The 55412-nt window shown below is 72.7% G+C and carries 56 protein-coding genes (2 of these 56 cut by a window edge); 17 read left to right on the forward strand and 39 right to left on the reverse strand.

The window, feature by feature from the left end; all coding sequences use genetic code 11:
* The 7 genes in view from SHK17_RS12310 to SHK17_RS12340 are tightly spaced (at most 6 nt apart) and all read left to right on the forward strand, a layout consistent with a single transcriptional unit that may run on beyond the window.
* On the forward strand, nucleotides 1-1112 hold the 3' portion of the coding sequence (locus tag SHK17_RS12310) for an ABC transporter substrate-binding protein (protein WP_322919377.1). 256 nt of this gene lie to the left of the window's left edge; 1112 of the gene's 1368 nt are visible here — the last part of the coding sequence; its start codon lies beyond the left edge, outside the window; it ends in the stop codon at nucleotides 1110-1112.
* Nucleotides 1109-2122, forward strand: a complete 1014-nt coding sequence (locus tag SHK17_RS12315) for a carbohydrate ABC transporter permease (protein WP_322919378.1) — start codon at nucleotides 1109-1111, stop codon at nucleotides 2120-2122. The genes SHK17_RS12310 and SHK17_RS12315 overlap by 4 nt, the downstream gene beginning before the upstream one ends.
* A complete protein-coding gene (locus SHK17_RS12320) occupies nucleotides 2119-3048 on the forward strand; it encodes a carbohydrate ABC transporter permease (protein WP_172274594.1) in 930 nt (309 codons plus the stop codon). Before SHK17_RS12315 ends, SHK17_RS12320 begins: the two co-directional genes overlap by 4 nt.
* 6 nt (nucleotides 3049-3054) lie before the next feature.
* A complete protein-coding gene (locus tag SHK17_RS12325) occupies nucleotides 3055-4110 on the forward strand; it encodes a zinc-binding dehydrogenase (RefSeq protein ID WP_172274591.1) in 1056 nt (351 codons plus the stop codon).
* Complete coding sequence (locus SHK17_RS12330) at nucleotides 4107-5192, forward strand: Gfo/Idh/MocA family protein (protein ID WP_322919379.1); 1086 nt, start codon at nucleotides 4107-4109, stop codon at nucleotides 5190-5192. The genes SHK17_RS12325 and SHK17_RS12330 overlap by 4 nt, the downstream gene beginning before the upstream one ends.
* A complete protein-coding gene (locus SHK17_RS12335; RefSeq protein ID WP_322919380.1) occupies nucleotides 5189-6550 on the forward strand; it encodes a glycoside hydrolase family 36 protein in 1362 nt (453 codons plus the stop codon). The genes SHK17_RS12330 and SHK17_RS12335 overlap by 4 nt, the downstream gene beginning before the upstream one ends.
* Nucleotides 6547-8265: a sugar phosphorylase gene (locus SHK17_RS12340; protein ID WP_322919381.1), complete on the forward strand. Its 1719-nt coding sequence runs from the start codon at nucleotides 6547-6549 to the stop codon at nucleotides 8263-8265. The genes SHK17_RS12335 and SHK17_RS12340 overlap by 4 nt, the downstream gene beginning before the upstream one ends.
* A gap of 21 nt (nucleotides 8266-8286) precedes the next feature.
* On the opposite strand, the gene SHK17_RS12345 is transcribed toward SHK17_RS12340, so the two are convergent.
* The 4 genes from SHK17_RS12345 to SHK17_RS12360 form a co-directional block, all read right to left on the reverse strand.
* Nucleotides 8287-8892: a DUF6518 family protein gene (locus SHK17_RS12345; protein WP_322919382.1), complete on the reverse strand. Its 606-nt coding sequence runs from the start codon at nucleotides 8890-8892 to the stop codon at nucleotides 8287-8289.
* Between the two features lie 99 nt (nucleotides 8893-8991).
* A complete protein-coding gene (locus SHK17_RS12350) occupies nucleotides 8992-9627 on the reverse strand; it encodes a hypothetical protein (RefSeq protein WP_322919383.1) in 636 nt (211 codons plus the stop codon).
* A gap of 56 nt (nucleotides 9628-9683) precedes the next feature.
* Nucleotides 9684-10295, reverse strand: a complete 612-nt coding sequence (locus tag SHK17_RS12355; protein WP_322919385.1) for a hypothetical protein — start codon at nucleotides 10293-10295, stop codon at nucleotides 9684-9686.
* Between the two features lie 11 nt (nucleotides 10296-10306).
* Nucleotides 10307-10921: an FMN-binding negative transcriptional regulator gene (locus tag SHK17_RS12360; protein ID WP_322919386.1), complete on the reverse strand. Its 615-nt coding sequence runs from the start codon at nucleotides 10919-10921 to the stop codon at nucleotides 10307-10309.
* Nucleotides 10922-10980: 59 nt separating this feature from the next.
* Here SHK17_RS12360 and SHK17_RS12365 point away from each other — a divergent pair, with 59 nt between their 5' ends.
* A complete protein-coding gene (locus SHK17_RS12365) occupies nucleotides 10981-12510 on the forward strand; it encodes an ATP-dependent DNA ligase (RefSeq protein ID WP_322919387.1) in 1530 nt (509 codons plus the stop codon).
* A 12-nt stretch (nucleotides 12511-12522) separates the two neighbouring features.
* Here SHK17_RS12365 and SHK17_RS12370 read toward each other — a convergent pair whose 3' ends face one another.
* On the reverse strand, nucleotides 12523-13356 hold the full coding sequence (locus SHK17_RS12370; RefSeq protein ID WP_322919389.1) for a S1 family peptidase: 834 nt from the start codon (nucleotides 13354-13356) through the stop codon (nucleotides 12523-12525).
* A gap of 53 nt (nucleotides 13357-13409) precedes the next feature.
* Here SHK17_RS12370 and SHK17_RS12375 point away from each other — a divergent pair, with 53 nt between their 5' ends.
* Nucleotides 13410-14108 (forward strand): TetR/AcrR family transcriptional regulator, encoded by a 699-nt coding sequence (locus tag SHK17_RS12375; protein WP_172274565.1) that lies wholly within the window; start codon nucleotides 13410-13412, stop codon nucleotides 14106-14108.
* A 4-nt stretch (nucleotides 14109-14112) separates the two neighbouring features.
* Here the strand turns inward: SHK17_RS12375 and SHK17_RS12380 are convergent, their stop codons facing one another.
* The 4 genes from SHK17_RS12380 to SHK17_RS12395 form a co-directional block, all read right to left on the reverse strand.
* Nucleotides 14113-14919 (reverse strand): DUF1206 domain-containing protein, encoded by an 807-nt coding sequence (locus tag SHK17_RS12380; protein WP_322919390.1) that lies wholly within the window; start codon nucleotides 14917-14919, stop codon nucleotides 14113-14115.
* A 77-nt stretch (nucleotides 14920-14996) separates the two neighbouring features.
* Nucleotides 14997-15407, reverse strand: a complete 411-nt coding sequence (nusB, locus tag SHK17_RS12385) for a transcription antitermination factor NusB (protein WP_322919391.1) — start codon at nucleotides 15405-15407, stop codon at nucleotides 14997-14999.
* 4 nt (nucleotides 15408-15411) lie between these two features.
* The gene (efp, locus tag SHK17_RS12390) at nucleotides 15412-15975 is read right to left on the reverse strand and encodes an elongation factor P (RefSeq protein ID WP_172274558.1); all 564 of its coding nucleotides are present in this window, start codon (nucleotides 15973-15975) and stop codon (nucleotides 15412-15414) included.
* Between the two features lie 75 nt (nucleotides 15976-16050).
* Nucleotides 16051-16866 (reverse strand): aminoglycoside phosphotransferase family protein, encoded by an 816-nt coding sequence (locus tag SHK17_RS12395; RefSeq protein WP_322919392.1) that lies wholly within the window; start codon nucleotides 16864-16866, stop codon nucleotides 16051-16053.
* Between the two features lie 33 nt (nucleotides 16867-16899).
* Between SHK17_RS12395 and SHK17_RS12400 the strand changes: the two genes are divergently transcribed.
* Complete coding sequence (locus SHK17_RS12400; protein WP_322919393.1) at nucleotides 16900-17550, forward strand: SDR family oxidoreductase; 651 nt, start codon at nucleotides 16900-16902, stop codon at nucleotides 17548-17550.
* Between the two features lie 11 nt (nucleotides 17551-17561).
* Here SHK17_RS12400 and SHK17_RS12405 read toward each other — a convergent pair whose 3' ends face one another.
* From SHK17_RS12405 to SHK17_RS12415, 3 genes are all read right to left on the reverse strand, one after another.
* Nucleotides 17562-18269 carry a hypothetical protein gene (locus SHK17_RS12405; RefSeq protein ID WP_322919395.1) on the reverse strand — a complete coding sequence of 236 codons (708 nt, stop codon included), beginning with the start codon at nucleotides 18267-18269 and terminating at the stop codon, nucleotides 17562-17564.
* Between the two features lie 4 nt (nucleotides 18270-18273).
* The gene (locus SHK17_RS12410; protein ID WP_322919396.1) at nucleotides 18274-18780 is read right to left on the reverse strand and encodes a SigE family RNA polymerase sigma factor; all 507 of its coding nucleotides are present in this window, start codon (nucleotides 18778-18780) and stop codon (nucleotides 18274-18276) included.
* Nucleotides 18781-18881: 101 nt separating this feature from the next.
* Nucleotides 18882-19142 carry a DUF4287 domain-containing protein gene (locus tag SHK17_RS12415; protein ID WP_322919397.1) on the reverse strand — a complete coding sequence of 87 codons (261 nt, stop codon included), beginning with the start codon at nucleotides 19140-19142 and terminating at the stop codon, nucleotides 18882-18884.
* A gap of 149 nt (nucleotides 19143-19291) precedes the next feature.
* On the opposite strand from SHK17_RS12415, the gene SHK17_RS12420 reads away from it, so the two are divergent.
* Nucleotides 19292-19891: a DUF6461 domain-containing protein gene (locus tag SHK17_RS12420; protein ID WP_322919398.1), complete on the forward strand. Its 600-nt coding sequence runs from the start codon at nucleotides 19292-19294 to the stop codon at nucleotides 19889-19891.
* A gap of 10 nt (nucleotides 19892-19901) precedes the next feature.
* On the opposite strand, the gene SHK17_RS12425 is transcribed toward SHK17_RS12420, so the two are convergent.
* Nucleotides 19902-20867, reverse strand: coding sequence for a hypothetical protein (locus SHK17_RS12425; RefSeq protein ID WP_322919399.1), 966 nt, complete (start codon nucleotides 20865-20867; stop codon nucleotides 19902-19904).
* 115 nt (nucleotides 20868-20982) lie between these two features.
* Here SHK17_RS12425 and SHK17_RS12430 point away from each other — a divergent pair, with 115 nt between their 5' ends.
* The gene (locus SHK17_RS12430) at nucleotides 20983-22344 is read left to right on the forward strand and encodes an HNH endonuclease signature motif containing protein (RefSeq protein WP_322919400.1); all 1362 of its coding nucleotides are present in this window, start codon (nucleotides 20983-20985) and stop codon (nucleotides 22342-22344) included.
* A 388-nt stretch (nucleotides 22345-22732) separates the two neighbouring features.
* On the opposite strand, the gene SHK17_RS12435 is transcribed toward SHK17_RS12430, so the two are convergent.
* Both SHK17_RS12435 and SHK17_RS12440 read right to left on the reverse strand, forming a co-directional pair.
* Nucleotides 22733-23626 carry an NAD(P)H-hydrate dehydratase gene (locus tag SHK17_RS12435; RefSeq protein ID WP_322919402.1) on the reverse strand — a complete coding sequence of 298 codons (894 nt, stop codon included), beginning with the start codon at nucleotides 23624-23626 and terminating at the stop codon, nucleotides 22733-22735.
* Complete coding sequence (locus SHK17_RS12440; protein WP_322919404.1) at nucleotides 23619-24380, reverse strand: histidine phosphatase family protein; 762 nt, start codon at nucleotides 24378-24380, stop codon at nucleotides 23619-23621. Before SHK17_RS12440 ends, SHK17_RS12435 begins: the two co-directional genes overlap by 8 nt.
* Before the next feature lie 115 nt (nucleotides 24381-24495).
* Here SHK17_RS12440 and ligD point away from each other — a divergent pair, with 115 nt between their 5' ends.
* Both ligD and SHK17_RS12450 read left to right on the forward strand, forming a co-directional pair.
* Nucleotides 24496-26064: a non-homologous end-joining DNA ligase LigD gene (gene ligD / locus SHK17_RS12445; RefSeq protein WP_322919405.1), complete on the forward strand. Its 1569-nt coding sequence runs from the start codon at nucleotides 24496-24498 to the stop codon at nucleotides 26062-26064.
* A 21-nt stretch (nucleotides 26065-26085) separates the two neighbouring features.
* Nucleotides 26086-26628 (forward strand): GNAT family N-acetyltransferase, encoded by a 543-nt coding sequence (locus SHK17_RS12450; protein ID WP_322919406.1) that lies wholly within the window; start codon nucleotides 26086-26088, stop codon nucleotides 26626-26628.
* Here the strand turns inward: SHK17_RS12450 and SHK17_RS12455 are convergent.
* The gene (locus SHK17_RS12455; RefSeq protein ID WP_322919407.1) at nucleotides 26625-27464 is read right to left on the reverse strand and encodes a PhzF family phenazine biosynthesis protein; all 840 of its coding nucleotides are present in this window, start codon (nucleotides 27462-27464) and stop codon (nucleotides 26625-26627) included. The two genes, SHK17_RS12450 and SHK17_RS12455, sit on opposite strands and share 4 nt — an antisense overlap.
* Nucleotides 27465-27562: 98 nt before the next feature.
* Between SHK17_RS12455 and SHK17_RS12460 the strand changes: the two genes are divergently transcribed.
* Together SHK17_RS12460 and SHK17_RS12465 are read left to right on the forward strand one after the other, a co-directional pair.
* Complete coding sequence (locus SHK17_RS12460; protein ID WP_322919408.1) at nucleotides 27563-27988, forward strand: hypothetical protein; 426 nt, start codon at nucleotides 27563-27565, stop codon at nucleotides 27986-27988.
* Nucleotides 27989-28012: 24 nt separating this feature from the next.
* The gene (locus SHK17_RS12465) at nucleotides 28013-28849 is read left to right on the forward strand and encodes a helix-turn-helix domain-containing protein (protein ID WP_322919409.1); all 837 of its coding nucleotides are present in this window, start codon (nucleotides 28013-28015) and stop codon (nucleotides 28847-28849) included.
* Here the strand turns inward: SHK17_RS12465 and SHK17_RS12470 are convergent.
* The 20 genes from SHK17_RS12470 to SHK17_RS12565 form a co-directional block, all read right to left on the reverse strand.
* Entirely contained in the window at nucleotides 28813-29247 is a 435-nt protein-coding gene (locus SHK17_RS12470; RefSeq protein WP_172274519.1) for a type II 3-dehydroquinate dehydratase, read from the reverse strand. The genes SHK17_RS12465 and SHK17_RS12470 overlap by 37 nt on opposite strands.
* Nucleotides 29244-30353, reverse strand: coding sequence for a 3-dehydroquinate synthase (gene aroB / locus SHK17_RS12475; protein WP_322919410.1), 1110 nt, complete (start codon nucleotides 30351-30353; stop codon nucleotides 29244-29246). Before aroB ends, SHK17_RS12470 begins: the two co-directional genes overlap by 4 nt.
* Nucleotides 30350-30850 (reverse strand): shikimate kinase, encoded by a 501-nt coding sequence (locus tag SHK17_RS12480; protein ID WP_172274512.1) that lies wholly within the window; start codon nucleotides 30848-30850, stop codon nucleotides 30350-30352. Before SHK17_RS12480 ends, aroB begins: the two co-directional genes overlap by 4 nt.
* Nucleotides 30850-32028 carry a chorismate synthase gene (aroC, locus tag SHK17_RS12485; protein ID WP_172274509.1) on the reverse strand — a complete coding sequence of 393 codons (1179 nt, stop codon included), beginning with the start codon at nucleotides 32026-32028 and terminating at the stop codon, nucleotides 30850-30852. The genes SHK17_RS12480 and aroC overlap by 1 nt, the downstream gene beginning before the upstream one ends.
* A 12-nt stretch (nucleotides 32029-32040) precedes the next feature.
* Complete coding sequence (locus SHK17_RS12490; protein ID WP_322919411.1) at nucleotides 32041-32766, reverse strand: A24 family peptidase; 726 nt, start codon at nucleotides 32764-32766, stop codon at nucleotides 32041-32043.
* Nucleotides 32767-32774: 8 nt separating this feature from the next.
* On the reverse strand, nucleotides 32775-33617 hold the full coding sequence (locus SHK17_RS12495; protein ID WP_322919412.1) for a shikimate dehydrogenase: 843 nt from the start codon (nucleotides 33615-33617) through the stop codon (nucleotides 32775-32777).
* A gap of 40 nt (nucleotides 33618-33657) precedes the next feature.
* The gene (mltG, locus tag SHK17_RS12500) at nucleotides 33658-34845 is read right to left on the reverse strand and encodes an endolytic transglycosylase MltG (protein ID WP_322919413.1); all 1188 of its coding nucleotides are present in this window, start codon (nucleotides 34843-34845) and stop codon (nucleotides 33658-33660) included.
* Nucleotides 34838-35299, reverse strand: a complete 462-nt coding sequence (gene ruvX / locus SHK17_RS12505) for a Holliday junction resolvase RuvX (protein WP_172274497.1) — start codon at nucleotides 35297-35299, stop codon at nucleotides 34838-34840. Before ruvX ends, mltG begins: the two co-directional genes overlap by 8 nt.
* A 2-nt stretch (nucleotides 35300-35301) precedes the next feature.
* Nucleotides 35302-38025 carry an alanine--tRNA ligase gene (alaS, locus tag SHK17_RS12510; protein ID WP_322919414.1) on the reverse strand — a complete coding sequence of 908 codons (2724 nt, stop codon included), beginning with the start codon at nucleotides 38023-38025 and terminating at the stop codon, nucleotides 35302-35304.
* Complete coding sequence (locus tag SHK17_RS12515; protein WP_322919415.1) at nucleotides 38025-38315, reverse strand: DUF6167 family protein; 291 nt, start codon at nucleotides 38313-38315, stop codon at nucleotides 38025-38027. Before SHK17_RS12515 ends, alaS begins: the two co-directional genes overlap by 1 nt.
* On the reverse strand, nucleotides 38315-38803 hold the full coding sequence (locus tag SHK17_RS12520; RefSeq protein WP_322919416.1) for a hypothetical protein: 489 nt from the start codon (nucleotides 38801-38803) through the stop codon (nucleotides 38315-38317). Before SHK17_RS12520 ends, SHK17_RS12515 begins: the two co-directional genes overlap by 1 nt.
* Nucleotides 38804-38821: 18 nt before the next feature.
* Nucleotides 38822-40225: a replication-associated recombination protein A gene (locus SHK17_RS12525; RefSeq protein ID WP_322919417.1), complete on the reverse strand. Its 1404-nt coding sequence runs from the start codon at nucleotides 40223-40225 to the stop codon at nucleotides 38822-38824.
* A 52-nt stretch (nucleotides 40226-40277) separates the two neighbouring features.
* On the reverse strand, nucleotides 40278-41609 hold the full coding sequence (locus SHK17_RS12530) for an ABC transporter ATP-binding protein (RefSeq protein ID WP_322919419.1): 1332 nt from the start codon (nucleotides 41607-41609) through the stop codon (nucleotides 40278-40280).
* A complete protein-coding gene (locus tag SHK17_RS12535; protein WP_322919421.1) occupies nucleotides 41606-42694 on the reverse strand; it encodes an ABC transporter ATP-binding protein in 1089 nt (362 codons plus the stop codon). The genes SHK17_RS12530 and SHK17_RS12535 overlap by 4 nt, the downstream gene beginning before the upstream one ends.
* A gap of 11 nt (nucleotides 42695-42705) precedes the next feature.
* Complete coding sequence (locus SHK17_RS12540) at nucleotides 42706-43716, reverse strand: ABC transporter permease (protein ID WP_172274487.1); 1011 nt, start codon at nucleotides 43714-43716, stop codon at nucleotides 42706-42708.
* 181 nt (nucleotides 43717-43897) lie between these two features.
* Nucleotides 43898-45673, reverse strand: a complete 1776-nt coding sequence (locus tag SHK17_RS12545; protein ID WP_172274485.1) for an ABC transporter substrate-binding protein — start codon at nucleotides 45671-45673, stop codon at nucleotides 43898-43900.
* Between the two features lie 77 nt (nucleotides 45674-45750).
* On the reverse strand, nucleotides 45751-46785 hold the full coding sequence (locus tag SHK17_RS12550; protein ID WP_172274483.1) for an ABC transporter permease: 1035 nt from the start codon (nucleotides 46783-46785) through the stop codon (nucleotides 45751-45753).
* A 175-nt stretch (nucleotides 46786-46960) separates the two neighbouring features.
* On the reverse strand, nucleotides 46961-48766 hold the full coding sequence (gene aspS, locus SHK17_RS12555; protein WP_322919423.1) for an aspartate--tRNA ligase: 1806 nt from the start codon (nucleotides 48764-48766) through the stop codon (nucleotides 46961-46963).
* Nucleotides 48763-50154 (reverse strand): histidine--tRNA ligase, encoded by a 1392-nt coding sequence (gene hisS, locus SHK17_RS12560; RefSeq protein ID WP_172274478.1) that lies wholly within the window; start codon nucleotides 50152-50154, stop codon nucleotides 48763-48765. The genes aspS and hisS overlap by 4 nt, the downstream gene beginning before the upstream one ends.
* A complete protein-coding gene (locus SHK17_RS12565; protein ID WP_172274475.1) occupies nucleotides 50151-50837 on the reverse strand; it encodes an MBL fold metallo-hydrolase in 687 nt (228 codons plus the stop codon). The genes hisS and SHK17_RS12565 overlap by 4 nt, the downstream gene beginning before the upstream one ends.
* A gap of 107 nt (nucleotides 50838-50944) precedes the next feature.
* On the opposite strand from SHK17_RS12565, the gene SHK17_RS12570 reads away from it, so the two are divergent.
* Nucleotides 50945-52222 (forward strand): DUF349 domain-containing protein, encoded by a 1278-nt coding sequence (locus tag SHK17_RS12570; protein ID WP_322425381.1) that lies wholly within the window; start codon nucleotides 50945-50947, stop codon nucleotides 52220-52222.
* Between the two features lie 290 nt (nucleotides 52223-52512).
* Here the strand turns inward: SHK17_RS12570 and SHK17_RS12575 are convergent, their stop codons facing one another.
* The 3 genes in view from SHK17_RS12575 to yajC are tightly spaced (at most 46 nt apart) and all read right to left on the reverse strand, a layout consistent with a single transcriptional unit that may run on beyond the window.
* Nucleotides 52513-54795 (reverse strand): RelA/SpoT family protein, encoded by a 2283-nt coding sequence (locus tag SHK17_RS12575; protein ID WP_253943611.1) that lies wholly within the window; start codon nucleotides 54793-54795, stop codon nucleotides 52513-52515.
* Nucleotides 54796-54841: 46 nt separating this feature from the next.
* Nucleotides 54842-55390, reverse strand: a complete 549-nt coding sequence (locus SHK17_RS12580) for an adenine phosphoribosyltransferase (protein WP_322425382.1) — start codon at nucleotides 55388-55390, stop codon at nucleotides 54842-54844.
* Nucleotides 55383-55412: the end of a preprotein translocase subunit YajC gene (yajC, locus tag SHK17_RS12585; RefSeq protein WP_172274466.1), read on the reverse strand. 270 nt of this gene lie beyond the right edge of the window; 30 of the gene's 300 nt are visible here — the last part of the coding sequence; the start codon falls outside the window, past its right edge; its stop codon occupies nucleotides 55383-55385. The genes SHK17_RS12580 and yajC overlap by 8 nt, the downstream gene beginning before the upstream one ends.

A 55412-nucleotide genomic window follows, 5' to 3' on the forward strand; every position in this document is an offset into this window, starting at 1 on the left:
TCGGCGCCCTGCCGCTGAGCCAGGTCCGCACCCTGTCGGCCAACGAGCTCGTCGACACCGAGGCCGTCGCGGCGGTCATGGAGTCCCTCGACCCCGCGACCTTCAACGAGAGCGCCGTCGAGCTGACCGCCGACGGCGACGAGCAGCTCGCTGTGCCGAGCGAGTCCTGGGTGCAGCTGCTCGTCTACCGCAAGGACCTCTTCGAGGAGGCCGGGCTGGCCGAGCCGACGACGTACGACGACGTGCTGGCCGCCGCGGAGGAGCTCGACTCCCCCGAGGTGGCGGGCTTCCTCGGCGCCAACGTGGCGGGCGACGCCTTCACCGCGCAGACCTTCGAGGAGATCGGGCTCGGCAACAACTGCCAGATGGTCGACGACGCCGGCGAGGTCACCCTCGACAGCGACGAGTGCGTCGAGGCGCTCGACTTCTACGGCCAGCTCCAGCAGGACTACTCCGTGACCGGCGCGCAGGACGTGGACACCACGCGCGCCGCCTACTTCGCCGGCCAGGGCGCCATGCTCATCTGGTCGAGCTTCGTCCTGGACGAGCTCGCCGGCCTGCGCAACGACGCGCTGCCCAGCTGCCCCGAGTGCAAGGACGACCCGAAGTTCCTGGCCGAGAACAGCGGCGTCGTCACCTCCATCCAGGGACCGTCGGGCTCCGAGCCGGCGACCTACGGCGAGGTGACCTCGTGGACGATCCCGGCCGAGGCGGCGACGGCGCCCGCCCAGGAGTTCGTCGAGTACATGATGAACGACGGCTACGAGCCGTGGATCGAGATCGCCCCCGAGGGCAAGATCCCGGTCCGGCCCGGCGACAGCCCCGGCGCCACCAACTTCTCCGACGCGTGGTCGTCGATGGAGGTCGGCGTCGACACCAAGGCCCCGCTCTCCGACTTCTACGGCCCCGACGTGATCGACCAGCTCACCGGCGGCGTCGAGACCCTGCAGCGCTGGGCCATCCCGCAGGGGCAGGGCGACCTGCTGGGTGCGATCCAGGGCGAGCAGCCCGTGGCCAACGCCGTCAACCAGGTGGCCGGGGGCACCGACGCCGCCGACGCGATGCAGGAGGCGGCTGACGCGGTCCGGACGGTGCAGGACTCGCTCCCGTGACGACCGGGGGCCCGACCGGGCAGGCGGCGACCCTGGAGGCGCCCGAGCGCGTGCCTCCGGGGCGACGCCCCCGCCGAGCCGCCTCGACCCGGGTGAAGCAGGACCGGAGGACGGGCTACCTGCTGATCACGCCCACCTTCGTCATCGTGTTCGCGATGGTGGTGCTGCCGATCCTCTGGACCATCTCGCTCGCCTTCCAGCAGGTGCGGCTGCTCAACCTCCGCACCACCGGGGTGATCGGCGACTACAGCCTCGACAACTTCACCAACGTGCTGACCTCGCCCGGCTTCGTCGACGCGCTGGTCACCACGCTCATCTACTCGGTCGGCGGCACCGCCTGCGCCATCGGCCTGGGCCTGGCGGCGGCGCTCGCGCTGCGCCGGCCGTTCCGCGGTCGCGGGCTCGTACGCGCCTGCATGCTGGTGCCCTACGTCGCGCCGGTCGTGGCCGCCACGTTCGTGTGGACCACGATGCTCAACCCGCAGTTCGGGATCGTGAACCACTACGGCACCACGCTGCTGGGCTGGGACGACCCGATCGCCTTCCTCAGCTCGTCGAAGTCGATCGCGCCGTTCGGCGTCGACCTGCACATCAGCCAGTCGCTGGTGACCGTGGTGCTGTTCGAGGCCTGGCGGTCCTTCCCGTTCGCCTTCCTCTTCATCACCGCCCGCATGCAGGCCATCCCCGACTCTCTCGAGGAGGCCGCGACGGTCGACGGCGCGACACCCACGCAGCGGTTCCGGCACATCATCCTGCCGCAGCTGCTCCCCACGATCGCCGTGCTGACCGTGCTGCGCTTCATCTGGACCTTCAACAACTTCGACGACATCTACCTCCTCACCGGGGGTGGCGCCGGGACGCAGGTCGTCGCGGTGCGCGTCTTCGACTACCTGATCAACCGCGGCGACATCGGTGCCGCCGCGGCCCAGGCGCTCGTGCTCGCCGCCATCCTCGGCGTGCTAGTCACCATCTACCTCAGGCTCTTCGGCCGGCGGGAGGACGTCGCATGAGCACCGCCACCAGCACGACCCGCCCCGAGCGGCCGGTCGCCGAGGCCGGGCCCAGCGGCTGGCACCGTGACCGGGTCGAGCGACGGCTCTTCTCCGTGGTGCGGCCGCTCACGATCGCGTTCCTGCTCCTCATCTGCCTGTTCCCCTTCTACTACATGCTGCTGCTGTCCTTCCGTCCGCTCGACGCGGTGCTGCAGGACCCCGGCGCGCTGTGGCCGTCCGGCGGCGAGGTCGACCCGGGCACCTACGGCGACGTGCTCCGGTCCACCGACGACGGCGGCCAGGGCTTCCTGACCTTCCTGCGCAACAGCTTCGTCGTCGCCATCGGCACGGTCGTGCTGACGCTGCTGGTCTCGGTGCCCGGTGCGTACGCGGTGAGCCGGCTCGACTTCTTCGGGCGTCGCCAGATCGGCGCGCTGTTCCTCGGGGTCTACTTCTTCCCCGCGATCCTGCTCGCCATCCCGCTGTTCGTCTTCTTCACCCGCATCGAGCAGCGCGGGACGCTCACCGGCCTGCTCGTGGTCTACGTCGCCCAGGTGGCGGCGGTGTCGATCTACATGCTGCGTAACTACTTCGACACCATCCCGGCCAGCATCGAGGAGGCGGCCGAGATCGACGGCTGCACGCGCCTGCAGACCATGTGGCACGTCAGCCTCCCGCTGGCCATGCCGGCGATCGCCTCCAACGCCCTGTTCATCTTCATGATCGCGTGGAACGAGTTCCTGTTCGCGCTGCTCTTCCTCGTCGAGAAGCGGGACAACTGGACGGTCTCGCTGGGCCTGTCGCAGCTCGCCGGCAGCATCGAGGTCCCCACCACGGTCCTGATGGCCGGCTCGGTCATCCTCACCGTGCCGATCATCGTGCTGTTCTTCCTCAGCGAGCGGTGGCTGGCCGGTGGCCTGACCGCCGGGGCCGAGAAGGGCTGAGACCCGGTGCCCGACGTCGTCTCGTTCACCGCGCCCTTCGAGGTGTCGCTCGTCCCGGTGGACGAGCAGCCCCTGGTGCCGGGCTCGGTGCGCATCCGCACGTGGTACTCCGGCATCTCCGCCGGCACCGAGCTGACCGCCTACCGCGGCTCCAACCCCTACCTCACCCGCACCTGGGACCCGGAGCGCCGGTTGTTCGTCGACGGCGAGCCGTCCTTCGCCTACCCCGTCCAGGGGTGGGGCTACTCCGAGGTGGGCGAGGTGGTCGAGGTCGCCGACGACGTGGACGCACCGGTGGTGGGCGACGTCGTGCACGGGATCTGGGGGCACCGCAGCGAGGCCGTCGTGCCGGCCGCCGCCCTCCGCGACCGCACCTGGACCGGGGAGGACCCGCTCGGCGGCACCTTCGCGCGGGTCGGGGCGATCGCCCTCAACGCCGTGCTCGCCGCGGAGGCACGCCTCGGCGACCGCGTCGCGGTCTACGGGCAGGGCGTGATCGGCCTGCTCGCCACCCGCCTCGCGGTGCTGGGCGGTGCCGACGTGGTCGCCGTCGACGGCGTGGCGCAGCGGCGCGACGCCGCCAGCGCCATGGGCGCGGTCGAGGTGCTGGCGCCCGACGTCCCGGGCGGGGCCGGCGCCCACGTGCGCGCGTGGTCCGGCGGCGGCGGCGTCGACTCGGCGATCGAGCTGAGCGGCACCACCCGGGCCCTGCAGGAGGCGGTGCGCTCGGTGGTGCTCGACGGGACGGTGGTCGCGTCCGGGTTCTACCAGGGCGGGGCGGAGCACCTCCGCCTCGGCGAGGAGTTCCACCACAACCGCGTCCGCATCGTCGCCAGCCAGATCAGCGGCACGCCGCTGGCGCTCGGTCCCCGCTGGGACCAGGCCCGGCTCGTCCGCACGTTCATGGACCAGGTGCGACGGGGTCGCGTCGACGTACGGTCGCTGGTGACCGACGTCGTCGACGCGACGGACGTGGCCGCGATCTTCGAGCGGCTCGACCGGGGTGACGACGACGTCCTCCAGGCGGTGCTCCGGTTCCCGGCCGCCCCGGAGGACCGGTGAGTCCCGGCGGAGACGGCGTCGGGGTGCCGGACACCCGGCCCCGCTTCCCGGCTGACCGCGGCGGGGTGGCCGTCCTCGGCGCCGGAACCATCGCGCAGTCCGCGCACCTGCCCGCCTACGAGCAGCACGGCGTCGGCGTGACCGGCGTCTGGAGCCGCAGCTCGCGCACGACCGACGGGCTGCTCGAGCGCTTCCCCCGCGTGCGGCGGGTCTACGGCTCCGCCGAGGAGCTGCTGGCCGACCCGGCGGTGCGCTTCGTCGACCTCGCCACCGGACCGGAGGACCGGCTGGCGTGGATCTCCGCGGCCGTCGACGCCGGCAAGCACGTGCTGGCGCAGAAGCCCCTGACGCTCTCGGCCGACGACCTCGACCGGCTGCCCGAGGTGCTCGCGGCCGCCGACCGCGCCGGGGTGCGGGTGGCGGTCAACCACAACGGTCGCTGGGCGCCGCCGTGGCGGGCCGCGACGCTGCTCGTGCGCGACGGGGCGGTGGGCAACGTGGTGGGGGTGACGCACGTCCACGACAAGCCGCTGCCACCGCTGGCCGGCACGCCGTTCGACGACGTCCCGCACATGCTGCTCACCGACTACCTCCTGCACTGGGTCGACATCACCCGGTCGTGGCTCCTCGACGGCGGGGCCGGACCCGTGGTGTCGGTGCAGGCCTCGGACTCGCGCGTCCCCGGCCAGCCGGCGCAGGCCCGCAACCCGTGGTCGGCCACGCTGTCCATGACCGCCGAGTCGGGCGCGACGGCGACGCTGCGCATCCCCGGCAGCGCCGTGTCGTCCCGCTCCGGCTGTCCGTTCTGGGTGCACGGCACCACCGGCACGCTGCGCGGCAGCGTGCTGCTCGACTCCGACCGGCTCGACCTCGACGACGGCACGTCGTCGACGAGCATCCCCCTGCAGGGGGCGTGGTTCGTCGACGGCTTCGCCGCCGCGATGGGCGAGCTGATGTGTGCGGTCGAGGAGGACCGGTCACCGGAGAACTCGGCGGCCGACGCCGCCCTCTCCGTGCGGCTCGTGCTCGCCGCCCGCGACTCCGCCGACCGCGGCGGCGTGCCGGTGGAGGTGGCGGCGTGAGCCAGGGAGCGGTCCGCACGGACGTGGTCGACGAGGTGCCGGTCGACCCCCGCGGCGGCCGGGTGTACGCCGAGGGCTGGCAGAGCTGGAGCCCCGCCACGTGGTACCCCGTGACCGCCACCGGGCGGGCACCCGCGGAGGGATGGCAGCACCTCATGCGGTTCCGCCCGGGCACGCCCGTGCCGGCGAGCGGCGTGCAGGGTGAGGGCCTGCTGGTGGTCGACCCCGGCACCGGCGCCCCCGCACGGTGCTACGCCACCGACGACCTGCTGGTCGTCCCGTCGATCCACGCGACGCTCGAGGGCGACCGCGTCGTCGTACGCTCCAGCGGTCCGGTCACGGCCAGCGAGCACCCGGCGGGTGGCGAGGCCGCGCTGGTGGCCTACGGCGACGCGCTGGCCGCCACGAGTCCACCGCTGTCCGACCCACCGACCGTGTGGTGCTCCTGGTACCGCTTCTTCGAGGCCGTCACCGCGGCGGACGTCGCGGAGGCGGTGCGCGACCTCGACCGGCACGAGCTGGGCGTCGACGTCGTGCTCGTGGACGACGGGTGGAGTGCCGGGTTCGGCGAGCTGCTGCGACCGTCCGACCGCTTCGGCTCGCTGCCCGGTGTCGTGGAGGACGTGCGCGCGAGCGGCCGGCGCGCGGGGGCCTGGCTGGCCCCGTTCCTCGTGGGCGCCGACACGACCATGGCCCGCGAGCACCCCGACTGGCTGGTGGGGCCGGCGGGCTACAACTGGGGCCAGGACCTGGTGGGGCTCGACCTGACGCACCCGGGCGTGCGCGAGGTGCTCGCCGACTCGCTGCGCGCGCTCCTCGACGCGGGGGTCGACTACCTCAAGCTCGACTTCCTCTACGGCGGCGCCGTGCCCGGTCGCCGCCACGAGGACGTCGACGAGGTCGCGGCCTACCGCAGCGGGCTCCAGCTGGTGCGCGACGTCGTCGGTCCCGACGTGCTCCTCGTCGGGTGCGGAGCGCCGCTGCTGCCCAGCGTCGGACTGGTCGACGCCATGCGGGTCTCCCCCGACACCTTCCACGAGGGCGGCGAGGACGGCTCGGGCGGTCTGCGCGGCCTCATGCCGATCGCCGCGCGGGCCTGGCAGCAGGGCCGGCTGTGGGTCAACGACCCCGACTGCGTCGTCGTACGCCCTTCCTACGGCTCGCGGGAGCGCTGGGCCGAGGCCGCGCAGGCGTTCGGCGGCCTGCGCTCCTTCTCCGACCGGATCAGCGAGCTCGACGCGTGGGGGCTCGACACGGTGCGCGGGCTGCTGGCCGACGGCGGGACCGCGGCGCCGCTGGCCACCGAGGTGCTGCGGCGCGGGGCGCGGGTCGCCCAGGACGAGGGAGCGGCGTCGTGACCGGGACGGCAGACGACCCGGGGGACGACCTGGTGGACGACCTGGCCGCTCGCATCGCGCCGCACGTCGGGCTGCTGTACCCCGGCGGGCACGCCGAGGTCACGCGTCGGCTCGTGCGGCTCGCCGACGCGCACGCCGCCGCACTGCGGGGCCGGACGGTGCCGTCCCCCACGCACCGCACCTCGTGCCTGATCACCTACGCCGACGGCATCCGGCGCCGCGACGAGGCCCCCCTGCACACCCTGGCCGCCTTCCTGCGCGAGCAGGTCGGCGAGGTCCTCAGCGACGTCCACCTGCTCCCCATGTTCCCGTGGACCTCCGACGACGGGTTCGCGGTCGTCGACCACCGGGTGGTCAACCCGTCGCTGGGCAGCTGGGACGACGTCGCCGAGCTCGCGGCGGACCGCACCGTGATGTTCGACTTCGTCGCCAACCACACCTCGAGCCACAGCCCGTGGTTCCTCGGCTGGCTGGCCGGCGACCCCGCCTACGACGGCTTCTACCTCGAGGAGGAGCCCGGCTTCGACGTCTCGCGCGTGGTGCGGCCGCGCACCAGCCCCCTGTTCCATCCCTTCGAGCGCCCCGACGGCAGCACGGTGCGCGCGTGGACCACGTTCGGCGCCGACCAGGTCGACGTCGACGTCCGCCACCCCGGCACGCTGGTCGAGCTCACCGACGTGCTCCTGGGCTACCTCGGGCGCGGCGCCTCCGCCGTTCGCCTCGACGCCATCGGCTTCCTGTGGAAGGAGTCCGGCACCACCTGCCTGCACCTGCCGCAGACGCACGCCGTCATCAAGGTCTGGCGGGCCCTCGTCGAGCACGTCGCGCCCGGTGCCCGGCTGCTCACCGAGACCAACGTCCCGCACGCGGAGAACATCTCCTACTTCGGCGACGGCCACGACGAGGCGCACCTCGTCTACCAGTTCGCGCTGCCGCCGCTCGTGCTGCACTCGTTCGTGGCGCAGTCGACGGCGCGGCTCAGCGAGTGGGCCGGTGGCGTCGGGCCCGTGAGCGACACGGCGACGTGGTTCAACTTCCTGGCCAGCCACGACGGCATCGGGATGCGGGCGACCGAGGGGATCCTCGACGACGCCGAGCGCGACGCCCTGGTGCAGCGCACGCACTCGCACGGCGGGCGGGTGTCGTGGGCCGGGCGGCCCGACGGCTCCCGGGCGGTCTACGAGCTCAACCTCAGCTACCTCGACGCCCTCTGCACGGTCGACGAGGCGGGCGACCCCGCGGTGCTGGCGGCGAAGGCCCTGGCCGCGCACAGCATCCTGTTCGCGTTCCTCGGGGTGCCGGCGATCTACTACCACTCGCTGGTCGGCTCCCCGCCCGACCTCGAGGGCATGGTGACCAGTCGCATCAACCGGCGCATCAACCGCGCCGTCCTCGACGCCGACCGGCTGGCGGAGGAGCTGCGCGACGACCCGCGCCGACGCGCGGTCTTCGACGGCATGCGGCACCTGATGGACGTGCGACGCCGGCACGAGGCCTTCTCGCCCTTCGGCACCCAGCGCGTGCTGCGCCTCGACGACCGGGTCTTCGTCCTCGTGCGCGGTGAGGGGACGGCCGACGAGCTGGTCTGCGTCACCAACGTCACCGGCGAGGAGATCACCCTGCCGCTCAGCGGCACCGACGTGGTCACCGGCGAGCACGCCGATCCGCTGGTGGTCGGGGCGTGGGGCTACGCCTGGCTCCGTCCGGACTCCTGACCCATCAGTCGGGGCACGGCCTCAGGACACCTGGTTGAGCACGCCGTAGCCGACGGTGAGCACGCCGGTCGCCGCCGCAGCACTGGCCACCACGCCGGCAGCGGCGGCAGGACTGCGCAACCGCACCGCGGTGGTCCCGACGAGCGCGCAGCCGGCCACCAGGCACAGGGTCCAGTAGACCGGGCTGGTGGAGCCGCCGACGACGGTCAGGCCGTAGATCCCATCCGCCACGAGCACGCCGGCGAGGACGCCCGCGCCCACCGCTGCGACGACGGGGCGGCGGTCCACGACGGCTGCGGCCGCGGCACCGACGACGGGCCCGGCGACCACGCCGACGACACCCCAGAACACCGGGTCGTAGCTCAGCCCCCGCAGCTCGGAGGCCGCGGTGTAGCCCAGCACGAGGCTCACGAAAGAGGCCACGCCCAGCGCCGCACCCGCTCCGAGCGAGGGCCGGGCGGTGGCCACGACCAGGACGGTCAACAGCGTCCAGCCCGACGGCGAGTTGGCGAACGGTGCCAGCGCGTCCGGCAGCACGCCCTGGGCCCAGGAGGTCAGCCCGCCCAGGAGCAGGCTCGTGCCGACGACGGCGGCTGTGATCACGGACGTGCGGCAGAGGTCGACCATGGCTCCATCGTGGGCGCACCGGACGGGGCCGTCACCCGGTTCGGCCGCGGGCGGTACCTGGGTGCCGGAGATCGGCACCAGCGGAGGAGGGACGCCCGCTCAGTCCTGCGGGGACTCCTCGAGCCGACGGAGCGCCCGGTCGGTCCGACGCGCCAGGGCCTGGTCCACCGCCACGGCCGGCTTGGCCACCATGACCGCGGCGTAGCGACCGTCGACACAGCTCTGCGCCATCATCATCGGCTCGCCCGTCGTGGAGAGCGACTCCGCCACCAGCCGCGGTGCGCCGTCCGGTGCGCCGCCGAGCCGGAACAGCCTCCGCGCGAAGCGGCACCCGTCGGCGCCGGTCGCGATCGGCTGCGCCGCCGCCCGGCGCAGCTGCCGCACGCGTCGCGGGTCACCCGCCGGTGGCTGCGACGCCAGGGCGGTCGCGACGCTCGCCGCCCACTGCTCCGCCGGGGCCGAGACCACCTGGACGAACGACCCCTGGCTCGGGTCCGACGTCGACCACCGGCACGTGTAGGGGTCGAGCGAGCCCTCCACGTCCAGCATCCGTGTCGGCGTCTCGACGCCCATCAGGTCGAGCCGCTCGTCCTCGTCGAAGGTGGAGCACAGCTCGGAGCTCGCGCGGACGCCGGAGACGAGTGCGGAGATGTCCGTCCACGAGCTCGCCACCATGCCGCCGACCGCCACCGCGATGACGACGAGGGCGCCCACCAGCACCGTCCTGAACCTCACCCCAGGACGCTACCCACGCCCGGGGGCGGGCGTCCCCGGAACGGCCGAATCCGTGCCTAGCGGTCCTGGGCGGGCCGCTCAATCGTCGTGACCACGTCGGTCACCGACGGCCGCCTCGGCGTGGAGGAGAAGCCGAACCTGCAGGGCGGGTCGACGGGGGCCAGGTGTCCGAGGTCGGCTCCGCGCCAGGACCCGTCGATGGCGACGACGGCGTGCACCGAGGTCGCGCCGTACCACTCGCGCCGGTCGTTGCCGGCGGTCCCCCGGGTCCGGACGCCGCTCAGCACCACGCGGGCCACGGGGTCGGCCACCGCGCACCAGGCGGGCGCGGTCGCCACCCGCGCCGGGACCAGTCCGAGGGCCGCGCCCAGCGGCGTACGACGCCCGGTGACGAGGTGGAGGCGCAGCGACGGCGTCTCGACCAGCCAGCCGCCGGCGGTGTCCCGCACCTCGACCGGCTCGATGACGTGTTCGTCGAAGGTGTAGGTCGCCGCGACGAACTCGCGCACCCGCGCGTCGGGCGCGAGCAGCACGCGGTGCCCGGAGGCCTCCTCGACCATCACGTCGGCGAAGGAGCCCCACGGCGAGGCGTCCCACCGTCCGACGACCACCCGGACGCCGCTGGTGCTGCCGACGCCGGCGATCCGCCCGTGGAAGCGCTCACGCACCCGGCCGGCCCTCACGGGGCCACCAGGCCGGCGGGGTCGGCGCCGTCCGCCGCGAGCCCGGCGGCGACGCCGGCGCGGTCGGCGTCCGAGCGGTTCTGGCTGAGCTTGGCCTTCGCCTCGACGGACTCCACCACGAGCTCGACGCCCACGATCGGGCGGAGGTTCTTGGTGACGTAGTCCTCGGGCGCGTCGGTGACCCGCCACCGGTCCGCACGGCGCTCCTCGTGGCGGTCGGTCAGGCGGGTGACGAGGGCGCGCACCCAGTCCGGGTCGTCGTGCACGGTGACCCGGCCACGGAGGTGGACCACCGAGTAGTTCCACGTCGGCACGACCTTGCCGTGCTCGGCCTTGGCGGCGTACCACGACGGCGACACGTAGGTGTCCGGCCCCGTGACGACCGCGAGGGCCGGCGACCCCGTGACGATCCGGCGCCAGTGCGGGTTGGCCCGGGCTTGGTGGCCCACGAGCCGGTCGCCCTCCCACAGGACCGGGAAGAAGGTCGCGTCGGGCTGCCCGTCCTCCCCCACCGTGACCAGCTGGGCGGCCGCGACGACGTGGACGAACCCGCGCACGTCGTCGGGGTCCATCACGTTGAAGCGCGGGACGTAGAGCTGGGGGTCGGTCACTCCCCCATCCTGCCCCCACGGAGGGAGCGCCTGTCGGTGGGTGGCGGCAGGATGGGCGCATGCTGCTCGCCGAGCTCGTCGCGACCTCCGCCGCCGTCGCCGCCACCCGCTCCCGCAAGGCCAAGGTGGTCGCGCTCGCCGAGCTGCTCGGCCGGGTCGGTCCCCACGAGCTCGAGGTCGTCGTGTCCTACCTCGGCGGCGCCCTCCGTCAGCGGCGCACGGGACTGGGCTGGCGGGGCGTCAGCGACCTGCCACCGCCCGCCGACGAGCCGTCGCTGTCCGTGCTCGACGTGCACGAGGCGTTCGAGGCCATGTCGCGGATCTCGGGCACCGGCTCCCAGCAGGCCCGCCGATCAGCGGTGGAGGACCTCTTCGGCCGGGCCACCGCTGCGGAGCAGGCGTGGCTGCGCGCGGTGGTGACGGGCAACATCCGCCAGGGAGCCCTCGACGCCGTCACGCAGGAGGCGGTCGCGCAGGTGGCCGGCGTGCCGCTCGCCGCCGTGCGCCGTGCCGCCATGCTCGCCGGGAGCACCGTCGCTGCGGCCGGGGCGGCGTTCGCCGGCGAGGAGGCGCTCGCCGGCATCGGGCTCGAGGTGGGTCGCCCCGTCATGCCGATGCTCGCCTCGAGCGCTCCCGACGTGGCCACCGCGATGGCCGGGCTCTCCCCCGACGGCGCCACCGAGGTCGCGATCGACGCCAAGCTCGACGGCATCCGCATCCAGGTCCACCGCGACGGCGACGACGTGCTCGTGGTCACCCGCAGCCTCGACGACATCACCACGCGGCTGCCCGAGGTGGTGGAGGTGGCGCGCTCGCTGCCCGCCGAGCGCTTCGTCCTCGACGGCGAGGCCCTCGCGCTGTCCGACGACGGCCGCCCGCTCGCCTTCCAGGACACCGCCAGCCGCACCGCGCAGGACACCGGCGTCGCGGTCACCCCCCACTTCTTCGACCTGCTGCACGTCGACGGCCAGGACCTGCTCGACTCCCCCGGACACGAGCGGCTCGCCGCCCTCGACGCGCTGGTGCCCGAGCGGCACCGCGTCCGCCGGCTCGTGACGGCCGACGCCGCGGCCGCCGACTCCTTCGCCGCCGAGACGGTCGCCGCCGGCCACGAGGGAGTCGTGCTCAAGGACCTCTCCGCGCCCTACGCCGCCGGACGGCGCGGGTCGGCGTGGGTCAAGGTCAAGCCCGTCCACACGCTCGACCTGGTCGTGCTGGCGGTCGAGTGGGGCTCCGGCCGCCGCGAGGGATGGCTCTCCAACATCCACCTCGGCGCGCGCGACGACGCGTCGCCGACCGGGTTCGTGATGCTCGGCAAGACGTTCAAGGGCATGACCGACGAGACGCTCGCGTGGCAGACCGAGCGCTTCACCGAGCTGGCCGTCTCCCCCACCACGATCCGGGACAGCTACGTCGTCGAGGTGCGCCCCGAGCAGGTCGTCGAGATCGCCTTCGACGGTCTCCAGCGCTCCACCCGCTACCCCGGCGGCGTGGCCCTCCGCTTCGCGCGGGTGGTCCGCTACCGCGACGACAAGGGCCCCGCCGAGGCCGACACGATCGAGACGGTGCGCGGCCACGTGGCGGGGTGAGGCGGCCCAGCCTCAGCGGGGCTGCGGCAGCCGGCACCCCGCGACCGAGAGGTCGAACGTCCGGTCCGAGCCGATGCAGGTGAGCAGCCACGCGGTCTGCTGGCCGTAGTTCATCTGCCTGCGCAGGCGTACGACGCCGCGCCGGTCCTCCTCGCAGGCCGAGTCGACGCAGGGGCGGCCACCGACGTAGCCGGTGTTGGCGATGCCGACGACCAGGCCGGTGGCCCGGTCCACGACCGGCGAGCCGGAGTAGCCCCCGCGGATCGCGCAGCCGCCGCGGGCGGGCAGCCGGATGGAGCGCCACCAGTCCCACGAGCGCTCGTGCACGCGGTGGGCGGACCCGCGGGTGGTGCAGGCCCGCTGCTCGCCCCAGTAGCCGGACGGGATCCGGACCTCCATGCCCCGTGACGGCCCGCGCGGGGCCAGCGCCATCGGGGTCACCCCGCCGGCGGCGAGGTCGGCGTACGTCTCGCGCAGCTCCAGCAGCGCCACGTCGGTGCGGAACATCGTCGCGTACTGCAGGCGGACGCCCCGCACCTCCATGGCCACCTCGCCGCGGCCGTCGAGCAGCCCGATCCTCGTCCACCGCTCCTGGTCCACCAGCACCTCGCGGGCGCCGAGGAAGGGCAGGCGCACGCAGTGGCCGTTGGTCAGGACGACCGCGCGGTCGCTGTCGAGCGCGGCCGGCCAGCGGACCACGGCGCCGGAGCAGCCGGGGAGCCGCGCCGTCCCGGCGAACCTCTCCGACGGAGCCGCTGCGGCACCGGCCGACGGCTGGACGAGGAGGCCGCCCAGCGCGGCGAGGACGAGCGCGGCGACGAGGCGGCGGGATCCGTGGCGGGCCATGCCGGCATCGAACCACAGGCGGTGCCGGGCCTCGCGCTCCCTAGACTGGGCCCATGAGCAGCGAGTCGGCGCCAGCCGCGGTCCCCGCACGCACGGGCACCGCCGCCGCACGCCGGCGCCGCCGCGAGACCGAGATCATCTCCGCGACCCGCCGCCTCTTCGACGAGCGCGGCGTCCGGGACGCCCAAATCGAGGACATCGCCCGGTCCGTCGGCATCAACCGCGCGATCATCTACCGCCACTTCACCGGCAAGGAGGAGCTGTTCAGCCTCACGCTGGTGCAGTACCTCGACGAGCTCCGGGTGGCGCTCGAGCAGGCCGCCTCGACCACCGACGAGCCCCGCGCCCAGCTCGAGCGGCTGGTGGGGGCCTTCGTCGACTACGGGCTGGCGCACCCGGCCTTCGTCGACTGCGCCCAGGCCATCATGCGACGACCCGGCGGCGACCTCCTCGAGGAGGTCAGCGAGAGCGCGATGTACCGCCTCGGGCAGGCGATCACCGGGTGCCTGTCGGTGCTGACCCGCACCATCGAGGCCGGAGCGGCCACGGGCGACTTCCACGTCGAGGACCCGGGCCTCCTCGCCAACATGCTCTACGCCAGCGGCCTCGGCACGCTGCAGCTCGGCCGGGTGGCGCTCCTCGTCTCGGAGGAGGCGCCCGGCGTGCCGCGGATCAGCCGTGTCACCGGCGAGCAGGTGCGCGACCACATGGTCGCCTCGGCCCTCGCCGTGGCCGCAGGAGCGCCCCGCTAGCCGGTCAGCGGGACAGGTGCTTGGCGCGGGCGAAGCAGAAGACGCCGTAGGCGCCGATGCCCAGGCCGATCGCGATGAGCAGCACCTGGCCGAACGGCTGCTCCAGCACGGTCTGCAGGGCCTGGTCGAGGCCGCCGGACTTCTTGGGGTCGTGGGTGATCGCGGCGTAGGCGAAGAGCCCGCCGACGATGCCGATGGCGATGCCCTTGGCGATGTAGCCGATCTTGCCGAGCAGGACGTAGGCCGACCCGTCCTTGCCCGACTGGCCCTGCGCGTCGAGGTGCTCGGTGAACTTCTCGGTCCAGCCGCGCCACACCAGCGAGCCGCCGTACGCGATGACGGCGAGGCCGACCGCGCCGACGATGAACTGCCCACCGGGCAGGTCCATCAGCTTGGCGGTGGTCGAGTCGGTCCCGCCGCTGGAGCCGTCGCCGAGCGCGGTCCTGACCGCGCTCCAGCCGAGCGCCCCGTAGATGACCGCCTTGCCGAGCGAGGTCGCCCGCTTGCGCCAGCGCTTGGTGTCGTCGGACTCCTCGCGGTAGCCGAAGGCGAACTCCAGCAGCCGCCACACGACGAGCAGGAGCATGCCCACCGCGACGCCCCAGACCATCGCCGCCCCGAGGGGCTGCTCGGCGAGGTAGTGCAGGGCGCCGGTGTTGGAGGCGCTGTCCTCCTTCTCGCCGAGGGCCAGCTGGACGGCGAGGAAGGCGATCAGGAGGTGCACCACGCCGTAGGCCACCAGCCCCACCCGGATCGCGTGGTCGAGCCAGTCGCTCTGCTGGACCTGCTCGGCGGTGTCGGAGGCGTTCATGTCGTCAACCTAGGGCCTGCGACGGCACCCCGACGAGCCCGCGGACCCCTGGGGGTGAGGCCGCGGCGGACGGACCCTCAGACGAGGCTGGCGCGGTCGCGCATGATCGAGCCGAGGAGACCGTTGACGAAGGCCGGGGAGTCGTCGGTGGAGAGGTCCTGCACGAGGTGCAGCGCCTCGCTCACGGCGACGCTCTCCGGGACGTCCTCGTCGCCCCACAGCAGCTCGTAGACACCGATGCGGAGCACGTTGCGGTCGACCGCCGGCATCCGGCCGAGCGTCCAGCCCTTGCTGTAGGTGGTGAGCACCTCGTCGATGCGGGCGAGGTGGTCGACCACGCCCCGCACCAGGGTGCTGGTGTAGTCGTTGGTCGGGCCCTCGCCCGCCTCGATGGCGCGGTCGAGCGCCATCACGGGGTCCTCGGAGCGGAGCTCGGAGGCGAAGAGGATGTCCAGCGCGCGCTTGCGGGCCTTGGAGCGGGCAGCCACCTGGTCAGGCCTTGACGCGGCCGAGGTAGGACGAGTCGCGGGTGTCGACCTTGACCTTCTCGCCGGTGGTGATGAAGAGGGGCACCGCGATGGTGTGGCCGGTCTCGAGCGTGGCGGGCTTGGTGCCGCCGGTGGAGCGGTCGCCCTGCAGGCCCGGCTCGGTCTCGGCGATGAGGAGCTCGACCGACGCGGGGAGCTCGATGAACAGGACCCGGCCCTCGTTGGTGGCGACGATGGCCTCCTGGTTCTCCAGCATGAAGTTCTTGGCGTCGCCGACCACCTCGGGGGTGACCTCGATCTGCTCGTAGGTGCTGGTGTCCATGAAGACGTAGGACGATCCGTCGTTGTAGAGGTACTGCATGGTCCGCTTGTCGACGTTGGCCGTCTCGACCTTGGTGCCGGCGTTGAACGTCTTGTCGACGTTCTTGCCCGACTCGACGTTGCGCAGCTTGGTGCGGACGAACGCGGGGCCCTTGCCCGGCTTGACGTGCTGGAACTCGACGACGGCCCAGAGCTGACCCTCGATCTTGAGGACCATGCCGTTCTTGAGGTCGTTGGTGCTTGCCATGTGGTCTTCGTCCGCCTTCGTCGAGTTGTCGATGGGCCGGCCGCGCGGGTGGGGGCTGCGCGCCGACGCGCAAGTCTAGTGCTGGCCCACGAGCGCCATGAAATGCGCGGCCTGCGCCTCGGTGGTCCCCCGTGGGTTGCGCCGCCACCCGCCGTTGCCGGGGAGCAGCATGGCCAGCCAGAACGCGGCCCACAGCGGCCGGTAGGCCGCCATCCGCTGCCGGTCCTCCGCGCCGAGCCCCACCGCCGCGACCAGTGCACCGGGGTCGTAGACGCCGGGCAGCCGGCTGCCGAGGTGCTCGACGTGGTCGGCCAGCTCGTACGCCGGGTCGCTGAGCCCGCCGTCCTCGAAGTCGACCAGCCGCACCACCCGCCCGTCCCACAGCACGTTGGGCGGGTTGAGGTCGGCGATCCCGAGCGCCGTGTCGCGCGGGTCCGGCAGCGGCGGGTCGGCGACGTACGCACGCGCCAGCTGGAGCGCCTCGGACACCAGCGGCGGGTCGAGGCACTCCCCCAGGTCGACGTCGTCCGTGAGCCACTCGACCAGCAGCTGCGCGTGCTGGCGGGCGCCGTACCTCCGCTCGCCGATCCCCGCGGCTCGCACCGCCTCGATGGGTACGTCGTAGAGCCGGCGAAGCGTGGCGCCGAGGGCGGCGGTCTGCGCGTGGTCCAGCGGCCGGGCTGCCAGCGGGCTCCCGGGGACCCGCTCCATGACGATGACCGGCGTCTCGCCGTCCTCGCGGCGCAGGGGGCGGGGGGCCAGGCCGGGTGCGTGCTCGGCGAGGAGGGTCAGGCACGCCCACTCGCGCTCGGCCTGCGCCTCGTGGTCGGCGACGAACTCCTTGCGGACCTCGGAGGCACCGATCGTCACGCCGTGGGTGGACGTCTGCACCGCGACACCGTAGCCGTGTGTACCGTCGCCACCATGCGAGTCACCATCTTCGGCGGACACGGCAAGATCGCGCTCCTCCTCGCTCCGATGCTGGTCGAGGCAGGGCACGAGGTCACCTCCGTCATCCGCAACCCCGACCACGTGGGTGACGTCGAGGCGACCGGCGCGACCGCGCGCGTGACCTCGGTGGAGGACGCCGACGAGCACGCCCTCGCCGACCTCCTCGCCGGCCAGGACGCCGTGGTGTGGTCCGCGGGAGCCGGCGGCGGCAGCCCGGAGCGGACCTACGCCGTCGACCGCGACGCCGCGATCCGGTCGATGGACGCCGCGGCCAGGGCGGGCGTCGGCCGCTACGTCATGGTGTCCTTCTCCGGGTCCTCCCCCGACGTGCTGGTGCCGGAGGACAACCCGTTCCGCCACTACCAGGACGCCAAGATCGCAGCCGACGAGCACCTCCGCAGCACCGGCCTGGACTGGACGGTCCTCGGCCCCGGCACGCTGACCCTCGAGCCGGGATCCGGCTCGGTCAACCCCGGTGCGGGATTCAACGACGGCGACGTCACCTCGCGCGAGCTCGTCGCGCAGGTCGCCGTCGCGGTGCTCGACGACCGGCGTGCCTCCCGCCGGACGCTGGTCTTCGGGGACGGCGACGTCCCGGTCGACGACTGGCTCGCCTCGCTCTGACGCGACAGCGGTCAGCGCACGACGCCCTCGAGCCGCAACGACTGCTTGGGCTGCCCGTCGGCGGTCTGCTCCTCGCTCGCGAGGGTGACGTCGACCTCGATCTCCAGGACCGGGGTCGGCTCGCACGAGGCCCGCACGACCCGCACCGTGCCGGTGCTCGGCGCCGAGCTGACGACCTCGTTGCCGTCGGGGCCACCCTCCGTGTCGGCGACGAACAGGGTGAGCGGCAGCGACTCCGAGGAGCCGTCGGCGCTCTCGATCGGCAGCGAGAGCGTGCTCGGTTGCTGCAGCCGGTCGGCGTACGCGTCGACGATGATGAACGGCTGCGTCACCCGCTCGCCCTCGACGAGGACCGGGCTCGTGAGGCTGACCAGGTCGCGGTCACGGCCGGCGGACCCGCCTCCCAGGCCCCGCGGGGCGCAGCTGACCGTCAGGTCGTCGAACACGAACGTGGACCCGTCGGGGCGCGTCATCACCAGGCCGGACGGCGGCGGGTCGACGGCCACGAGCCCGTCGCGACCGTCGTCGGACCCGCCCGTCGACGCCACGGCGTAGCCCCCGACCGCGGCCAGGACGACCGCGGTGCCGGCGGCGGCGCCGATGCGGCGGTGCCGTCGACGCGCCCCCATCCGCTTCTCGACCCGGTCGACCGCGTCCTGGGGCGCGTGCAGGGCGGAGTCGAGCCGCTCGTAGCCGTCCTTGATCTGTTGCTCGGTCATCGCGTCATCCCTCTCGTGTGGTGAGCAGCCCGCGGTGGCGGGCGTGCTCGCGCAGGCGCTCGGTGCCGCGGGACAGCTGGCTCTTGACGGTGCCCTCCGAGCAGCCCATCCGCTCGGCGATCCCCCGGACGTCGAGGTCCTCGACGTAGCGCAGGGCCAGCGCCGTGCGCTGGCGGGGTGAGAGCGTGGCCAGGGCGTCCACGAGCCACGGGTCCATGCCGTCGAGGTGCTCGACGGGCACGGCGACGTCCGGTCCGGCGGTGGAACGGGGCAGCTCACGGCGCAGCCGCCGGATGCGGTCGATGTTGAGCCGGACCATCACCGTGCGGGCATAGGCCCCCGGGGCGTCGTACGTCGTGCGTCCCCACCGCTCCCCCATCCGCGCCAACGTCTCCTGGGTGAGGTCCCAGGCATCGTGCGGGTCGGCCGTGAGGGCGTGCGCGAACCCCAGCAGCGGTCGTGCCTGCACCGTCACGAAGTCCGCGAACTCGGCTCTCGTGGCGTCGTCCATCCCGTTCCCTCTCGTCCCTGGGGTGCCAACCTCCCACCCTCGCCCTCTTGACGGCGGGCGAGGCGGAAAGGTTGAGGGCGGACTCGGGTGGTGCCGCCCCGTCAGCGGGCCGCGAGCCCGTCGAGGTGCAGGACCCCGTCGTCGCCGTACTTGGTGGCGGTGGCCTCGGGCCCCTTGGTGATGAGCTGGGCGAGGTTGGCGGCGTGGCCGTGGCCGAGGGAGAAGTCGTTCTTGAGCCAGGCGATGACCTCCCCCGCCTTGGCCTGGTGCAGACCGCGCTCGGTCGCCATGTCGAGGAACTGCTGCGGGGTCACGCCGGTCTGGCGCTCGGCGTTGTCGAGGTAGGTCTGGAAGCCGCTCATCGGCTCTGCTCCTGTCGTGGGAGTGCGGGGTGCGGTGTCGTCGGCGAGCCTCCGGGGCTGCACGTACGACGACCCTAGGCATCCGCGGGCCTGCCCGCTTCTCCGGAACCGCTGTCTGCGCCTCGGTCCGACTCTCTAGGCTGCGGCCCATGGGGGACACAGCAGAGCTGGTGGAGCACTACAGGAGCCTGGTCATCGGGGACGAGACCACGCTCGTCGTTCGCGGCGCTTCGGTCAGCGACGTGGTCGACGCGCTGGGTGGGGTGCCCCTCGCCGACGTGCCCGAGGACGAGCTCTACGGCGAGGAGCCGGTCTGGGCGGCCTACAGGCTCACCGCGATCGAGGGCGGGGTGCTCGCCTGCGAGGACACGGGCTACGCGGATCCGCCCAGCTCCGTCCTCGTGGCGTTGTCCGAGGGCGGGCGGGCGGCCGCGGTGGTGCGGGACAACATCCAGGCACACGGCCGGTTCGGGTGCGCCCGCGACGGTGAGCTGCTCTTCGACGACGACGAGTACAGGTTCGTGGAGGACCGCTCGTCGGTGCCCGAGGAGATCCGCGCGCTGTTCGACCTGGCGTGGGTCGACCTCAGCCGTGACGAGCTCGAGGCACGGGAGGACGACACGCGTGCCGTCGGCCTCGCGATGGCCGAGGTGGTGACCGGCATCCGCCTCACGCCTGCCGACGCCGCGAGGCTGGAGGGCGACGACGCGACGGTGGTCGCGGTGCGCCAGCTGCAGTACGAGGGGTGACGCCTCGGATTCACTCGCGCTTCCACCGCAGGACCGCGGTCGGCGGCAGCGCCCTCAGGGCCCGGACGAGCTCCGGTGCGGCAGCGAACGTCGCCGTCGCGGTGTCGCGGCCGTAGCCGACGCGGGCGTGGATGCGACAGTCCGAGACCACCCAGTAGGAGACCCGGTCACCCCACTCGTTGACGCCCTCGATCGACTCGCCGTAGGTGACCGGCTTGCACGGGTCCCGGCCCTCGACAGGCTCCCCCACCAGCCCTTCGTTGAGGCGGCGTACGAGTGACGCCGGCACGGACGCCGTCCGCATGCGGTAGGGGGCCACGCCCTGGCACCAGGTGGCGTCGGTCATCGTCGGAGGCAGCTGCGGCAGCATGCTGACGGGGGTCTCGGTGTTCGGCAGCCCGCACTTCGGCGTCTTCCGACGTTCCTGCGTCATGACCGGAGGTGCGGAGGCGGCGCGCTGTGAGCGGAGTGCGTCCGCGAACGCGTGGGCGAGCTTCTCGCCGTCCTCGCGCACGAGGCCTTCGCCCGCGGTGAGGGTGTGGCATCCGCGTTCTCCGTACGCGACCGCTCGAGCGTCGCCGTCCGGGTATCGGAACCAGTAGACGAGGAGCGGGCCCCCGTCCAGCTGACAGGCCCCGGGCTCGTGCTCCGGCAGTCCGTTGACCAGGTCGACGAGCGACTCGACGCCCGTGGTGAGCTCGTCACTAACCGGTTGGACGAACGGCCCATGACGGGTGCCGTCGCGCCCGACGACGGGCGCGCCCGGACACAGGCGCACGCCTGCCGCACCAGGTGGGAGGTCGCTGATCGGGAGCCGCAGGGCAGTGTCGTCCGGTGGGCACCCGACCTCCAGTCCGGGCGGGACCTGTGCCGTGGAGTCACCGAGCGGGAGGGTGTCGGGCGCGGTGCTGCCGCTGCAGCCAGCAAGCACCGCGGCCGCCAGCGCCGCGGCGGCCGATGCCCTCACCGATCTCATCGCACGAGGGTCGCGAGGGACCAGGAAGAACGCAACGGACGTCACCGAATCGTTGCTCCACAGGCTCGTTCCGCGGACACATCCGACTGTCGGTGGGCTCTGGTTGAGTAGGTCCATGAAGGGCACCGCCACCTCCGTCGAGGCGCAGGCCACCGACCTGACGGACCTGACCGAGCGTGCGTTGCTGTCCGAGGCCGCCGAGATCGAGGCGGTGCTCCGCGAGGGCGAGGTCCACAAGCTCCGCATCGCCTACCAGTGGGCCGTCGCGCACCCCGCTCTCGACTCCTGCGAGACGCCCGAGGGCCCGGTGCTTCCGTCCGTCCTCAGCGAGCCCGAGACGCTCGGTGGTGCCGGCACGCCGGCAGTCGCGGCCTTCACCTCCGAGCCCCTGGCCGTGGCCCTCGGCTGCTCGCCGACCTCGGCGTCCAGCGTCCTGGCCGACGCCCTCGACCTGCACCACCGCCTTCCCCTGCTCTGGGACCAGGCCCGCGCGCTGCTCGTCCCGGTCTGGAAGGCGCGTCGGGTGGCGAGCCGCACCCGGCACCTGTCGGTCGACGCCGCACGCTGGGTCGACCGGCAGGTCGCCGGCCGGTCCTCCTCACTGGGCGCCGCCGCCCTCGACCGCCTCGTCGCCGAGGCGGCCGCCCGCTGCGACGGGGAGGCGCAGCTCGACCGTGAGGCAGCTGCGCGCGCGACGTGGGACGTGGTCCTGGTGCACCCCGACCCCCATCGCTGCTCCGGCACCTCCGAGCTCCGCGCCATCGGAGACACCCTCGACCTGACCCGGTTCAACGACGTCGTCTGTGCCGAGGCCGAGGCGCTGGGCGCCCTCGGCGACACCGACGAGCTCGGCGTCCGGAAGGCCAAGGCGCTGGGCGTGATCGCCGACGCGCAGGCCCGGCTCGACCTCACGAGCCTGGTCGACCGGGGAGACCTCGGAGCACGCGATCAGGCACGACGCGAGGCGCTGGCCCGGCGCGGCGCCACGGTCCGGCTCTACCTGCACGCCTCCCTCAGCGACGTCGTGACCGACGAGCCGACCGCCACCGGCTCCGGCGAGTCGCTCGGCCCCGTGACCCTCGACAAGATCCGCGAGTGGGTCGGTCGGTCCCGCGTGACCGTGCAACCGGTCCTGCACGTCGCCGCGGACGACCGCTGGTCCGTCGACCGCCACGACCCGCCGCCCCGCATGGCCGAGCAGGTCCGGCTTCGCGACGAGACCTGCGTGTTCCCCTGGTGCGGTCGGTCCGCCCGGCAGTGCGACCTCGATCATCGCGAACCCTTCGAGGACCCGGGTGACGGCGGACCGCCGGGCCAGACCTCCCCGGCGTCTCTCGCACCCCTGTGCCGGCGACACCACCGTGCGAAGACCGCCGGTCGTTGGAGCTACGAACGCACCGGACCGGGCTCCTACCTGTGGACGGGCCCCGCGGGACTCACCGTGCTCGTCACTCCCCGCGGCACCGTCCGGGCCTGAGCTCGCGACTTCGACCTCGCTGTCACCAACACCGGCAACACCTCGGCGGTGGCTCGCGCCTCGGGTCGAGTCAGGCTGCGCTTGTACGACCGCTCACAGCATCGGTGCGAGAGAACCGCCGCCAAGCCGAGGCGCCACGGCGACCCGATGTGCTTCGCCGAGCACCTCGGCTCCACGGCTGCGTCCTTGCAGGGAAACATCGACCGGCGGGGCGTCGACTGCGATGCTCCGCGCGTGGCGGGCCCGGCGGGTACAGCGGCGGCAGCGTGCTCAGTCATCACCCGCTTCCGAGGGCAGCCAGCAGCGGCTGAACACTGCGACGTTCTGAGAGGTCCGAGCAGGGCCAGCACGACTGTTCCACCACCGTGCTTGTCACTCCCCGCGGCACTCAGTCGTGCCGCTCGGACCTCTGCGCCAGCTCCGCCAGCAGCGGAGGCACCTCGCCGGCCAGCTCGCGGGCCAGGTAGCCGACCGGGCCGATGCGCGCGGCGAGCCGGTCGCCGACGGTCGCGTGCAGGAAGGCTCCCCACACCGCCGCCTGCGCGGGGTCGGCGCCGCGGCCGACCAGACCGGTGACCAGGCCCGCCTGCACGTCTCCGGATCCGGCCGTGCCGAGGCCCACGTTGCCCGCCTCGACCCGCCAGAGGTCGTCGCCGTGCGCCACGACCTTGGTCGGGCCACCGCAGAGGACGACGGCCGAGGTCCGCCGGGCCAGCTCGACCGTGTGCGTGACGAGGTCCGCCTGCACGTCGTCCTCGTCCGCCCCGAGGCAGCGGGCGAGCTCGCCGGGGTTGACGGTCAGCACCACCGTGGCGGCGAGGTCGGCGACGCGCTCGGGGTCCTGGGTGACGTACGCCGAGGCGAGGGCGTCGATCACGACGGTGCCCTCGAGCCGCGGGGCGATCCGCTCCACCAGGTCAGCGGCGCCGTCGGGGTCGCTGAAGCCTGGCCCGAGGAGGATCGCGTGACTGTCGCCCGCGCAGTCGACGACCTGATCGGCCTCGCCCGCGTCGATGTTGCCGTCCGCGTCCTCGGCCAGTCCCGTCACCATGAGCTCGGGCACGGCGACCGCGATCGTCGGCGCGCAGGCGGCAGCGGTCAGCAGCCGCACCTTGCCCGCCCCGACGCGCAGCGCGGCCTCAGCGGAGAGCATGCCGGCACCGGGGGTGGTCCGGCTGCCCGCGACGACGAGGAGCCGCCCGCGCTCCTCCTTGTCCGACCCCGGCTCGGGCAGGCGCCACTCGCGCAGCAGGTGGGCGTCGACGAGGACGCCCTCAGGCATCGCGCGCCTCGCCGCCGTGGTCGGGCTCCTCGGTCTTCTCCGCCGGCGACGTCGAGAGGTGGCTGTCGTCGGCGAAGTCCACGAGGTCCAGCCGGTCGTCCCGGCGGCGGTAGCGGGTCACCGACGTATTGGGGATGCGCATCGTGCGGTCGATGTCGAGCAGCTCCGCCTCGTCGAGGCCCTCGAGCGCGTAGCGGAACGACATGATCACCGCCTGGTGGGTGAACAACCACACCCGTGCGCCGTCGTACCCCTCGCGGAGGTCGGCGAGCAGGCTCCGCACGCGCAGCACCACGTCGGCCCAGCTCTCGCCGGACGGTGGCTGGTAGTAGAACTTGCCCACGTGGGAGCGGCGCTCGGCCTCCTCGGGGTAGCTCGCCCGGATGCCCTTGCCGGTGAGCCCGTCGAAGACCCCCAGGTCGCGCTCACGCAGCCGCTCGTCCAGCAGCATCTCCGCGTCGAGGTCGCCGAGGGCGGTCCGCGCCGTGTCTGCCGCACGCCGGTAGGGCGAGCTGACGACGAGGTCGGGACGCCCGTCCTCAGGCAGCCCCGCGACCCATCGTCCGAGGGTGCGCGCCTGCTCCTCGCCGTTGGGCGAGAGCTCGACGTCGGCGTCGCGGGCGGAGAGGTCCAGGCGCTCGGCCTCGGCGTCCCGCGCCTCGGTGTCGGCGAGGTTGCCGACGCTCTCGCCGTGGCGCACCAGCACCAGCTCGACCGGTCCGTGCCGCCCCTGCAGCACCCTCGTCAGGCCCACAGGTCCTCCACGTCGCTCGTCCGGATCGTCCACTCGTGCCACCCCTTACCCCGCAGCAGCCCTCCCGATGCGCACGCCGCCCGCATGCGGCCCCGGCCCGGGGGAACATGGGCGCATGGGCGACCCGCTGGAGACCTACCGCCGCAAGCGGGACTTCGGTCGTACGCCGGAGCCCGCCGGCGAGCTCGCGGCCGCCGACGGCGCTCCCCGGTTCGTCGTCCAACGGCACCGCGCGAGCCGGCTCCACTACGACCTCCGGTTCGAGATCGACGGCGTCCTGGTCAGCTGGGCCGTGCCGAAGGGGCCGACGCTCGACCCGTCGGCCCGGCGGCTGGCCATGCACGTCGAGGACCACCCGATCGACTACCTCGACTTCGAGGGCGTGATCCCGGCCGGCGAGTACGGCGGCGGCGACGTCGTCGTGTGGGACATCGGCACGTGGGAGCCGGTGAAGACCGACGACCCCCGCGCGTCCGTCGAGGGCGGCGAGCTGCACGCGGAGGTGCACGGCCAGAAGCTCCGCGGCCGGCTCGTGCTGGTCCGGCGCGACGGCGACGGCGAGAGCGGCGAGCCCTGGATGCTGCTGCACAAGCGCGACAAGCACGCCGTCGAGGGCTGGGACCCGGAGGACCACCCGCGCTCCGTGCTGAGCGGGCGCACGAACGACGAGGTGCTCGCCGACCCCCACCGCCTGTGGCGCGCCGGGGTCCCCGCCGCGGAGGCGGCCGTCTCCCTCCTCCATGACCCGCTGCCCGACAGCGCCATCGCCGAGCTCGAGTCCCTCGGCAAGCAGGGCACGTGGGACGTGTTCGACCGCCGGCTCAAGGTCACCAACCTTGACAAGGTGCTCTTCCCGGGCGACCCGCCCGTCACCAAGCGGGAGCTGCTCGCCTACACGGCGCGCATCGCGCCCGTCGCGCTGCCCTACGTCGAGGGCCGCGCCCTCAACATGCACCGCTACCCCGACGGCGTCGAGGCCAAGGGCTTCTGGCACAAGGAGCGCCCCGCGCACGCCCCCGACTGGCTCGGCGCCTGGGACAACGCCGCGGCCGACGAGGGCGAGACCGAGACGTACGTCGTCGCCGACGAGCCCGCCGCGCTCGTGTGGGCGGCGAACTTCGGCGCGCTCGAGTGGCACCCGTGGACCTCGCGGACCGACGCGCCGCACGAGCCGACGTACGCGCTGGTCGACCTCGACCCCGGCTCGTCGACGAGCTGGGAGGACCTGCTGGTCCTGGCCCGCCTGCACCGCACGGCGCTGGACCACCTCGGCGTCACCGCCCGCGCGAAGGTGACCGGCAGGCGTGGCATCCAGATCTGGGTGCCGGTCGTGGCGGGCTACTCGTTCGAGGACACCCGGGCGTGGGTCGAGAAGCTGTCGCGGACGGTCGGCACGGTGGTCCCCGAGCTGGTGAGCTGGAAGTGGGAGGTCAAGGCTCGCAAGGGGCTCGCCCGGCTCGACTACACCCAGAACGCGATCAACAAGACACTCGTCGCGCCCTGGTCGCCGCGACCCGGACCCGGCGCGCCGGTGTCGGTGCCGATCACCTGGGACGAGCTCGACGACCCCGACCTGCGTCCGGACCGGTGGACGGTGCGCTCGGTGCTCGACCGGCTCGACGAGAAGGGCGACCCGTTCCGGATGCTCCTCGGCGCGGCCCAGGAGCTGCCGGAGATCACCTGAGGCGGGCAGTACGCTCCCACCGTGCCCGTGACCGTCCGTCGAGCCGACGCCGCCGACGCCGAGGGCCTCAGCCGGCTGGCCGCCCTCACGTTCCCGCTGGCGTGCACGCCGCAGACGTCCGCGGAGTTCCTCGCCCACCACATCGCGACGCGGCTCGACCCGGCCAGCTTCCGGCGCCACCTCGCCGACCCGGCGTGTGTGGTCCTCGTCGCGGTGGACGGGGTGGACGGGGCGGACCCCGTCGGCTACACCATGCTCCTCGGCGGCGAGCCGTCCGACCCGGACGTGACGGCCTCGCTGCACCACCGCCCGACCGTCGCGCTCGAGCGCTTCTACGTCCACCCCGACCACCACGGCTCGGGGGTGGCGCGCCGGCTGATGGAGGAGACGATCGCCGCTGCGACGGCGACCGGCGCACGCGGCGTGTGGCTGGGGGTCAGCGAGGAGAACGCGCGGGCCAACGCGTTCTACGCGCGGCACGGCTTCGACCAGGTCGGCACCAAGCGGTTCCACATCGGCGACGCCTGGGAGGACGACCTCGTGCGGGAGCGTCCCCTCCCCTAGAGGTCGACCTCGCCGACGACCCGGGTGACCGCGTCGCCGGAGACCCACACGCGGTCACCGTCCGCCTCGAGCCGGACACGACCTTCGCGCCCGATCACGCTGCCCTGGCGGGAGGTGTAGGCCGTCGGCAGCGCGCCGCCGCCGATCAGCCACTGCGCCAGGCCGGCGTTCGCGCTGCCGGTCACGGGGTCCTCGGTGAGGTCGCGACCGTCCGCGAAGAAGGCGCGCACCTCCACGTCTGCGCCGTGCTGTGCGGCCGCCGCCGCGTCCCAGCGCCCGAGCACCGTGACCTTGAGGTCGGTGAACGTCGCGACGTCCGGCACGACGTCGAGCACCGCCTGCGCCGTCCCGAGGTCCACCCCGACCCAGCCGGGGCCGTTGTCGATCCAGGCGATGTCGCGGACGTCCGCCTCGCGCACCCCGAGCGCGGTGACCACCCGCGCGCGGAGGTCGGCCTCGACCGGGCCTGACCGTCGCAGCGGCGGCGCCGCGAACCCGAGCCGCGGCGAGCGGCGTACGTCGACCAGTCCGGCGGCGCACTCCTGCACGACCACGTCGCCGCGCGGGACCCCGCCCGCCTGCAGCCAGGCGTGGGCGCTGCCGATCGTCGGGTGGCCGGCGAAGGGCAGCTCGCCCGCGGGCGTCCAGATGCGCACGCGGTAGTCGGCCGCCGGGTCCGTGGGCGCGCACAGGAAGGTGGTCTCCGACAGGTTGGTCCACCGCGCGAAGCGGGCCATCTGCGCGTCCGTGACGCCGTCGGCGTCGTGGACCACCGCGAGCGGGTTGCCGAGCCACGGCTCGGCGCTGAAGACATCGACCTGGCGGAAGGGCAGCACCCGGCGATCCAAGCACAGGCCAGCACAGCCCGCCCGCGCGCGGGCCCATGACCTCCGAGGTCATGGATCCACCGCGCCGTCGCGCCCACGCTGGACGCATGACCACCACACACAGCACCACCACCGCCACCCGCCCCGCCGAGCGCGCTCCCTGGGTCGTGCACCCGCTGGCCGCCACCGTCCTGCTCGTCGACGCCGCCGTCACCGGCGTCAACGGCCTCGCCTACGTCGCCGCCGGCGGCTGGCTCGCCGACTGGTTCGGCATGCCCGTCGACCTCGTGCGCGTGCTGGGCGTCGTCCTGCTCGCCGTCTCCGCCGGGGTCGCCCTGCTCGCCACCCGCAGCCGCATCCCCCGACGCGGCGTGTGGGCGCTCGTGGCGGTGAACACCGCCTGGGTCGTGGCCAGCGTCGACCACGCCGTGCTCGCCGACCTCACCGGCCTCGGCACCGCCTGGGTGCTGCTGCAGGCCGGCGTGGTCGCGGTCTTCGCCGCCGTCCAGGCGTGGCTCGCCCGCCGCGGCTGAGGCCGACCTGCCATCGTGTCGACCATGTCCGTCACCACCGGCTCTGTCACCTCCGGGTCCGTCACCTCCGGGTCCGTCACCGACGAGGCCCCCACCCGCGACGACGTCGGCGCCCTCGTCCGCCACTGGCGCGAGCGCCGGCGCCTGTCGCAGCAGGCGCTGTCGGACCGGTGCGGGGTCTCCACCCGCCACCTGTCGTGCATCGAGACCGGCAAGGCGCAGCCGAGCCCGGCGATGATCGGCCAGCTGAGCGAGGCGCTCGACGTCCCGCTGCGGGTCCAGCGGCGGCTCTACACCGCGGCGGGCTTCGTGCCCGACGCCTCCGAGCTCCCGCTGGGCTCGCCGGGCCTCGCACAGGTCAACGCCGCGATCGAGCTGATCCTCGCGGGGCACGAGCCCTACCCCGCCCTCGTCATCGACGGGGGCTGGGACCTCGTGGCGGCCAACGACGCGGCCTACCGCCTCCTCGCCGACCTGCCCGGCGAGCTGCTCGAGCCACCCGTCAACGTCGTCCGCCTCTCCCTGGACCCCCGCGGCCTGGCTCCCCGCATCGTCAACCTCGCGGAGTGGCAGGCGGGGATCATGGGCCGGATCCGGCACGAGCACGAGATCTCCGGCGACGCCCGGCTGGCGGCGCTGCTGACCGAGTTCCCCGTCCCGGCCACCGCGGCCGCGCCCGACATCGTGCTGACCGTCCGGCTGCGCGCGGGCGACGACGTGCTGTCGTTCCTCACCACCACGACGGTGTTCGGCACGACCCGCGACGTGACGGTGGCCGAGCTGGCGATCGAAGCGCTCTACCCCGCCGACCCCGCCACCCGCGATCAGCTGGTGGCGCTGGCCAGCAGCTCGAGCGCCTGACGGTAGCCGTCGACGCCCTGCCCCGCGATCGTCGCCACCGCGTGGGGCTCGACGACGGACGTGTGCCGGAACTCCTCCGGCCGCTGCCGGGGGTCGCTGATGTGCACCTCGACGAGGGGCGCGGCCAGCTGGGCGCACGCGTCCCAGAGCGCGAGGGAGTAGTGGGTCCACGCGCCGGCGTTGAGCACCACGGGGACCGCGTCGTCGGCGGCCGCGTTGAGCCAGTCGAGCAGGTCGCCCTCGTGGTTGGTCTGGCGCACCTCGACGTCGAGCCCGAGCCCGCGCCCCCACTCGACGCACCGGTGCGCGAGCTCGGCGTGGGTGGTGGAGCCGTAGATCTCCGGCTGCCGGCGCCCGAGCCGGCCGAGGTTGGGTCCGTTGAGCACCAGCACCCTCACGGCGCTCCCCCGATCGCGGCGTAGGCCGCCCGCAGGTCGTCCTCGGCCGGGCCGGCGAGGATCCGCGGCGAGGCGAGGTCGTCGAGCACGACGAACCGGAGCTGCGAGCCCCGGGCCTTCTTGTCGACCTTCATCGCGGCGTGGAGGTCGTCGAAGGAGTCGCCGTCGTACGTCGTGGGCAGGCCGACGCGCGACAGCGCCGAGCGGTGCCGCTCGACCACCGCGGCGTCGAGCGACCCGGCACGGGCCGCCAGCTCGGCGACGTAGACGCAGCCGATGGCGACGGCCTCGCCGTGACGGACGGCGTAGTCACTGGTGCGCTCGATGGCGTGGGCGAGGGTGTGGCCGTAGTTGAGGACCTCGCGGCCCGGGTGGCCGTCGCCCCCGCCGCGCTCACGGAGGTCGCCCACCACGACGTCGATCTTGACCCGGATGGCCCGTTCGACCAGCTCGCGCAGCTCCGCCGAGTCGGCGGTCAGCGCCGCCGGGTCCGTGCGCTCGACCAGGTCGAGGATCGCGGGGTCGGCGACGAACCCGCACTTGACCACCTCGCCGAGGCCGGCGACGAGCTCCGCGCGCGGCAGCGAGGCGAGCAGCGACAGGTCGCACAGCACGCCGGCCGGCTCGTGGAAGGAGCCGACGAGGTTCTTGCCGGCGCCGGTGTTGATGCCGGTCTTGCCGCCGACGGCGGCGTCCACCATGCCCAGCAGCGTGGTGGGCACGTGCACGACGCGTACGCCGCGCAGCCAGGTCGCGGCGACGAAGCCGCCGAGGTCGGTGGTCGCTCCCCCGCCGATGGTGACCACGGCGTCGGAGCGGGTGAAGCCGGCCTCGCCCAGCGCCTCCCAGCAGTCGGCGGCGACCGGCGCGGTCTTGGCCCGCTCGCCCTCCGGCAGGCCGAGGGCGAGCACGTCGTAGTGCTCGACCAGACGGTCGACGACCGGGTCGGCCAGGGCACCGAGCGTCCCGGCGTAGAGCACGGCGACCCGCTCCACCGACTCGCCGAGCAGCGCCGGCAGCCGGTCGGCGAGGTCGTGCCCGACGACGACGTCGTAGGGCGAGGCGCCTCCGACGTGGAGGACGGTGTCGGCCTGCGGCGTGCTCATCCCAGCAGCTCCCGGATCTCGGCGGTGACGTCGTCGGGCGTGCGGCCGTCGGTCTCGACGACGTGCGTGGCGACCGACTCGTAGACGGGGGTGCGCTCGTCGAGGAGCGCCTTGATCCGCGAGCGGACGTTGCCCAGCAGGAGCGGGCGTCCCACGCCAAGGCCGACCCGCTTCACGGCGTCGGAGAGACCGACCCGCAGGAAGACCACCGGCACGCCGGCCAGCAGGTCGCGCGTCTCCGGACGCAGCACCGCGCCGCCCCCGAGGGCCAGCACGCCGTCGTGCTCGGCGAGGGCCGCGGCCACCGCCGCCGCCTCCAGGTCGCGGAAGTGGTCCTCGCCGGACTCCACGAAGATGTCGGAGATCTCCCGACCGGTGGTGCTCTGCACGTCGGCGTCGGTGTCACGCACGGGCACGCCCCACGCCTCGCCGAGCAGCCCGGCCACGGTCGTCTTGCCGGCGCCCATCGGACCGACGAGCACCACGCGAGGCGCCATCAGCGGAACCGCAGGGTGTCGAGGTAGGCCTCGGCGTTGCGGCGGGTCTCCTGCACCGAGTCGCCGCCGAACTTCTCCACGACCGCGTCGGCCAGCACGAGCGCGACCATCGCCTCGGCGACGATGCCGGCGGCCGGCACCGCGCACACGTCGGAGCGCTGGTGGTGCGCGACGGTGGCCTCGCCCGTGGCGACGTCCACGGTGCGCAGGGCCTTGGGGACCGTCGCGATCGGCTTCATGGCGGCGCGGACGCGCAGCACCTCACCGGTCGACATGCCGCCCTCGGTGCCGCCGGAGCGACCCGTGGTGCGCCGCAGCCCCTCGTCGGTGCTGACGATCTCGTCGTGCGCCTGCGACCCCGGGGTGTCGGCGAGCTCGAAGCCGTCGCCGACCTCGACACCCTTGATCGCCTGGATGCCCATCAGCGCGCCCGCGAGCCGGGCGTCGAGGCGCCGGTCCCAGTGCACGTGCGAGCCGAGGCCCGGCGGCAGTCCGTGGACGACCACCTCGACGACGCCGCCGAGGGTGTCGCCGTCCTTGTGCGCCTCGTCGATGCGCGCCACCATCGCGGCGCTGGCGTCGGGGTCGAGGCAGCGGACCTCGTCGGCGTCGAGGCGTGCGACGTCGTCCGGGCCGGGCACGACGCCCGCCGGCGCCTTGACGCCACCGAGCGCGACGACGTGCGACACGACGCGCGCGCCGACGGCCTGCTCGAGGAAGTTGGACGCCACCCGGCCCAGCGCCACGCGGGCGGCGGTCTCGCGCGCCGAGGCCCGCTCGAGGATCGGGCGCGCCTCGTCGAAGGCGTACTTCTGCATGCCGACCAGGTCGGCGTGGCCGGGACGCGGCCGGGTCAGGGGCGCGTTGCGGGCGAGGGCCTCGAGCTCCACGGGGTCGACCGGGTCGGCCGACATGACCTTCTCCCACTTGGGCCACTCGGTGTTGCCGACCTCGATGGCCACGGGGCCGCCCTGCGTCTCGCCGTGGCGCACGCCGCCGAGCACGCGGACCTGGTCCTGCTCGAACTTCATCCGCGCGCCGCGGCCGTAGCCGAGCCGGCGGCGGGCGAGCGAGTCGGCCAGGTCGTCGGTCGTCACGCGGACGTGGGCGGGCAGCCCCTCCAGGATCGCCACCAGGGAGGGGCCGTGGGACTCGCCTGCTGTGAGCCATCGGAGCATGGCTGCAGTCTCTCAGCCCCAGATGCGCCCAGCGAGCGCAGTCCCCCAGACGAGACCCACGAGGGCACCGAGGACCATGAACGGCCCGAACGGGAAGGACTTCTTGAGCATCGCCCGGTCGCGGCGGACGAGGGCCAGGGCGGCGGCCGGCAGGGCGAACGCGATGAAGCCGACCCAGAGCCCGATCGCCAGCGCGCCCCACCCGGCCCAGCCGAGCACCAGGCCGACCGGGGCGGCCAGGCGCACGTCGCCGAAGCCCATGCCGGCGGACCGGACGAACCACAGGATCCAGAAGAACGAGCGGGCCACCACCATCGCGAGCAGCGCGCGGAGCAGCGCCTCGCGCTCCCCCGTGGCAAGGCCGACCGCGGCGACCGCCGCGATCGCGGCGAGCGTGGCGGGCAGCACGACGATCCGCGGGAGCAGCCGGGTGTGCCAGTCGACGACCGACAGCGCCACCGCGACGGGGACCAGCGGCACCAGCCACAGCAGCGGCCAGTCGAGCCCGGTCGCCGCCCCGAGGAGGGCTCCGCAGACGCCCGCCACCGCGGCGGAGCGCCACCGCAGGCCCGGTCGCGCGGCGATGTCGGCGTAGAGCATCTTGGGCGGCTCGTCGGAGGACGGGTCGTCGTCCTTGGGCGCCGGCTCCGGCACCCGGGCGACCAGCGTCGGCACGAGGAGGCCGCCGACAGCGGCGAGGAGGCCGGCCAGCAAGGTGGCCAGCAGGGTGTCGTTCACGGCGACATTCAAGCGGGATTTCGTGCCGCGAGGGCGCGTTCGCCCGCATCGCGCATCACGGCCAGCGGCGCTGCCACGCCGGTGAAGAGCTCGAACTGGAGCGCCGCCTGGTGGACGAGGAGGTCGAGACCGCCCACGAGCACCCGGCCGGAGGCCAGTGCGGCGGCGGACAGCGGCGTGGGCCACGGGTCGTAGAGCGCCTCGAACACGACCGGAACCGCCTCGCACCGCGCGACCAGCTCGGCGGTCTGTGCCGCGGCGGGAACGGTCGAGACCACGAGGTCGGCCGCGAGGTCGCCCGGGCCGTCGAGCGCCGCAGAGCGTACGTCGACGCCGGCCGGGTGCGAGCGCAGCACGGCCACCGTGTCCGTGGCCCGAGCAGCGTCACGCACCAGCAGCTCGATCCGGGTCACACCGAGGTCCACCAGCGCGAGGCCGACCGAGGCGGCCGTCGCCCCACCGCCGATGATCGCCGCCGAGGCCAGGGGCCGGGAGGTGCGCTCCCGGATCGCGGCAGCCGCCCCCGGGAGATCGGTGTTGTCGCCCACCCGGGCACCGTCGTCGAGCACCACTGTGTTGACGCCACCGGCGAGGCGGGCGCGGTCCGTCAGCCGGTCGACCAGGGTGAGCGCCTCGCGCTTCAGCGGCATCGTGAGCGACAGCCCGCGCCACTCCTCACCGAGCCCGCCGAGGAAAGCCTCGAGCCCGCCCGCCGGCACCCGGTGGGCGTCGTAGGTCCAGTCCAGGCCCTGCTCGGCGTAGCCCGCCCGGTGCAGGACCGGCGACAGCGAGTGGGCGACGGGGTCGCCCAGCACGCCGCAGCGCCGGACCGGGTGCGACCCGTCGCTCACCCCACCCTGCTCAGCAATGGCCGGATCAGGATCGGTGGGATCAGCATCGGTCCGAGGTCTCGCAGTAGGCCTTGTACTCGTCACGTCCCTCGAGGAAGCCGTCGTAGTCCTCGTAGAACTTGGTCTCGCCCGTGGAGAGGTCGACGGTGACGTAGTAGTACCAGCCACCGTCGGCCGGGTTGGCCGCCGCCTCGATGGCGTCGTCGCCCGGCGCCTCGATGGGCGTCGGCGGGAGGCCGGCGTTGATACGCGTGTTGTAGGGCGTGTCCTCCGCCAGCTGCTCGGGGGTCAGCTCCGTCGACCCGGGCGAGAGCCCCAGGCCGTAGGCGATCGAGGCGTCGATGCCGAGCGTGCCGTTGGTGCCGCCCTTGTCGCCGGGGCCGTCGAGCCGGTTGTAGATGACCCGCGAGATCTTCGGCATGTCGTCGCCGCGGCCCTCGGCCTCGATGAGGGAGGCGATGATCATCAGCTCGCCCGGCGTGTGGCCGAGCTCGGCGGCACGGGCCTCGAGGTCCGCCTCCTCCGCCGCCTGGCGCCAGCGGTCGACCATCATCGCGAGGATGCGGGCAGGCTTCATGCCCGGCTTGACCTCGTAGGTCGCCGGGAAGAGGTAGCCCTCGGCGTTGCCGCCGGCGTAGTCGGGCAGGCCGAGCTTGTCGGGCTGCTGCAGCGCGCGGTTGTAGGCCTGCTCGGTGAAGTCGGTGTTCTCGGCCAGCGTCGAGACGATCTCGGTGAGCCGGAGGCCCTCGGGGATCGTGACGGTCGGGAAGCCGATGAGGTTGGCCGGGTCGATGAGGACCTCGAGCGCGTCGGACGCCTTCATCTGCTTCTGCAGCTCGTAGGCGCCGACCTGGATGCCGCTGGACTCCGGCTCGCCGGCGGCGGCGTCGATGAACGCCTGGACCGACTTGGTGACGCCCTGCTCCTTGAGGTTGCGGCCCATCTGGGCGACCGTGTCGCCCTCGTTGACCGTGAACTCGACCGACCCGCGGCCGGGGCCGGGGTAGTCGTCGGGGCCCTGGAACTGGTCGGAGACCCACGACACGCCCTGCGTCAGGGCGACGTAGAAGCCGCCGAGCAGGACGACCAGCGCCACCAGGACGGCGAGGCACCCCTTGAGGCCGCGGCCCTTGCGCCGCCTGCCGCCGGGGACGTACTCCTGCTCGTAGGCGCCGTCGCGGTCCTCCTCGAGGGTCGCCTCCGAGCGCTGGTCCTCGTGCTCACTCATCTGTCACCTCGACGATCTCTCCCGGTGCGTGCCCACTCGACCGCTCCGTGTCGAGCGCAGTCTGCAGGATCAGCACCGCCGCTGCCTGGTCCACGACGGCGCGGCGCCTGGCGCCGTGACGGCCCTGCTCGCGCAGGATCGACTCGGCCGACACGGTCGTCAGTCGTTCGTCACAGAGTCTCACAGGCACGGGCGCGACCCTGCGCGCCAGCCGTCCGGCAAGGTCGCGCGCCTTCTCCGCGGCCGGGCCCTCCGTGCCGTTGAGCGAGCGCGGCAGGCCGACCACGACCTCCATCGCCTCGAGCTCGGAGACGAGCTGGGCGAGGCGTCGTACGTCGCCCCTGCCGCGCCGCACCGTCTCGACCGGGGTGGCGAGGAAGCCGGTGGGGTCGCTGGTCGCGACGCCGATCCGGGCGTCGCCCGGATCGATGCCGACCCGCACCCCGGCGCGCATGCTCAGGACTGCACCCGCTGGGCGACCTCGTGGGAGACCAGCTCCAGCGCCTCGCCGATGCGCGAGGCGTCACTGCCGCCGCCCTGCGCCACGTCGTCCTTGCCCCCGCCCTTGCCGCCGAGGAGCGGACCGACGGCGCGCACGAGCTCGCCGGCCGACAGCCCGCGGGCGCGCGCCTCGTCGTTGGTGGCCGCGACGACCGACACCTTGGTGCTGCCGCCGTCGGTCTGGGTGCCGATGAGGACCACCACGCCCGGCTCGCCCTGCGGCAGGCGGCCGCGGACGTCGAGGGCCAGGTTGCGCACGTCGGCGCCCCCGGCACCCTCCGCGTGATGGGCGACGAGCCGGACGGGGCCGACCTGCGCGGCGGCCGCGGCGAGGCTGGCGCTGGCGCCGAGGAGCTGGGCGAGGCGGGCCTTCTCCAGCTCCTTTTCGACCGCGCGCAGCCGCTCCGTCAGGCCCTGCACGCGGCTGACCAGGTCGTCGGGCTGGGTCTTGAGCAGTCCGGTGAGCTGCGCGACGACGTCGCGCTCGCGCGCGAGGTAGCCGAAGCCCTCGACACCGGTGAGCGCCTCGATCCGGCGGTTGCCGGAGCCGACGCTCGCCTCACCGGTCACCACGACGGTGCCGATCTGGGAGGAGTGGTCGACGTGCGTGCCGCCGCAGAGCTCACGCGACCAGGGGCCGCCGATCTCGACGACCCGGACCTTGGTGTTGTCGTAGGTCTCGCCGAAGAGGGCGATGGCGCCCCACTCCTTGGCCTGCTCGAGCGTCATGAAGTCCCACGAGACGGGCAGGTCGGCGCGCAGCGCCTGCTGCGAGACCAGCTCGATGTCGCGGACCTGCTCCGGGCTGAGCGCCTGCGTCCAGCCGAAGTCGAGGCGGAGGTAGCCCGGCCGGTTGTAGGAGCCGGACTGCAGCGCCGTCGGGCCGAGCACCTCACGGAGCGCGGCGTGCACGACGTGCGTGCCCGAGTGGGCCTGGCGCGCGCCGGTCCGCCACTCCGGGTCGACGCGGGCGTGCACCTCGCGGGCGGGGTCGAGCTCGCCCTCGAGCACGCGCACCTGGTGCACGACCAGGCCCTTGATCGGTCGCTGCACGTCGAGGACCTCGAGCCGCCCGCCGTCGAAGACGATGGTGCCGGCGTCGGCGACCTGCCCGCCCGACTCGGCGTAGAACGGCGTGCGGTCCAGGACGAGCTCGCCGATCTCGCCCTCGCCGAGACGGGGCACGGACGAGCCGCCGCTGAGCAGGGCGAGGGGCCGCGACTCCGTCTCGAGCGTCTCGTAGGCCAGCCACTCGGTGGGGCCGTGCTGGTCGAAGATGCCGCGGTAGACGGCCGTGTCGCCGTGGGCACCCTTCTTGGCACGGGCGTCGGCCTTGGCACGCTCGCGCTGCTCGGCCATCAGCCCGCGGAAGCCCTGCTCGTCGACCTGGAGGCCCTGCTCGGCGGCCATCTCCAGGGTCAGGTCGATCGGGAAGCCGTAGGTGTCGTGCAGCGCGAAGGCGCGCTCGCCCGACAGCGTCGAGCCACCGGTGCCCTTCACCTCCGAGGCGGCGAGGTCGAAGATCTGCGTGCCGGCCTGGAGCGTCTTGCGGAACGCCTCCTCCTCGGCGTAGGCCACCTGCGAGATGCGGGCCCAGTCGGTGAGGAGGTTGTCGTAGGTCTGGCCCATCCGGTCGCGCGAGACCGGCATCAGCTCGGGCAGCACGGGGTCCTCGCAGCCGAGCAGCCGCATCGAGCGCACCGCGCGGCGCAGCAGTCGGCGCAGGACGTAGCCGCGGCCGTCGTTGCCCGGCGTGACGCCGTCACCGATGAGCATCATCGACGAGCGCACGTGGTCCGCGACGACGCGGAACCGGACGTCGTCCTCGGCCGAGGTGGGCCCGCCGGCGCCGTAGCGGCGGCCGGTGAGCTGCTCCGCCCGCTCGATGACGGGGAAGACGACGTCGATCTCGTACATGTTCTGCTTGCCCTGCAGCAGCAGGGCCACGCGGTCCAGGCCCATGCCGGTGTCGATGTTCTTCTTGGGCAGCGACCCGGAGATGTCGAAGTCGGACTTGGAGCGCACGGCGCTCAGGTCGTCCTGCATGAAGACCAGGTTCCAGATCTCCAGCAGCCGGTCCTCGAGCTCGAAGGGCATGTCCGGCCCGAGCGTCGCGGCGTCGAAGTCGGGGCCGAACTCGGGACCGCGGTCGTAGAGGATCTCCGAGCACGGGCCTCCGGGGCCCGGGACGCCCATCGACCAGTAGTTCTCCCTGGGGCCGAGCTCGATGATGCGCTCGCGCGGCAGCCCGGTCACGGTCATCCAGTGGTCGATGGCCTCCTCGTCGCCGACCAGCACGGACGGGTAGAGGCGCGCCTCGTCGAGGCCGAAGCCGCCGTCGGCGACCGGCTTGGTGATGAGGTCCCAGGCCAGCTCGACGGCGCCCTGCTTGAAGTAGTCGCCGAAGGAGAAGTTGCCGCACATCTCGAAGAAGGTGCCGTGCCGGGTGGTCTTGCCGACGTCCTCGATGTCGGGCGTGCGGATGCACTTCTGCACGCTCGTCGCGCGGTCGTAGGGCGGGGTCTCCTGGCCGAGGAAGTAGGGCTTGAAGGGCACCATCCCGGCGTTGACGAACAGCAGGTTGGGGTCGTCGGCCAGGAGCGAGGCGGAGGGCACCACGGCGTGTCCGGCGGCCTCGAAGTGCGCGAGGAAGCGGCGGCGGATCTCGGCGGTGTCCATCAGGTCGGGTCCTTCGTATCGGGGGCGGGCTCGGGGGCGGGCTCGGGGGTGGTGAGCTCGGGGGTGGTGCTGCCAGCAGTGGGCCTGAGCCCGAGCTGCTCACGCAACTCGATTTCGCGCTCGGTGCGAGCGTGGTGGACCTCCTCGGCGAAGAGCCGGGCGCCGACCTGCCAGCCGCGCAGGCGGTCGCGGAGGCCGTCGGCGGTGAGGGACTCGGCGGCACGGCGGGCGCGGGCGGCGGCGTACACCCCGACCCCCGCCCCGGCGACGAACCAGAGTGGGCGACCCATCAGGCGACGTCCTCCCGGACCGCACGCTCACGGGCGCGGTACTCGCGCAGCGCCTGCTTCATCTCGGCCCGCCGCTCGCGTCCGCTCCGCCTGGTCTCCTGGCGGACCTGGAACCTGATCCGGTTGCGGCTCTCGGCCGACAGCGCGCGCCGCAGCCCGTGGGTCCACGACGCCGCCTTGACGACGGTCTCGCGGGCCACGACGTCGGCGAACAGGCGCCCGTCGATGGGCTGCGCGAGCGGACGCGCCTCCACGACCGCGGGCTCGGCGCCCGCGTCGAGGGCGGTGATGACGTACGAGCCCGGCTCGGCGACCGCGGCCGGCCCGGCCGGGGACTCCAGCTCCGCGACCCGGTGGGCGAGCCGCGTGAGGGCGGCCTCGGCGCGGAGCGCGCGACGCCGGGCCAGCACGGCGAGCAGGAGCGCCACGAGGGCCACTCCCACCACCAGGGCGCCACCGGCGCCCAGCCACTGCTGCTCCGTCGTCACCGGGACACCCTATAAGGCTCAGCCGCGGCCGCGGACGATGCGTCGTACGCGCTCCCACCGCTCCCTGATGCCGGCCTCCGCGCCCAGCGCGGTGGGCTTGTAGTACTCGGCGTCCTGCAGCTCGTCGGGCGCATATTGCTGCTCGGCGATGCCGTAGGGCGCGTCGTGGCTGTAGACGTACGGCTTCGGGGCACCGCTGTTGTGCCCGAGCTTGGCCGCGCCGGCGTAGTGGCCGTCGCGCAGGTGCGGCGGGACGGCGCCGATCTTTCCCGCGCGCACGTCGGCCTGCGCGGCGTCGATCGCGGTGATGACTGAGTTGGACTTGGGGGCGACGGCCAGGGCGATGGTCGCCTGGGCCAGGTTGAGGCGCGCCTCCGGCAGGCCGATGAGCTGCACCGCCTGGGCGGCGGCGACCGCGGTGGTCAGCGCGGTCGGGTCGGCCAGGCCGATGTCCTCGCTGGCGCTGACGACCAGCCGGCGGGCGATGAAGCGCGGGTCCTCCCCCGCCTCGATCATCCGGGCGAGGTAGTGCAGCGCGGCGTCGGCGTCGGAGCCGCGGATCGACTTGATGAAGGCCGAGATGACGTCGTAGTGCTGGTCACCCTGCCGGTCGTAGCGCACGGCCGCCTGGTCGACCGCGGTCTCGGCGGTGGCCAGGTCGATGGTGTCGAGGCCGTTGCTGGCCGCGGCGCCCGCCGCCGCCTCCAGGTAGGTCAGTGCGCGGCGTGCGTCGCCTCCGGCGAGGCGTACGAGGTGCGCGCGGGCCTCCTCGTCGAGGTCCGTCTCCCCCGCCAGCCCGCGCTCGTCGGTGAGCGCCTGGTCGATCACCTCGGCCACGTCGTCGTCGGTGAGCGACTGGAGCCGCAGCAGCAGGCTGCGCGAGAGCAACGGGCTGATCACCGAGAAGAACGGGTTCTCCGTGGTGGCCGCGATGAGGGTCACCCAGCGGTTCTCGACCCCCGGCAGCAGCGCGTCCTGCTGCGCCTTGGTGAAGCGGTGCACCTCGTCGACGAACAGCACCGTCTCCTGCCCGCCGCGGGCGAGCTCGGCGCGGGCGCCGTCGATCGCGGCCCGGACCTCCTTGACGCCCGCCGCGACGGCGGACACCTCGACGAACCGGCGCCGGGTCTGCTGGCTGACGATCGCGGCGATGGTCGTCTTGCCCGTGCCCGGGGGTCCCCACAGCAGCAGCGACATCGACTGGTCGCCCTCGATCAGCCGGCGCAGCGGCGACCCGGCGGCCCGCAGCTGCTGCTGGCCGACGAGCTCGTCGATCGTGCGCGGCCGCATCCGCACCGCCAGCGGCGCCGAGGCATGCGTGTTGGTGCCCAGCGACCCGGCGCTGGGCGTCCCCGACCCGGATCCCGACACCGATCCGGGCGCGGGGTGTCCCGCGCCCGGTATCTCGAACAAGCCGTCCACGTCGGTGAGTATCCCCCGCGGCGCCGGCCGCGGCCGACCCGCCTCGGTCCGGTCAGACGCCGGTCGTCTGCTTGGTGCGCAGGTCGAACCAGGTCTTCTCGTAGCCCGGGATGGTCAGCTGCGTGTTGGTGGGCGTGGCGCCGGGCACCGGGGTGCCCTGGTCGTCGACCCCGAGCAGCTCGGTCGTCACCGGCGTGGCCGGGTGGGCGCCGAGCTCGCCGGCGAAGTGGCAGGCGACCTTGTGCCGCTTGCCGATCTGGAGCAGCGGCGGCTCGACCTTCGCGCAGATCTCCTGCGCGAACTGGCAGCGGGTGCGGAACCGGCAGCCCGACGGCGGGTTGATCGGGCTCGGGACGTCGCCCTCGAGGCGGATGCGCTCGCGCCGCCCGCCGACCGCCGCCTGCTTCACGTCGGGCACCGCGGAGAGCAGGGCCTGCGTGTAGGGGTGGTGCGGCTTGCCGTAGATCGTCTCGCGGTCACCGATCTCCACGATCTTGCCGAGGTACATCACGGCGATCTCGGGGCAGAAGTGGCGCACGATCGCGAGGTCGTGGGCGATGAAGAGGAACGCCACGTCGAACTCGGTCTGGATGTCCTGGAGCAGGTTGACGACCTGCGCCTGGATCGACACGTCGAGCGCCGAGACCGGCTCGTCGGCGACGAGCACCTTCGGGTTGAGCGTGAGCGCGCGGGCGATGCCGATGCGCTGGCGCTGGCCGCCGGAGAACTCGTTGGGGTAGCGGTTGTAGTGCTCGGGGTTGAGGCCGACGATCTCCAGCAGCTCCTGCACGCGCGGGAGCACCTTGTTCTTCGGCACGACGTTGTGCACCTCGAGCGGGGCGCCGACGATCGTGCCGACGGTGTGGCGCGGGTTCAGGGAGGTGTAGGGGTCCTGGAAGATCATCTGCACGTCGCGGCGCAGCGGCTTCATCTCCTTGTTGGAGACCTTGGCCAGGTCGTGCCCGCCGAACATCATCGAGCCGCCGGTGGGCTTGTAGAGCCGCGTGATCAGCCGGCCGGTCGTCGACTTGCCGCAGCCGGACTCGCCGACCAGGCCGAGCGAGCCGCCCTTAGGCACCTCGAACGAGATCCCGTCGACGGCCTGCACGTGACCGATGGTGCGGCGCACCAGGCCCGAGGACCTCACCGGGAAGTACATCTTCAGGTTGTCGACCGTCAGCACGGCCGGGGCGTCGGGGTCGAGCTCGGCCGCGGTGTGCCCGTGCTCGGCCACCGTGGCGAAGTCGAGGTTCTCGATCCCCACCTCGTGCGTGCCGTAGGCGTCGCTCGCGTCGGGGGCCAGCTGGCGGTCGCCGGTCTCGGCGGCGTTGGCGCCGACCTCGGTCGGAGCGATCCGAGCCTCGGCGTTGGGGTCCTGGGTCATCGGGTCTCCTCGACGAGGTCGGGGGCGATCTCGGGCAGCACCTCTGAACGGTAGACCGCGGTCGGGTCGGCGAGGTGGCAGCGCTTGAGATGGGCCGTGCCCGAGCTGGCCGGCAACAGCTCGGGGAGCTGGGTGCGGCACAGGTCGCCGGGGACCTTGTCGGAGTGCACGCACCGCGGGTGGAAGGAGCAACCGGTCGGCGGCCGCAGCAGGCTCGGCGGGTTGCCCGGGATGGGGATCAGGCGCGCGTCGGTGGAGGCGAGCACGTCCGGGACGCTGGAGAGCAGGCCCCACGTGTAGGGCATCTCCGGCGTCGTCAGGATCTGCTTGGTCGTGCCGAACTCGACGCAGCGACCCGCGTACATCACCAGGACGTCGTCGGCCATCTCGGCGATGACGCCGAGGTCGTGGGTGATGATGATGACGGCCGAGTTGAACTCGCGCTGCAGGTCCTGCAGCAGGTCGAGGATCTGGGCCTGGACGGTCACGTCGAGCGCGGTCGTGGGCTCGTCGGCGATGAGCAGCGACGGGTCGTTGATGAGGCCCATGGCGATCATCGCCCGCTGGCGCATGCCGCCGGAGAACTGGTGGGGGTAGTCGTCCACGCGCCGGTCGGGCTGCGGGATGCCGACGCGGTCGAGCATCTCGATGGCCTTCCGGCGGGCGTCGCGCTTCGACGCGCTCGAGTGGTGCACCAGGTAGGCCTCCTCGAGCTGCTTGCCGATCTTGTAGAACGGGTGCAGCGCCGCGAGGGCGTCCTGGAAGATCATGGCCATCGAGTTGCCGCGCAGGGCACGCATCTTGGACTCGCCGAGGCCGACGACCTCGGTGCCCCCGACGCGGATGGACCCGGAGATCTGCGCCGACTTGGCGTCGTGCAGGCCCATCACGGCCATGCTCGAGACGGACTTACCCGAGCCGGACTCGCCGACGATGCCGAGGGTCTTGCCCTTCTCCACCGAGTAGGTCAGGCCGCTGACGGCGGTCACCGGCCCGTCCTCGGTCGGGAAGGTCACCTTGAGGTCCTCGACCTCGAGGTAGGGCCCCTCGCCGGTCGACGTCTCGGCCGCGGACGACTGGGTCATGGGAACGCTGGTCACGAAAGCCTCACCCTCGGGTCGAGCACGCTGTAGATGATGTCCACGAGCAGGTTGGCGATGATGAGGACCACCGCGCTGAACAGCGCGGTCGCCATCACCACCGGGAGGTCCCTGCCTTGAACGGCCTCGAGGCTCCACCAGCCGATGCCCTGGATCTCGAAGATCCGTTCGGTGAAGATCGTGCCGGCGAGCAGGGTGCCGAAGTCGATGCCGAAGATCGTCACGACCGGCACCAGGGCGGCGCGCAGGCCGTGCTTGTAGACGATCGTGCGTGCCGGCAGGCCCTTGGACTTCGCCGTGCGGATGTAGTCCTCGGACAGCGCCTCGACCATCGCGCCGCGGGTGAACCGGGTGTACTGGGTGCACCCGAAGATGCCGAGCGCGATCCAGGCCAGGAAGAGCCCGCTGAACCAGGCCCACGGCCCGTCGGTGATCGGTGAGAAGTAGCCCGTGTCGCTGAACAGCGGGATCTCGAACCTGATCGTGAGGTAGAGCCAGGTCAGCAGGGCGAAGAGGTAGTAGGGGATCGAGCTGATGAACAGGAAGCTCGAGACGAGGGCCTTGTCGGCCACGGTGCCGCGGCGCCGGGCCGCTGCCACGCCGATGGGGACGCCGAAGAGCAGGTAGAGGAACGCACCGCCGATGGCCACGGAGAAGGTCGCGGGCATGCGCGCGACCAGCTCCTCCTTGACCGGCTGCTTGGTGCGGAAGCTGACGCCCAGGCAGGGCGCGGCGCACTCGTACTCGTTGGAGGCGATCGTCAGGGTCCGGCCCACGAAGACGCCGGCGGCGAACTTGCCGTACTCCTCGTAGACCGGGTTGTTGTAGCCCAGGGTCTCCTCGTAGACGTCGAGCCGCTCGCTGGTGCAGCGGTTGCTGGTCTCGCGGTCACAGATCGGCTGCGCAGGACTCGACGGTCCGTACCAGAACAGCAGGAAGATCGCCATCGAGACCAGCGTCACGACGAGGACTCCCGAGATCAGCCGCTTCACGACATACGCGAACATCGCAGGTCACTCTCCGGGGGTGGTGGATGAGTCGGGCCCCCGAGGCAGACAGCCTACCGGGCCCGGGCTGGCGAGTGGGGGCCCCCGGTTCGGAGGCCCCCACCCGTCAGTGGTTGCTACATCATGCTGGGTTGGTGCTGGTGGTGCTGGGTGGTGCCCCCGTGGAGCGGGGCACCGAGGATCACTGCATCACGAACAGGTCCTTGTAGTTCGGCGCACCGATCGAGCCATCGCCCGTCGGGTTGCCGATCTTGGTGCCGAAGACGAACAGGTCGTTGCGGAACGCGGTCGGGATGATCGGGAAGTACTCCGTCATGATCTTCTCGTCCAGGTCGCCCCAGGCAGCGGGCTGGTCCTCCTGCGGCAGCGTGCTGACCGCTTCCATCTCCTCGTCGATCGCCGGCTCGGAGAAGTAGGCGGTGTTGTAGACGGCGCCGGTCTTGAGCAGCGACGGGACCATGGTGGCGCCCGACGGCCAGTCCGAGCACCAGTTCACGCCACGGAGGTTGAGCTGCTTGTTGACCTTGTTGTCGGGGTCGAGCCAGATGTTGTAGGGCGACTCCTGGACCGGGATGGCCTTGACGGAGAAGCCACCGGCCTCGAAGCCCTTGGTGATCTGGTCCTGGGCGTCCTTGGCCAGCGGGTCGACCTCGTAGTAGACCATGGTGATCTCGTAGGGCTTGTCGCCGTAGCCGGCCTCGGCCAGCAGCTCCTTGGACTTCTCGGGGTCGTACTTGATCTGCTCCCCGTCGACCTGGAACTCCTTCTTGCCCGCCATGCCGGGAGGCATGACCGAGTTGGCGTAGGTGCGGGTCACGCCCGGAACCTCACCGCCCGCGATCCACACGTCCTCGTAGGGGTAGGCGTAGGCAAGGGCCTTGCGGACCTCGATCTCGGGGATCTTCTCGTAGTCGGGCGTCAGCGTCGAGACGCACTGCGACGTCTGCTGCACGAGGCGGTCACCGAGCTGGCCGTTGGCGTCGTTGTAGTTGCCCGAGCCGAGCGAGGTGGCGACGGCGGTCTGGCTGTCGGAGTTGTCCGAGAGCATGATCTCGTCGACCTTGGCCTGGTCCTGGTTGAACTTGAACACGAACTCGTCGGCGTACTGGTGACGGGCCGGGTCGGAGTCAGCGGACCACTGGTCGTTCTTGACCAGGACCAGCTCCTCGTTGGGCTTGTAGCTGTCGACCTTGTAGGGGCCGTTGGACAGCGGCTTCTGACCGTAGTTCGGCGGCTTGGAGGCGTTGCCGAGCGGGGCCGGGCCCATGGCCATGAAGGCGCCCCAGTAGTCCATGTCGGGGAACGGGGTGGACATCTTGATGATGATGTCCTGGCCGCTGACCTCGATGCCGTCCCACTGCTCGCAGTTGGGGTCCTTCGCGGTGTAGGGGCCCTCGTACTCGTCGGCGCCGGCGAAGTAGGTCTTCGAGTACTCGGTGCCGGGACCGGACGGGAACGCCGTGGCGTCGAGCGAGCGGCAGATGCCGAACGCGACCTCTTCGGGCGTGACGGGCTTGCCGTCCTCCCACGTGGCGTCCTCACGGATGGTGAAGGTCCACTCCGTGAAGTCCTCGTTGGGCGTGCCGAGGTCGGTGGCGAGGTCGGGGACCAGGACGGGCTGGCCCTGCTCGTCACGGGCGTACTGGGTCAGCGAGCGGCTCGTGAGCGCCTGCTGGATCGAGTTGCCCGCCACCGACCAACCACCGGTGGGGTCGAGGGTGTCGGGTCCCGGCTCACCGGGGAGGTAGACGGTGATGGTGCCACCGGCAGCCGCACCCTCGACCTCGGGAGCGGGGCCCTGACGCTCAGCGTCCTTGGTGCCACCCTCCTGTCCACCGAACTCCCGGTCCGTGCCTCCGTCGCCACTGCCACCGTCGTCCGACGAACCGCCGCCACAGGCAGCGAGGGTCAGAAGAGCGGCTCCAGCGACGAGCGCGAGCGGCTTGTTCCGCTTCATGCTGTCCAGCCTTTCCTTTTTGTTCTCACCGAGGACGGCGTCTCCGGCGACGTGCATGACCTGGGCCGAGGTGTGCCTCAGCGCCGGGTCTTGGGGTCGAGGGCGTCGCGGATCGCGTCACCCAGGAGGTTGAGGGAGAGCACCAGGGCGACGACGCCGATCATCGGCTGCCACAGGTACTGCGGGTAGTCACGGAAGTAGACCGGGGACGCGGCGTCGAGGATCATCTGGCCCCACGACACGCCGTCGGTGACGCCGATGCCGAGGAACGCCAGCCCTGCCTCGAGGGCCACGAAGGCCGGCAGCATCAGCGAGATGCTGATGATGATCGGCGCCGCCAGGTTGGGCAGCAGCTCCTTGAACAGGATGCGCGAGGTGGGCATCCCCATCACCCGGGCGGCCTGGACGAACTCGCGCTCACGCAGCGAGAGGACCTCGCCGCGGATCAGCCGGGCCGTGCCCATCCACCCGAAGATCGACAGCACGATCACCAGGCTGACCTTCTGGACGGTCGCGTAGTTGTCGGAGGTGTTGAACCGGTCGTTGAGGATCGGCGCCAGGGTCAGCGCGGCCAGCAGGAACGGGATGGTGAGGAACATGTCGATGAAGAACGACAGGACCTTGTCGGTCGCCCCGCCGAGGAACCCGCTCAGCAGGCCGATCACGATGCCGACGAACGAGGCCACCACGGCCGCGATCGTCGCGATCATCAGCGAGACCCGGCACCCGTAGAGCCAGTAGGCGAGGTTGTCCTGGCCGGTGAGCGGGGCCACGCCCATGGGGTGGTCCCACGTGAAGGGGCCGTTGGGCGGGCCCATCTCCGGCTTGGGGAGGCCGTTGTTGAGGCCGTCGACCCGCTCGCTGGCCAGCGGCGTCTCGAGGCTCACGCCGAACAGGCTGCAGATCGGACCGGCGAACACCGCGCAGATGATGAAGAACAGCACGACGATCGCGCACACCACCGCGATCTTGTCGCGGGCCAGTCGGCCCAGGGCGATCCGCATCGGCGACTTGCCGGCGATCTCCTTGGCTTCGTGGCTGTTGGGATCCTGCGGCTGCGGCTCGCTGCTCAGCGAGCCCAGCGTCTCCGGCCCTGCGGTTCCTGCCGACATGCTCTCCCCATCTGCTTCGGGACTGTCCCGGCGCGCGTCCGGGGGTCACCCGAGGCCCGCGCCGAGACGGGACTCTATGTGACCCGTGCCGCATGGACGATCACTGGCGCGTAACGATCCCGTTACGACGCGTTGACCTTCCAGTTGCCCTGCAGCCCGGCAAACCTGCGGGTGATCAGCCCTCGAGCGGGACGTCCTTCGCGGGCGCGGCGTCCACGCCGGCTTCCTTGCGCTGCTCCGCCGTGATGGGTGCAGGCGCCGCCGTGAGGGGGTCGTAGCCGCCACCGGACTTGGGGAACGCGATCACGTCGCGGATCGAGTCGGTGCCCGCGAGGAGGGCCACGATGCGGTCCATCCCGACCGCGATGCCGCCGTGCGGAGGTGCACCGAACTTGAAGGCGTCGAGGAGGAAGCCGAACTTCTCCTGCGCCTCCTCCTCCCCCAGTCCCATCACCGCGAAGACGCGCTTCTGGATGTCGCCACGGTGGATACGGATGGACCCGCCGCCGAGCTCGTTGCCGTTGCAGACGATGTCGTAGGCGTAGGCCAGCGCGCTGCCCGGGTCGGTGTCGAAGGTGTCGAGGAACTCGGCCTTGGGGCTGGTGAAGGCGTGGTGCACGGCCGTCCAGGCGCCGGCGCCGACGGCCACGTCGCCACTGGCCACCGCCTCGGAGCTCGGCTCGAACAGCGGCGCGTCGACCACCCAGGTGAAGGCGAACGTCGAGTCGTCGAGCATCCCGCCGCGGCGGCCGATCTCAAGACGGGCGGCCCCCAGGAGCGCGCGGCTGCTCTTGATCGCTCCCGCGGCGAAGAAGACGCAGTCGCCCGGCTGGGCGCCGACGTGGGCCACGAGGCCCTCGCGCTCGGCCTCGGACAGGTTCTTGGCGACCGGGCCGCCGAGCTCGCCGTCCTCGGCCACGGTGACGTAGGCCAGGCCCTTGGCACCGCGCTGCTTGGCCCAGTCCTGCCACGCGTCGAACTGGCGGCGCGGCTGGCTGCCGCCGCCGGGCATGACCACGGCACCGACGTAGGCGGCGTTCGCCGGGGAGAAGACGCGGAACGGCGTGTCCGCGAAGTACTCGGTGCAGTCGACGAGCTCGAGGCCCATCCGGAGGTCCGGCTTGTCGGAGCCGTAGCGCGCCATCGCCTCGGCGTACGTCATCCGCGGCAGCGGCCGCTCGATCGTGTGGCCGGCCTGGGCCCACATCGCCTCCAGGACGTCCTCCATCAGCGTGATGACGTCCTCCTGGTCCACGAAGCTCATCTCGATGTCGAGCTGGGTGAACTCGGGCTGGCGGTCTGCGCGGAAGTCCTCGTCGCGGTAGCAGCGCGCGATCTGGTAGTAGCGCTCCATGCCGCCGACCATGAGCAGCTGCTTGAACAGCTGCGGGCTCTGCGGCAGGGCGTACCAGCTGCCGGGCGCGAGCCGCGCCGGCACCAGGAAGTCGCGCGCACCCTCGGGCGTGGAGCGGGTCAGCGTCGGCGTCTCGACCTCGACGAAGTCGCGCGCGTCCAGGACGTCGCGAGCCGCCTTGTTGATCTTGCTGCGCAGCCGCAGGGCGGCGTTGGGCCCGGAGCGGCGCAGGTCGAGGTAGCGGTGCCGCAGGCGCGCCTCCTCGCCGACCTCTCCGCCCTTGTGGCCCGACGCGTCGTCGATGGGGAAGGGCAGCGGGTCGGAGGTGGACAGCACCTCGACCTCGGCCGCGACGACCTCGTAGTGCCCGGTCGGGAGCTGCGGGTTCACGTTGCCCTCGCTGCGCTCGACCACCTCCCCCGTCACCTTCAGGCAGAACTCGCTGCGGAGCGGGTGCGCGACCTCGGGGTCCCTGATCACGACCTGGACGACGCCGGATGCGTCGCGCAGGTCGATGAACGCCACCCCGCCGTGGTCGCGTCGCCGCGCCACCCACCCGGCGAGCGTGACGGTCTGGCCGACGTGCGCGGGCTGCGTCAGGGCGCCGGCCTCATGGGTGCGGATCACTGGTTCTCCTCGGTGTCACTGGTGCTGGTGGTGGTGCTGGCGGTGGTGCCGGTCGTCATGACCGTGCTGGTGATGCTGGGTCGCAGGTCGGCCGCCGGCGGGGTCCAGGTCCACGGATCGGCCTCGACCTGCTCGCCGCTGCGGATGTCCTTGACCTGGTGGCGGCCGTCGGCCTGGACGAACCAGACGTAGGGGATGCCGCGCCGCTCGGCGAAGCGGATCTGCTTGCCGAACTTGGCTGGTGAGGGGGCCACCTCGCAAGCGATTTCGCGCGCCCGCAGCCCGGCGGCCACCCGGGTGCTCGCGGCGCGGTCGTCCTCGGTGTTGAGCGCGACGAGCACCGCGCTGGGCACCGGCCGGCTCCCGGACAGCACGCCGTCGGCGATGAGCGGGACCAGCGTCCGGGAGACGCCGAAGGAGACCCCGACGCCGGGGTACGTCGTACGCCCGTCGCTGGCCAGGGCGTCGTAGCGCCCTCCCCCGCCGACGGACTTCAGGCGCTCGTAGCCCTCCATGAAGATCTCCACGACCGTGCCGGTGTAGTAGTCGAGGCCGCGCGCGATGCGCAGGTTGGCCTCGACCGCGACGCGGTCGCCGGCGACGGCACTGCAGCCCTCGACGACCGCCGCGAGCTCGGCCAGGCCCTCCTCGAGCAGCTCGTCGGTGACCCCGAGCGCCCGGACGCGGTCGACGAAGGACGTGTCGGCGACCCGGATGGTGGCCAGCTCGAGGCACTGCCGCGCCTGCTCCGGCGTGGCACCGACCCGCTCGACGAGCATCCGCGCGACCTCGTCGGCGGGGAGCTTATCGAGCTTGTCGATCACCCGGATCGCGTCGGTGACGTCGTCGATGCCGAGGCCGCGGTAGAAGCCCTGGATCAGCTTGCGGTTGTTGAACTGGAACGACACGCGCGGGATCGGCAGCCGGCCGAGGGCGTCGACCATCACCGACATCACCTCGACGTCGTGGTGGAACGGCAGCTCGTCGCGGCCGACGATGTCGACGTCGGCCTGGGTGAACTGCCGGTAGCGCCCCTCCTGCGGGCGCTCGCCGCGCCAGACCGGCTGCACCTGGTAGCGCCGGAACGGCAGCTCGAGGTGGCCGGCGTGCTCGAGGACGTAGCGCGCGAACGGCACGGTGAGGTCGAAGTGGAGGCCCAGCTCGGCCCTGGTGTCGGGCTCGGCGGAGATGCGCTGGAGGACGTAGATCTCCTTGTCGATCTCGCCGCCCTTCGCCAGCCGCTCGACCGGCTCGACGGCCCGGGTCTCGATGTTGGCGAAGCCGTGCAGCTCGAAGGTGCGCGACAGCGACGCCACGACCTCCCGCTCGACGGTGCGCTGCGCGGGCAGCAGCTCGGGGAACCCGCTCAGCGGGCTGATCTTGCTCATCGGGGGTCCTGGCTGAGGTCGTGGAGGAAGGGGTTGGTGGCGCGTTCGCGGCCGATCGAGGTCTGCTCGCCGTGACCGGGCAGCACGACGACGTCGTCGGCCAGGGGCAGCACCTTCTCGGCGAGGCTGCGCAGCATGGCGGCGTGGTCGCCGCCGGGCAGGTCGGTGCGCCCGATGGAGCCGGCGAACAGCAGGTCGCCGGAGAACATCACCTCGGAGACGTCCTGCTGCGCGTAGGGCGAGCGGAAGGTCACCGAGCCCTCGGTGTGGCCCGGCGTGTGGTCCACGACGAACCTCATCCCGGCGAGCTCGAGCTCGGCGAGGTCCGCCAGCTCGCGTACGTCGTCGGGCTCGGCCCACGAGTAGTCGCCGCCGAGCAGCATCGCGGTGGTCTCCGGGCTCATCCCGGCCATCGGGTCCGAGAGCAGGTGCCGGTCCGCGGGGTGGATCCACGCCGTCGCGTCGTAGGTGCCGGCGACGGGAGCGACGCACCACATGTGGTCGACGTGGCCGTGGGTGACGAGCACGCTGACCGGCTTGAGCCGGTGCTCGCGGACCACCTGCGCGACCCCCTCGGCGGAGTCCTTGCCCGGGTCGACCACGACGCACTCGGCGCCGGGTCCCGTCGCCACGACGTAGCAGTTGGTCCCCCAGGGTCCGGCGGGGAAGCCAGCGATGAACACAGGCGTCAGTCCTTGCTTGTCGTGCGGCTCGTCGGGCAGCGCGAGGTGTCGTGCTCCGGCGGGAAGCCTACCGAGGCCGCTCCCCGCCATGACTACGATGGGCGACCATGAGCGCCGACAAGCAGTCCCGAGACGACTCGGCCCCGGGTGAGACCACCTGGGGACGGGTGGCCGAGGACGGCACCGTCTACGTCCGCACCGCCGACGGGGAGCGATCCGTCGGGTCCTACGAGGCCGGCACACCGGCCGAGGCACTGGACTTCTTCACCAAGCGCTTCGAGGAGCTGGAGGGCAAGGTCCACCTGCTGGAGCAGCGCGTGGCGTCCGGCCGGCTCGCCCCCGAGGAGGCCACCTCCTCCATCAAGGCGCTGCGCGAGCAGGTCGTGGACGCGCACGCCGTGGGCGACCTGGTCTCCCTGGCCGCGCGGCTCGACGCCCTCGCCCCCGTCATCGCCGCCCAGCGCGCCGCCCGCAAGGAGGAGCGCGCCCAGAAGAGCGCCGAGTCCAAGGCCCAGAAGGAGACGCTGGTCGCCGAGGCCGAGCGCCTCGCCGAGGGCACCGACTGGCGCAACGGCGCCAACCGCCTGCGCGAGCTGCTCGCCACGTGGAAGGAGCTGCCCCGGCTCGACCGTGCCACCGACGACGCCCTGTGGCGGCGCTTCTCCACCGCGCGCACGACGTACACCCGCCACCGCAAGGCGCACTTCGCCGAGGAGCACGAGCGTCGCGACTCCGCCCGCGTGGTCAAGGAGCGGCTCGCCAAGGAGGCCGAGGCGCTCGCCACCTCGACGGACTGGGGACCGACCGCCGGTCGCTACCGCGACCTGATGCGCGAGTGGAAGGCCGCCGGCCCGGCGCCCCGCGAGATCGACGACCAGCTCTGGCAGCGCTTCCGGGGAGCGCAGGACACCTTCTTCGGTGCCCGCGACGCGGCCAACGCCGCCCTCGACCAGGAGTTCGCCGCCAACGCCGAGGTCAAGGACCAGATCATCGTCGAGGCCGAGGCGCTCGTGCCCCAGGCCCAGCGCGGCGGCGCGGACTTCGAGGCCGCCAAGAAGGCCTTCCGCGACCTCGCCGACCGCTGGGACGCCGCCGGCAAGGTGCCCCGCGACCGGATGAAGGAGCTCGAGGGCCGGATGCGGAAGGTCGAGCAGGCCATCCGTGCGGTCGAGGACGAGCAGTGGAGCCGCAGCGACCCGGAGAAGTCCGCCCGCGCCGACGACATGATCAGCAAGCTCGAGGCCGGCATCGCCGAGACCCAGGCCAAGCTCGACAAGGCCACCGCCGCCGGCGACGACCGGCGCGTCAAGGACCTCGAGTCCGAGCTGGGCAACAAGCAGGCGTTCCTCGAGATGGCGAAGAAGGCGGCGGCCGAGTTCGGGTGAGGGCTGTGCTTGATTTGGCTCGCTCCGCTCGCCGTGCTCGCCGCCCCTGAGGACGCGGCGAGCCCGTGGGTTGAGGTGGGCGGATCGAGGTACGCAGCGAGCGTGGCGAGCCCCGAGGTCAGATGATCTGGAGGCTCGGCGCCCGGCGCTGTCTGCACTGACGAGCGACGCGAGCGCAGCGAGCAAGCCGAGGAGGGAAGACAGCGCCCTCAAGGGCGCCGAGCACGCGAGCGCAGCGAGCCAGACAGCACCGTCCTCCACCCGGAACCGCCGAGCGGAGCGAGCGCCAATCAGCTGGTGACGCGGTAGGCGTCGAAGACCCCCGGCACGGCCCGGACGGCGCGGAGCACGCCGTCGAGGTGGGCGGCGTCGGCCATCTCGAAGGAGAACCGGCTCTTGGCCACGCGGTCACGGGTGGTGGAGAGCGTGGCGCTGAGGATGTTCACGTGGGCGTCGGAGAGCGCCATCGTGATGTCGGAGAGCAGGCGGGCGCGGTCGAGGGCCTCGACCTGGATGTTGACCAGGAAGGTCGACTGCGACGTCGGCGCCCACTCGACCTCGAGCACCCGCTCGGGCTGGCCGAGCAGGCTGGAGGCGTTGGTGCAGTCCTTGCGGTGCACCGACACTCCCCCGCCCTTGGTGACGAAGCCGAGGATCGGGTCGGGCGGCACCGGTGTGCAGCACTTGGCGAGCTTGACCCAGAGGTCGTCGACGCCGGGGACGATGACGCCGGAGTCGGTCGGGGCGCGCTTGGCCCGCGACCGGCCGGTGATCGTGACGCCCTCGGAGAGGTCCTCGGCGGCCCCCTCGTCGCCGCCGTGCAGGTCGATGACGCGGCGTACGACGGCCTGCGCGCTGAGGTTGCCCTCGCCGACCGCGGCGTAGAGCGCGGAGACGTCGGCGTGGTGGAAGTGCTCGGCGACCAGGCCGAGCACGTCGTGGCTCATCAGCCGGGTGAGGGGCATGCCCTCCTTGCGCATCAGCTTGGCGATCTGGTCCTTGCCGCGCTCGATGGCCTCCTCGCGGCGCTCCTTGGTGAACCACTGGCGGATCTTGGAGCGGGCGCGCGGGGACTGCACGAAGTTGAGCCAGTCGCGTGAGGGACCCGACGTCGGCGACTTGGAGGTGAAGACCTCCACCACGTCGCCGTTGTCGAGCTTGGACTCCAGCGGCACGAGCCGGCCGTTGACCCGGGAGCCGATCGTGTGGTGGCCGACCTCGGTGTGGACGGCGTAGGCGAAGTCGACGGGCGTCGCGCCCGACGGCAGCGGGATCACGTCGCCACGCGGGGTGAAGACGTAGACCTGCGCCTGGTTCATCTCGAAGCGCAGCGACTCCAGGAACTCGCCCGGGTCCTCGACCTCGCTCTGCCAGTCGAGCAGCTGGCGCAGCCAGGTGAGGTCGTCCTTGTCGCCGAGGCGGTCGGTGTCGACGCCGGCCTTCGAGTTCTCCTTGTACTTCCAGTGCGCCGCGACGCCGTACTCGGCCCGGCGGTGCTGGGCGAACGTGCGGATCTGCACCTCGACCGGCTTGCCCTGCGGGCCGATGACCGTCGTGTGGAGCGACTGGTACATGTTGAACTTCGGCATCGCGACGTAGTCCTTGAACCGCCCCAGCACCGGGTTCCAGCGCGAGTGGATCACGCCGAGCGCGCTGTAGCAGTCGCGGTCCTCGTCGACGAGGATGCGGATGCCGACGAGGTCGTAGATGTCGGAGAAGTCGCGACCGCCGACGATCATCTTCTGGTAGATCGAGTAGTAGTGCTTGGGCCGGCCGGTGACCTTGGCGTTGATGCGCCCGGCCTTGAGGTCCTGCTCGATCTCGGCGACCACCTCGGCCAGGAACTGGTCGCGCGAGGGCGCTCGCTCGGCGACCATCCGGACGATCTCGTCGTAGATCTTGGGGTGCAGGGTGGCGAAGGCGAGGTCCTCGAGCTCCCACTTGAGCGTGTTCATGCCGAGGCGGTGGGCCAGCGGAGCGTAGATGTCGAGCGTCTCGCGCGAGGAGCGCTCCTGCGACGCGGCCGGGACGTAGCGCAGGGTGCGCATGTTGTGGAGGCGGTCGGCGAGCTTGATGACCAGCACCCGGATGTCGCGGGCCATCGCGACGATCATCTTGCGGATGGTCTCGGCCTGCGCCGAGTCGCCGTACTGCACCTTGTCGAGCTTGGTGACCCCGTCGACCAGGACCGCGACCTCGTCGCCGAAGTCGGAGCGGAGCTCGTCGAGGGTGTAGGGCGTGTCCTCGACCGTGTCGTGCAGCAGCGCGGCGACCAGCGTCGGCTCGGTCATGCCGATGTCGGCCAGGATCGTCGTCACCGCGAGCGGGTGGGTGATGTAGGGGTCGCCGCTCTTGCGCATCTGGCCGGTGTGCCACTTGTCGGCGACGGCGTAGGCCCGCTCCAGCAGCGCCAGGTCGGCCTTGGGGTGGTTGGCGCGGACGGCCCGGAACAGGGGCTCGAGCACCGGGTTGGAGGCGGGGGGCCGGGTGCCGACGCGGGCGAGGCGCGCACGCATGCCGCGCGCGGTCAGGGGCGCCTTCGGCTCCTGCGTGGGCACCGTCTCCTCTGCCATTGGCCCAGTCTAGTGACGCTCTGGGCGGTCCCGTGCCCCGACGTCCTCAGATCGTCAGCAGGGTGGCGACCGGCAGGTCGCCGGTGACCGAGCGCGGGTCGAGGAACGACAGCTCCATCAGCACCGAGACGCCCGTCGCGGTGCCGCCGCAGGCCTCGACCAGCTGTCGGGTCGCGTCGACGGTGCCGCCGGTGGCGAGCACGTCGTCGACCAGCAGGACCCGCTCACCCGGCGCGATGCCGTCCTCGTGGAGCTCGAGGGTCGCCTCGCCGTACTCGAGGGAGTAGGTCACCGCGTGCGCCGCGCGCGGCAGCTTGCCCGCCTTGCGGACCGGGACGAACCCGACGCCGAGGGCGAGGGCCACGGGGGCGGCGAGGATGAAGCCGCGCGCCTCCATGCCGACGACCTTGTCCACGACGACGGTGCCGTGGTCGTCGCGGCCGGCGGCGGCCAGCGCCGTGATGATCGCCGAGAAGGCGTGGTGGTCGGCCAGGACGGGGGTGATGTCCTTGAAGACGACGCCCGGCGTGGGCCAGTCGGCCACGTCGACGGTGAGGCGCGCGAGCGCCTCCTGGGCCGTACGCCGGTCAGGCATCGCCGGGCTCCGCAGCGCCCGG

Origin of the sequence: Nocardioides renjunii, from assembly GCF_034661175.1 — a bacterium.
Classification (GTDB): Bacteria; Actinomycetota; Actinomycetes; order Propionibacteriales; family Nocardioidaceae; genus Nocardioides; species Nocardioides renjunii.

Excerpts from the sequence above, each read along its gene's own strand:
- SHK17_RS12320 (WP_172274594.1), top strand. The coding sequence starts at position 2,119 with ATGAGCACCGCCACCAGCACGACCCGCCCCGAGCGGCCGGTCGCCGAG.
- SHK17_RS12345 (WP_322919382.1), bottom strand. The coding sequence starts at position 8,892 with ATGGTCGACCTCTGCCGCACGTCCGTGATCACAGCCGCCGTCGTCGGC.
- SHK17_RS12365 (WP_322919387.1), top strand. The coding sequence starts at position 10,981 with ATGCTGCTCGCCGAGCTCGTCGCGACCTCCGCCGCCGTCGCCGCCACC.
- SHK17_RS12370 (WP_322919389.1), bottom strand. The coding sequence starts at position 13,356 with ATGGCCCGCCACGGATCCCGCCGCCTCGTCGCCGCGCTCGTCCTCGCC.
- SHK17_RS12375 (WP_172274565.1), top strand. The coding sequence starts at position 13,410 with ATGAGCAGCGAGTCGGCGCCAGCCGCGGTCCCCGCACGCACGGGCACC.
- SHK17_RS12380 (WP_322919390.1), bottom strand. The coding sequence starts at position 14,919 with ATGAACGCCTCCGACACCGCCGAGCAGGTCCAGCAGAGCGACTGGCTC.
- efp (WP_172274558.1), bottom strand. The coding sequence starts at position 15,975 with ATGGCAAGCACCAACGACCTCAAGAACGGCATGGTCCTCAAGATCGAG.
- SHK17_RS12400 (WP_322919393.1), top strand. The coding sequence starts at position 16,900 with ATGCGAGTCACCATCTTCGGCGGACACGGCAAGATCGCGCTCCTCCTC.
- SHK17_RS12405 (WP_322919395.1), bottom strand. The coding sequence starts at position 18,269 with ATGACCGAGCAACAGATCAAGGACGGCTACGAGCGGCTCGACTCCGCC.
- SHK17_RS12410 (WP_322919396.1), bottom strand. The coding sequence starts at position 18,780 with ATGGACGACGCCACGAGAGCCGAGTTCGCGGACTTCGTGACGGTGCAG.
- SHK17_RS12415 (WP_322919397.1), bottom strand. The coding sequence starts at position 19,142 with ATGAGCGGCTTCCAGACCTACCTCGACAACGCCGAGCGCCAGACCGGC.
- SHK17_RS12420 (WP_322919398.1), top strand. The coding sequence starts at position 19,292 with ATGGGGGACACAGCAGAGCTGGTGGAGCACTACAGGAGCCTGGTCATC.
- SHK17_RS12425 (WP_322919399.1), bottom strand. The coding sequence starts at position 20,867 with ATGAGATCGGTGAGGGCATCGGCCGCCGCGGCGCTGGCGGCCGCGGTG.
- SHK17_RS12430 (WP_322919400.1), top strand. The coding sequence starts at position 20,983 with ATGAAGGGCACCGCCACCTCCGTCGAGGCGCAGGCCACCGACCTGACG.
- SHK17_RS12435 (WP_322919402.1), bottom strand. The coding sequence starts at position 23,626 with ATGCCTGAGGGCGTCCTCGTCGACGCCCACCTGCTGCGCGAGTGGCGC.
- ligD (WP_322919405.1), top strand. The coding sequence starts at position 24,496 with ATGGGCGACCCGCTGGAGACCTACCGCCGCAAGCGGGACTTCGGTCGT.
- SHK17_RS12460 (WP_322919408.1), top strand. The coding sequence starts at position 27,563 with ATGACCACCACACACAGCACCACCACCGCCACCCGCCCCGCCGAGCGC.
- SHK17_RS12465 (WP_322919409.1), top strand. The coding sequence starts at position 28,013 with ATGTCCGTCACCACCGGCTCTGTCACCTCCGGGTCCGTCACCTCCGGG.
- aroB (WP_322919410.1), bottom strand. The coding sequence starts at position 30,353 with ATGAGCACGCCGCAGGCCGACACCGTCCTCCACGTCGGAGGCGCCTCG.
- SHK17_RS12480 (WP_172274512.1), bottom strand. The coding sequence starts at position 30,850 with ATGGCGCCTCGCGTGGTGCTCGTCGGTCCGATGGGCGCCGGCAAGACG.
- aroC (WP_172274509.1), bottom strand. The coding sequence starts at position 32,028 with ATGCTCCGATGGCTCACAGCAGGCGAGTCCCACGGCCCCTCCCTGGTG.
- mltG (WP_322919413.1), bottom strand. The coding sequence starts at position 34,845 with ATGAGTGAGCACGAGGACCAGCGCTCGGAGGCGACCCTCGAGGAGGAC.
- ruvX (WP_172274497.1), bottom strand. The coding sequence starts at position 35,299 with ATGCGCGCCGGGGTGCGGGTCGGCATCGATCCGGGCGACGCCCGGATC.
- alaS (WP_322919414.1), bottom strand. The coding sequence starts at position 38,025 with ATGGACACCGCCGAGATCCGCCGCCGCTTCCTCGCGCACTTCGAGGCC.
- SHK17_RS12515 (WP_322919415.1), bottom strand. The coding sequence starts at position 38,315 with ATGGGTCGCCCACTCTGGTTCGTCGCCGGGGCGGGGGTCGGGGTGTAC.
- SHK17_RS12530 (WP_322919419.1), bottom strand. The coding sequence starts at position 41,609 with ATGACCCAGGACCCCAACGCCGAGGCTCGGATCGCTCCGACCGAGGTC.
- SHK17_RS12535 (WP_322919421.1), bottom strand. The coding sequence starts at position 42,694 with ATGACCCAGTCGTCCGCGGCCGAGACGTCGACCGGCGAGGGGCCCTAC.
- SHK17_RS12540 (WP_172274487.1), bottom strand. The coding sequence starts at position 43,716 with ATGTTCGCGTATGTCGTGAAGCGGCTGATCTCGGGAGTCCTCGTCGTG.
- SHK17_RS12545 (WP_172274485.1), bottom strand. The coding sequence starts at position 45,673 with ATGAAGCGGAACAAGCCGCTCGCGCTCGTCGCTGGAGCCGCTCTTCTG.
- SHK17_RS12550 (WP_172274483.1), bottom strand. The coding sequence starts at position 46,785 with ATGTCGGCAGGAACCGCAGGGCCGGAGACGCTGGGCTCGCTGAGCAGC.
- hisS (WP_172274478.1), bottom strand. The coding sequence starts at position 50,154 with ATGAGCAAGATCAGCCCGCTGAGCGGGTTCCCCGAGCTGCTGCCCGCG.
- SHK17_RS12570 (WP_322425381.1), top strand. The coding sequence starts at position 50,945 with ATGAGCGCCGACAAGCAGTCCCGAGACGACTCGGCCCCGGGTGAGACC.
- SHK17_RS12575 (WP_253943611.1), bottom strand. The coding sequence starts at position 54,795 with ATGGCAGAGGAGACGGTGCCCACGCAGGAGCCGAAGGCGCCCCTGACC.
- SHK17_RS12580 (WP_322425382.1), bottom strand. The coding sequence starts at position 55,390 with ATGCCTGACCGGCGTACGGCCCAGGAGGCGCTCGCGCGCCTCACCGTC.